58 protein-coding genes, 1 tRNA gene, 1 rRNA gene and 1 pseudogene (1 of these 61 only partly in view) are annotated in these 55,218 nt (G+C 57.8%); 40 read left to right on the forward strand and 21 right to left on the reverse strand.

The features are described from left to right. The first annotated feature begins 83 nt into the window (after window positions 1-83). Window positions 84-199, forward strand: a 5S ribosomal RNA gene (rrf, locus tag AC1D19_RS17865). A gap of 244 nt (window positions 200-443) precedes the next feature. Here the strand turns inward: rrf and AC1D19_RS17870 are convergent. The 4 genes and pseudogenes from AC1D19_RS17870 to AC1D19_RS17885 form a co-directional block, all read right to left on the reverse strand. Further along, entirely contained in the window at window positions 444-2,183 is a 1,740-nt protein-coding gene (locus AC1D19_RS17870; RefSeq protein ID WP_477763958.1) for a dipeptidase, read from the reverse strand. A gap of 160 nt (window positions 2,184-2,343) precedes the next feature. Beyond that, complete coding sequence (locus AC1D19_RS17875) at window positions 2,344-2,643, reverse strand: hypothetical protein (RefSeq protein WP_477763959.1); 300 nt, start codon at window positions 2,641-2,643, stop codon at window positions 2,344-2,346. 166 nt (window positions 2,644-2,809) lie between these two features. Then, a pseudogene (locus AC1D19_RS17880) lies at window positions 2,810-2,932 on the reverse strand (sodium/glutamate symporter); the annotation flags it as partial. A 152-nt stretch (window positions 2,933-3,084) separates the two neighbouring features. Beyond that, window positions 3,085-3,645 (reverse strand): lipid-binding SYLF domain-containing protein, encoded by a 561-nt coding sequence (locus AC1D19_RS17885; RefSeq protein WP_477755602.1) that lies wholly within the window; start codon window positions 3,643-3,645, stop codon window positions 3,085-3,087. Between the two features lie 937 nt (window positions 3,646-4,582). Here AC1D19_RS17885 and nirB point away from each other — a divergent pair. The 4 genes from nirB (at window position 4,583) to AC1D19_RS17905 (ending at window position 9,630) form a co-directional block, all read left to right on the forward strand. Continuing rightward, on the forward strand, window positions 4,583-7,144 hold the full coding sequence (gene nirB / locus AC1D19_RS17890; protein ID WP_477763960.1) for a nitrite reductase large subunit NirB: 2,562 nt from the start codon (window positions 4,583-4,585) through the stop codon (window positions 7,142-7,144). Continuing rightward, a complete protein-coding gene (gene nirD / locus AC1D19_RS17895; RefSeq protein WP_223448538.1) occupies window positions 7,144-7,530 on the forward strand; it encodes a nitrite reductase small subunit NirD in 387 nt (128 codons plus the stop codon). Before nirB ends, nirD begins: the two co-directional genes overlap by 1 nt. Window positions 7,531-7,631: 101 nt before the next feature. Further along, window positions 7,632-8,072 carry a CBS domain-containing protein gene (locus tag AC1D19_RS17900; RefSeq protein ID WP_477756596.1) on the forward strand — a complete coding sequence of 147 codons (441 nt, stop codon included), beginning with the start codon at window positions 7,632-7,634 and terminating at the stop codon, window positions 8,070-8,072. 703 nt (window positions 8,073-8,775) lie between these two features. Then, window positions 8,776-9,630, forward strand: coding sequence for a TIR domain-containing protein (locus tag AC1D19_RS17905; protein ID WP_477763961.1), 855 nt, complete (start codon window positions 8,776-8,778; stop codon window positions 9,628-9,630). Window positions 9,631-9,885: 255 nt separating this feature from the next. On the opposite strand, the gene AC1D19_RS17910 is transcribed toward AC1D19_RS17905, so the two are convergent. From AC1D19_RS17910 to AC1D19_RS17940, 7 genes are read right to left on the reverse strand one after another with little or no spacing between them, the layout of a single operon-like run. After that, window positions 9,886-10,935 carry a tyrosine-type recombinase/integrase gene (locus tag AC1D19_RS17910; protein ID WP_477763962.1) on the reverse strand — a complete coding sequence of 350 codons (1,050 nt, stop codon included), beginning with the start codon at window positions 10,933-10,935 and terminating at the stop codon, window positions 9,886-9,888. 1 nt (window position 10,936) lies between these two features. Then, a complete protein-coding gene (locus tag AC1D19_RS17915) occupies window positions 10,937-11,179 on the reverse strand; it encodes a DUF4224 domain-containing protein (RefSeq protein WP_103393052.1) in 243 nt (80 codons plus the stop codon). Beyond that, window positions 11,169-11,711 carry a hypothetical protein gene (locus AC1D19_RS17920; protein ID WP_477763963.1) on the reverse strand — a complete coding sequence of 181 codons (543 nt, stop codon included), beginning with the start codon at window positions 11,709-11,711 and terminating at the stop codon, window positions 11,169-11,171. The genes AC1D19_RS17915 and AC1D19_RS17920 overlap by 11 nt, the downstream gene beginning before the upstream one ends. Window positions 11,712-11,763: 52 nt before the next feature. After that, window positions 11,764-12,081 (reverse strand): pyocin activator PrtN family protein, encoded by a 318-nt coding sequence (locus AC1D19_RS17925; protein ID WP_179054258.1) that lies wholly within the window; start codon window positions 12,079-12,081, stop codon window positions 11,764-11,766. Further along, window positions 12,074-12,214 (reverse strand): hypothetical protein, encoded by a 141-nt coding sequence (locus AC1D19_RS17930; RefSeq protein WP_477763964.1) that lies wholly within the window; start codon window positions 12,212-12,214, stop codon window positions 12,074-12,076. Before AC1D19_RS17930 ends, AC1D19_RS17925 begins: the two co-directional genes overlap by 8 nt. A 25-nt stretch (window positions 12,215-12,239) precedes the next feature. Continuing rightward, a complete protein-coding gene (locus AC1D19_RS17935) occupies window positions 12,240-12,524 on the reverse strand; it encodes a phage antirepressor KilAC domain-containing protein (RefSeq protein WP_477763965.1) in 285 nt (94 codons plus the stop codon). 9 nt (window positions 12,525-12,533) lie between these two features. After that, a complete protein-coding gene (locus tag AC1D19_RS17940) occupies window positions 12,534-13,124 on the reverse strand; it encodes a hypothetical protein (protein WP_477763966.1) in 591 nt (196 codons plus the stop codon). Between the two features lie 325 nt (window positions 13,125-13,449). Here AC1D19_RS17940 and AC1D19_RS17945 point away from each other — a divergent pair, with 325 nt between their 5' ends. Beyond that, window positions 13,450-14,952 carry an SIR2 family NAD-dependent protein deacylase gene (locus tag AC1D19_RS17945; RefSeq protein ID WP_477763967.1) on the forward strand — a complete coding sequence of 501 codons (1,503 nt, stop codon included), beginning with the start codon at window positions 13,450-13,452 and terminating at the stop codon, window positions 14,950-14,952. A gap of 52 nt (window positions 14,953-15,004) precedes the next feature. On the opposite strand, the gene AC1D19_RS17950 is transcribed toward AC1D19_RS17945, so the two are convergent. After that, window positions 15,005-15,736 carry a LexA family protein gene (locus AC1D19_RS17950; protein ID WP_477763968.1) on the reverse strand — a complete coding sequence of 244 codons (732 nt, stop codon included), beginning with the start codon at window positions 15,734-15,736 and terminating at the stop codon, window positions 15,005-15,007. 79 nt (window positions 15,737-15,815) lie between these two features. Between AC1D19_RS17950 and AC1D19_RS17955 the strand changes: the two genes are divergently transcribed. From AC1D19_RS17955 to AC1D19_RS18095, 29 genes are all read left to right on the forward strand, one after another. Continuing rightward, window positions 15,816-16,076, forward strand: coding sequence for a hypothetical protein (locus tag AC1D19_RS17955; RefSeq protein ID WP_477763969.1), 261 nt, complete (start codon window positions 15,816-15,818; stop codon window positions 16,074-16,076). Between the two features lie 331 nt (window positions 16,077-16,407). Next, complete coding sequence (locus AC1D19_RS17960; RefSeq protein WP_477763970.1) at window positions 16,408-16,926, forward strand: phage regulatory CII family protein; 519 nt, start codon at window positions 16,408-16,410, stop codon at window positions 16,924-16,926. Continuing rightward, window positions 16,919-17,146 carry a TraR/DksA family transcriptional regulator gene (locus AC1D19_RS17965; RefSeq protein ID WP_477763971.1) on the forward strand — a complete coding sequence of 76 codons (228 nt, stop codon included), beginning with the start codon at window positions 16,919-16,921 and terminating at the stop codon, window positions 17,144-17,146. The genes AC1D19_RS17960 and AC1D19_RS17965 overlap by 8 nt, the downstream gene beginning before the upstream one ends. Next, window positions 17,136-19,352 (forward strand): VapE domain-containing protein, encoded by a 2,217-nt coding sequence (locus AC1D19_RS17970; protein WP_477763972.1) that lies wholly within the window; start codon window positions 17,136-17,138, stop codon window positions 19,350-19,352. The genes AC1D19_RS17965 and AC1D19_RS17970 overlap by 11 nt, the downstream gene beginning before the upstream one ends. Continuing rightward, window positions 19,345-19,710, forward strand: coding sequence for a PA0613 family protein (locus tag AC1D19_RS17975; protein ID WP_218495633.1), 366 nt, complete (start codon window positions 19,345-19,347; stop codon window positions 19,708-19,710). The genes AC1D19_RS17970 and AC1D19_RS17975 overlap by 8 nt, the downstream gene beginning before the upstream one ends. Before the next feature lie 526 nt (window positions 19,711-20,236). Further along, window positions 20,237-20,584 carry a phage holin family protein gene (locus AC1D19_RS17980; RefSeq protein ID WP_477763973.1) on the forward strand — a complete coding sequence of 116 codons (348 nt, stop codon included), beginning with the start codon at window positions 20,237-20,239 and terminating at the stop codon, window positions 20,582-20,584. Beyond that, window positions 20,584-21,312, forward strand: coding sequence for a hypothetical protein (locus tag AC1D19_RS17985; protein ID WP_477763974.1), 729 nt, complete (start codon window positions 20,584-20,586; stop codon window positions 21,310-21,312). Before AC1D19_RS17980 ends, AC1D19_RS17985 begins: the two co-directional genes overlap by 1 nt. Window positions 21,313-21,501: 189 nt before the next feature. Next, window positions 21,502-21,999 (forward strand): hypothetical protein, encoded by a 498-nt coding sequence (locus tag AC1D19_RS17990; RefSeq protein ID WP_477763975.1) that lies wholly within the window; start codon window positions 21,502-21,504, stop codon window positions 21,997-21,999. Continuing rightward, the gene (locus AC1D19_RS17995) at window positions 21,962-24,037 is read left to right on the forward strand and encodes a phage terminase large subunit family protein (protein WP_477763976.1); all 2,076 of its coding nucleotides are present in this window, start codon (window positions 21,962-21,964) and stop codon (window positions 24,035-24,037) included. The genes AC1D19_RS17990 and AC1D19_RS17995 overlap by 38 nt, the downstream gene beginning before the upstream one ends. Window positions 24,038-24,040: 3 nt before the next feature. Next, window positions 24,041-24,262 (forward strand): DUF6148 family protein, encoded by a 222-nt coding sequence (locus tag AC1D19_RS18000; protein WP_406591301.1) that lies wholly within the window; start codon window positions 24,041-24,043, stop codon window positions 24,260-24,262. Beyond that, a complete protein-coding gene (locus AC1D19_RS18005) occupies window positions 24,259-25,869 on the forward strand; it encodes a phage portal protein (RefSeq protein WP_477763977.1) in 1,611 nt (536 codons plus the stop codon). Before AC1D19_RS18000 ends, AC1D19_RS18005 begins: the two co-directional genes overlap by 4 nt. A gap of 2 nt (window positions 25,870-25,871) precedes the next feature. Beyond that, a complete protein-coding gene (locus tag AC1D19_RS18010) occupies window positions 25,872-27,227 on the forward strand; it encodes a S49 family peptidase (protein ID WP_477763978.1) in 1,356 nt (451 codons plus the stop codon). Window positions 27,228-27,268: 41 nt separating this feature from the next. Next, on the forward strand, window positions 27,269-27,682 hold the full coding sequence (locus AC1D19_RS18015) for a hypothetical protein (RefSeq protein WP_477763979.1): 414 nt from the start codon (window positions 27,269-27,271) through the stop codon (window positions 27,680-27,682). Between the two features lie 39 nt (window positions 27,683-27,721). Further along, window positions 27,722-28,666, forward strand: a complete 945-nt coding sequence (locus AC1D19_RS18020) for a Mu-like prophage major head subunit gpT family protein (protein WP_477763980.1) — start codon at window positions 27,722-27,724, stop codon at window positions 28,664-28,666. A gap of 35 nt (window positions 28,667-28,701) precedes the next feature. Further along, window positions 28,702-28,944 carry a hypothetical protein gene (locus tag AC1D19_RS18025; RefSeq protein ID WP_218495644.1) on the forward strand — a complete coding sequence of 81 codons (243 nt, stop codon included), beginning with the start codon at window positions 28,702-28,704 and terminating at the stop codon, window positions 28,942-28,944. Continuing rightward, on the forward strand, window positions 28,934-29,122 hold the full coding sequence (locus AC1D19_RS18030; protein ID WP_477763981.1) for a hypothetical protein: 189 nt from the start codon (window positions 28,934-28,936) through the stop codon (window positions 29,120-29,122). The genes AC1D19_RS18025 and AC1D19_RS18030 overlap by 11 nt, the downstream gene beginning before the upstream one ends. Further along, window positions 29,115-29,402, forward strand: a complete 288-nt coding sequence (locus AC1D19_RS18035) for a hypothetical protein (RefSeq protein ID WP_477763982.1) — start codon at window positions 29,115-29,117, stop codon at window positions 29,400-29,402. The genes AC1D19_RS18030 and AC1D19_RS18035 overlap by 8 nt, the downstream gene beginning before the upstream one ends. A gap of 5 nt (window positions 29,403-29,407) precedes the next feature. Further along, entirely contained in the window at window positions 29,408-29,860 is a 453-nt protein-coding gene (locus AC1D19_RS18040; RefSeq protein WP_477763983.1) for a hypothetical protein, read from the forward strand. 10 nt (window positions 29,861-29,870) lie between these two features. Further along, window positions 29,871-30,626 (forward strand): major tail protein, encoded by a 756-nt coding sequence (locus tag AC1D19_RS18045; RefSeq protein WP_477763984.1) that lies wholly within the window; start codon window positions 29,871-29,873, stop codon window positions 30,624-30,626. Continuing rightward, on the forward strand, window positions 30,623-30,970 hold the full coding sequence (locus AC1D19_RS18050) for a hypothetical protein (protein WP_477763985.1): 348 nt from the start codon (window positions 30,623-30,625) through the stop codon (window positions 30,968-30,970). Before AC1D19_RS18045 ends, AC1D19_RS18050 begins: the two co-directional genes overlap by 4 nt. 65 nt (window positions 30,971-31,035) lie before the next feature. Next, the gene (locus tag AC1D19_RS18055; RefSeq protein WP_477763986.1) at window positions 31,036-31,227 is read left to right on the forward strand and encodes a hypothetical protein; all 192 of its coding nucleotides are present in this window, start codon (window positions 31,036-31,038) and stop codon (window positions 31,225-31,227) included. Between the two features lie 82 nt (window positions 31,228-31,309). Then, window positions 31,310-34,084, forward strand: coding sequence for a hypothetical protein (locus tag AC1D19_RS18060; RefSeq protein WP_477763987.1), 2,775 nt, complete (start codon window positions 31,310-31,312; stop codon window positions 34,082-34,084). Window positions 34,085-34,093: 9 nt separating this feature from the next. Beyond that, window positions 34,094-34,744: a DUF2460 domain-containing protein gene (locus AC1D19_RS18065; RefSeq protein WP_477763988.1), complete on the forward strand. Its 651-nt coding sequence runs from the start codon at window positions 34,094-34,096 to the stop codon at window positions 34,742-34,744. Next, window positions 34,741-35,604, forward strand: a complete 864-nt coding sequence (locus tag AC1D19_RS18070; RefSeq protein ID WP_477763989.1) for a DUF2163 domain-containing protein — start codon at window positions 34,741-34,743, stop codon at window positions 35,602-35,604. The genes AC1D19_RS18065 and AC1D19_RS18070 overlap by 4 nt, the downstream gene beginning before the upstream one ends. Further along, window positions 35,601-36,059, forward strand: coding sequence for an NlpC/P60 family protein (locus tag AC1D19_RS18075; protein WP_477763990.1), 459 nt, complete (start codon window positions 35,601-35,603; stop codon window positions 36,057-36,059). Before AC1D19_RS18070 ends, AC1D19_RS18075 begins: the two co-directional genes overlap by 4 nt. Further along, on the forward strand, window positions 36,043-38,580 hold the full coding sequence (locus tag AC1D19_RS18080; RefSeq protein WP_477763991.1) for a phage tail protein: 2,538 nt from the start codon (window positions 36,043-36,045) through the stop codon (window positions 38,578-38,580). The genes AC1D19_RS18075 and AC1D19_RS18080 overlap by 17 nt, the downstream gene beginning before the upstream one ends. A gap of 180 nt (window positions 38,581-38,760) precedes the next feature. Beyond that, window positions 38,761-42,357 carry a hypothetical protein gene (locus tag AC1D19_RS18085; protein WP_477763992.1) on the forward strand — a complete coding sequence of 1,199 codons (3,597 nt, stop codon included), beginning with the start codon at window positions 38,761-38,763 and terminating at the stop codon, window positions 42,355-42,357. A 56-nt stretch (window positions 42,358-42,413) separates the two neighbouring features. After that, window positions 42,414-42,839, forward strand: coding sequence for a cell wall hydrolase (locus AC1D19_RS18090; RefSeq protein ID WP_477763993.1), 426 nt, complete (start codon window positions 42,414-42,416; stop codon window positions 42,837-42,839). Then, window positions 42,836-43,369, forward strand: a complete 534-nt coding sequence (locus tag AC1D19_RS18095) for a lysis system i-spanin subunit Rz (protein ID WP_477763994.1) — start codon at window positions 42,836-42,838, stop codon at window positions 43,367-43,369. The genes AC1D19_RS18090 and AC1D19_RS18095 overlap by 4 nt, the downstream gene beginning before the upstream one ends. Here the strand turns inward: AC1D19_RS18095 and AC1D19_RS18100 are convergent. After that, window positions 43,338-43,697, reverse strand: coding sequence for a hypothetical protein (locus AC1D19_RS18100; protein WP_477763995.1), 360 nt, complete (start codon window positions 43,695-43,697; stop codon window positions 43,338-43,340). The genes AC1D19_RS18095 and AC1D19_RS18100 overlap by 32 nt on opposite strands. A 264-nt stretch (window positions 43,698-43,961) precedes the next feature. Here AC1D19_RS18100 and AC1D19_RS18105 point away from each other — a divergent pair, with 264 nt between their 5' ends. From AC1D19_RS18105 to AC1D19_RS18115, 3 genes are all read left to right on the forward strand, one after another. Further along, entirely contained in the window at window positions 43,962-44,756 is a 795-nt protein-coding gene (locus tag AC1D19_RS18105) for a DNA adenine methylase (protein WP_477763996.1), read from the forward strand. A gap of 372 nt (window positions 44,757-45,128) precedes the next feature. Next, a complete protein-coding gene (locus tag AC1D19_RS18110; protein ID WP_477763997.1) occupies window positions 45,129-46,193 on the forward strand; it encodes an AAA family ATPase in 1,065 nt (354 codons plus the stop codon). Next, entirely contained in the window at window positions 46,190-46,918 is a 729-nt protein-coding gene (locus AC1D19_RS18115; RefSeq protein ID WP_477763998.1) for a hypothetical protein, read from the forward strand. Before AC1D19_RS18110 ends, AC1D19_RS18115 begins: the two co-directional genes overlap by 4 nt. A gap of 466 nt (window positions 46,919-47,384) precedes the next feature. On the opposite strand, the gene AC1D19_RS18120 is transcribed toward AC1D19_RS18115, so the two are convergent. The 4 genes from AC1D19_RS18120 to AC1D19_RS18135 form a co-directional block, all read right to left on the reverse strand. After that, entirely contained in the window at window positions 47,385-48,383 is a 999-nt protein-coding gene (locus tag AC1D19_RS18120; protein WP_477763999.1) for a hypothetical protein, read from the reverse strand. 295 nt (window positions 48,384-48,678) lie between these two features. After that, on the reverse strand, window positions 48,679-49,083 hold the full coding sequence (locus AC1D19_RS18125) for a DUF6632 domain-containing protein (RefSeq protein ID WP_477764000.1): 405 nt from the start codon (window positions 49,081-49,083) through the stop codon (window positions 48,679-48,681). Between the two features lie 255 nt (window positions 49,084-49,338). Further along, window positions 49,339-49,548 (reverse strand): hypothetical protein, encoded by a 210-nt coding sequence (locus AC1D19_RS18130; RefSeq protein ID WP_477764001.1) that lies wholly within the window; start codon window positions 49,546-49,548, stop codon window positions 49,339-49,341. Window positions 49,549-49,756: 208 nt separating this feature from the next. Next, window positions 49,757-49,844 (reverse strand) — tRNA-Ser (locus AC1D19_RS18135). Between the two features lie 123 nt (window positions 49,845-49,967). Between AC1D19_RS18135 and AC1D19_RS18140 the strand changes: the two genes are divergently transcribed. Continuing rightward, the gene (locus AC1D19_RS18140) at window positions 49,968-50,639 is read left to right on the forward strand and encodes a Bax inhibitor-1/YccA family protein (RefSeq protein ID WP_477764002.1); all 672 of its coding nucleotides are present in this window, start codon (window positions 49,968-49,970) and stop codon (window positions 50,637-50,639) included. Window positions 50,640-50,700: 61 nt separating this feature from the next. Here AC1D19_RS18140 and AC1D19_RS18145 read toward each other — a convergent pair whose 3' ends face one another. Both AC1D19_RS18145 and AC1D19_RS18150 read right to left on the reverse strand, forming a co-directional pair. Then, complete coding sequence (locus AC1D19_RS18145; protein WP_477756988.1) at window positions 50,701-51,030, reverse strand: YceK/YidQ family lipoprotein; 330 nt, start codon at window positions 51,028-51,030, stop codon at window positions 50,701-50,703. A 56-nt stretch (window positions 51,031-51,086) separates the two neighbouring features. Next, on the reverse strand, window positions 51,087-51,524 hold the full coding sequence (locus AC1D19_RS18150) for an Lrp/AsnC family transcriptional regulator (protein WP_477756987.1): 438 nt from the start codon (window positions 51,522-51,524) through the stop codon (window positions 51,087-51,089). Window positions 51,525-51,660: 136 nt separating this feature from the next. On the opposite strand from AC1D19_RS18150, the gene AC1D19_RS18155 reads away from it, so the two are divergent. Further along, the gene (locus AC1D19_RS18155; protein ID WP_477760328.1) at window positions 51,661-52,554 is read left to right on the forward strand and encodes a DMT family transporter; all 894 of its coding nucleotides are present in this window, start codon (window positions 51,661-51,663) and stop codon (window positions 52,552-52,554) included. Between the two features lie 15 nt (window positions 52,555-52,569). Here AC1D19_RS18155 and AC1D19_RS18160 read toward each other — a convergent pair whose 3' ends face one another. Together AC1D19_RS18160 and AC1D19_RS18165 are read right to left on the reverse strand one after the other, a co-directional pair. After that, window positions 52,570-53,610: an FUSC family protein gene (locus tag AC1D19_RS18160; protein ID WP_477764107.1), complete on the reverse strand. Its 1,041-nt coding sequence runs from the start codon at window positions 53,608-53,610 to the stop codon at window positions 52,570-52,572. 44 nt (window positions 53,611-53,654) lie between these two features. Further along, on the reverse strand, window positions 53,655-55,218 hold the 3' portion of the coding sequence (locus AC1D19_RS18165; protein WP_477760327.1) for an NADP-dependent glyceraldehyde-3-phosphate dehydrogenase. 62 nt of this gene lie beyond the right edge of the window; the window shows 1,564 of its 1,626 coding nt (coding positions 63-1,626); the start codon falls outside the window, past its right edge; it ends in the stop codon at window positions 53,655-53,657.

A 55,218-nucleotide genomic window follows, 5' to 3' on the forward strand; every position in this document is an offset into this window, starting at 1 on the left:
AAAGTTCGACGCTCGCAAAACACCGAAAGCTATCACATACCCAATTTACTGAAACGTCGAAAGACGCTTCGGTACCCGAATTTCTTGACGACCATAGAGCATTGGAACCACCTGATCCCATCCCGAACTCAGCAGTGAAACGATGCATCGCCGATGGTAGTGTGGGGTTTCCCCATGTGAGAGTAGGTCATCGTCAAGATTAAATTCCGAAACCCCTATCTGCGCATGCAGGTAGGGGTTTTGTTTTTGTCCGCCGTGTAGGAGCGAGCTTGCTCCGGGCGGCGTTCCGACGATGGAGGCCAACGATGACGCGGGAAACCAGACTTACCGCGGCGTCCTCTGGTTTTTCGCGAGCAAGCTCGCTCCTACAAGGGGGCCTGCATGTGATTTGGGAGTGGAAGTGAAGGCAATGGACCCGCCAGGGCGGCGGGTCCGAAGGGGGATCAGAGTTTCGGCAATTGCCCGATGCGACCCATCATCTCGGTCACGATCTGCAGGTCCAGCAGGAACTGCTCGGTGGTCTTGAACTCGTTGTCGTTGTGACCGGTGTATTTGACGTCCGGCATGGCCAGGCCGAATTGCACGCCGTTAGGCAGTTCATGCACGGAGGTGGCGCCGGCGGAGGTGCCGAACTTGTGTTCCATGCCGAGGTTTTCGCTGGGCACCGCGAGCAGGGCCTTGACCCATTCACCCTCGGGGTTGCGGTACATCGGTTCGGCAATCGACAGGTCGAAGGTCGGTGCGATCCGGGTCTTCTTGCTCCAGGCGTCCAGTTTTCCGGCGATTTCGGATTTGAGCACTTGCGGCGTCTTACCCTTCGGCACGCGCAGGTTGACCGCGAGTTTGAAGGCTTTGTCATCCATCCCGACATAGGTCAGGGAAGTGGTCAGCGGGCCCATGAACTCATCGGCAAAACCGACCCCCAACTTGCCACCCAGGTAGTCCAGCCCCCAGTTGTCGGCGGCGTAGCGGGCGGCGTCAGTGATCTGGTTGTGCTTGAGCGCGACCTTGCCGTCGAGGCTATTGATGAAGTCGAGCATCCTGGCCACCGGGTTGACGCCGGACTCGGGCTCGGAGGAGTGGGCGGACACACCGGTGACCGTCAGTTTGACGTCCTTGCCGTCGACTTTGGCGGCGACCTCGAAGTTGCCGCCGTTGCGCTTGGCATACTCGCTGCCGGCCTTTTGCAGGCGGGCGGCCAGTTCGGCGGGCTTGTCGGTCACCAGGGTCGCGACCGATGTCGACGGAATCTGGTTGGTGGCCAGGCCACCGGTCATCGAGGTGATTTCTGCGCCTTTGCCTTGCGCGGTGCGCTTGGCGAAGCTGGCCATGACCGTGCCGTAACCTTTCTCGGCGATCACCACCGGGTAGCCACCATCCAGCGCCAGGTTGTAGTTGGGGGTCGGGTTGCGTTCGAAGTAGTAGGGGATGGCGTCGCCCGTGGTCTCTTCGGTGGTGTCGACCAGCAGCTTGAAGTTCCTGGCCAGCGGCAGCTGCTCTTCCTTGATGATCTTCATGGCGTAGAGCGCCACCACGATGCCGTTCTTGTCATCTTCGGTGCCGCGGCCATACATGCGGTCGCCGACCAAAGTGACCTTGAACGGATCGAGGCGGGTGCCGTCCTGCAGCACCCAGTTCTCCGGCGTCACCGGCACCACATCGGCATGGGCGTGAATGCCCACGACTTCATCGCCAGCGCCTTCCAGGGAGACTTCATAGACGCGGTTATCGATGTTGCGAAAGTTCAGGTTGAACGCCTGGGCGAGGCCCTTGATTTTCTCGGCAATCTTGAGAAATTCGGGATTGTCGTGCTGGGCAACACCGTCCACGCGCACGGTTGGAATGGCTACCAGCTCCTTCAAGGTTTCGGTGGCCGCGCTGCCGTATTTCACCCGGGCATAGAGGCCAAGCAGGCGATGGATTTGGTTTTGCTGCTCAGCGGTAAGCGTCTTGTTGCCCTGGAACGCACGGACGGCCGGGCCGAGGTCGTCGGTCTTGGCGATATCGCTCTTGGCCAGACTTGCGAGGAACTGCCTGAAATCCTTGACCGACGTATCGCTGAAGGTCTTGAGGATGATCGCGCTCTGTTGTGGCGTGATGTTGGCGTGGGCAGCGCTGGTGAACGACGAAAGGCTGGCGAGCATGAGGGTGGTCGCAGCCAGGTGCTTGAGGGAAAAATCCATTGCAGGGGGCATTCCTTTGCAGGCGGTTTGTAAGAAATATCTGATCGTTTGATCAGAAACATTTGCAACCTACCACCACGAGCGTGTGAAACGGGAGCCCCTGAAGTGGGATCTGTCGCACAGAAATGCAAAAGCGGCGCAGAAATGAAAAACCGCCCTATCAATGCTTACATTCTGCCATCACTACGTGGCAGGTATTCGGCGTGCCGCCGGATCGGCCCGCATAGCGGATGCAATTATCCAGGGATTTCTGGCGAGCCATGTCCAGGGTGTCCGCCCAGGCGAGGCCGCCTTCGCCGACAGTGGGGAGGGCTTTTGCATAGCAGGTTGAACCCGTGTTTGGGGCTGAATAGCGAGCCGTGGTGGCTTTGCCTGAACATCCCGCTGTCAGTACCAGGTCGATGGCGAGCAGGGAAAGCAGGATCCATGGCGAGCATTGACGCGCAGTTTTTCCCGTCATCCCGGTTCCCCTGTAGCAAGAGGTGTATTTGAGATCGTACCCCGCCAGATCAGGGCAGGGGCACACTCTTTCTTTGAGCCTATCCTTGCGGCATCGATCCTGCTGCTCCTTTCGTCTGCTTTCCTTTTTTCAGTGTGTATGGTCGTCCGAGAGTCGAGGTGGGTCGCTATAGGCCACTGAACAGGCTGATGATCACAGCATTGACCAGGTCAATGAAAACGCCACACACCAGCGGCACGATCAGGAAGGCCTGGTGCGCCGCGCCATACTTTTGCGTCACGGTCGATACAGCCAATGCCAGCCTTGCTCGTCCAGATAGCTTCCTAATCATCAGCTACGTCCGTGCGCCAGGAGTGAGGACAGCCTAGCCTGAACGGGAAAACCCATCCGGGTTGGCATAGGCCGTCATCACGCTCCCGATGGTCAATCAAACGGCTGACGCTAGCGCTTGATCAGAGAAATCTTCGTTCCCTCGATACTGACCCCCGCCATTAATCCTTGCTGGTCGAAGATGAACGCGTAGGCGTCGTCTTTGAGCGTCGAGCTGGACAGGTTCTTCGCAACCCCTTCATCCACCACGACAACCGTTGGCCCTACACCGATTTCCCAACCCTTGGTTTCAGCGACATATTTCACGGCTTTATCGGTCATCAGGAAAACCACATAGCCGTACGACTGGGCGCCGGCCTGCAGCCCCCATGAACCGCTGACGGAGTTGTAGTAGTTCTCGACTTTCGTGCCCTTCATTAAAACGCCTTCGCCATAGCTGCCGCCGAACACGAGACCCGCCTTGATGATTTTCGGGAAAACCAGCACAGCCTTGGCGTTGTGCGAGATGGTTTCGGAAAAAGGATGGGTCTTGTTGAGAGTCTGCAACGCTTGTCGAGCGTCGGCATTCAGATCCTCGGCGGTAGCCGCTCCGGCATTGTTCAGGAAACTGGCCGATGCCAATGTTGCAGCCGCGAGGAAGAACGACAGGAAGAACCTCATTGATTGAGTCATTTGCGTACTCCGCTGAGGGAGCATGGGATGAGAGCAGCGGCAAGTGCCTGCTTCATGCAGGAACCGAACCCACTGAGGTTATCCGGCGCGCCCTGAAATGTGTGAATTTGCTGGCATCGCTCGTGAGTGAAGTCGCCCTGGGCCACTGAACATTTGCGCTGCCATCAGCTGTTATGACCACTGCGTATCGGCCGGGTTCGCTGTCAATTCTGCTTCTCGCCGCCAGTTTCACTTTACGAAGCGGTTGAATCACAGTTGAAATCGGTTCGTCACGGGCTCAATGCAGGCAGCAAAAGGCCCGCGCAATGGCGGGCCTTCTGTTTGGGGTCAAATCCTTTTGTGCTGCCAATCTGCGCTCCATCTTGTGAGCGTTTCGTGAAAAGCCTGTCGTAGCAATGAAAAAAGCCCGGTGTCGGCCAAGCTCTCTGTAGATGGGCCAAATCCATTTGGCTGATCCCATGGTGCTTGGTGTATGTGACGACGACATGACAGGGCTGACAGGAACAGCTGATCGAGGCTTGAGTGCTGACGGCCTGTGGAATCGAACTGTCCATGCACTTTTATAAAGCGCCATGCGTCACAACGTGCACCAGTCGGAAGCGCCGCAAAGCGCTTTCGTCTGCGGTAGCTCCAGCGTCGTGACAATCCCCCCGGGCTCAAGAGTCAGTGTTTCCAGACAGTTGAAGTCTCTCTGTCGCTGGCTGGCACAAAGGCTGCAAGGCTGACATCAGGTCCACTTGGAACGCATTCGTGTGGACAGCCCCCTCGGTCAACGACGATCGATTGGCCGGACAGGTCGTGGGCAGCATCGGTGGATCAGGCATAGACGCCTGGTTTCAACACCGCAAAAGAACAGGCAAAGACGCCTGGAACCGCAAGGTTTCAGGCGTTTTTTTTTGCTTTTAAAACCGTGATTGGCTCGGGCTGGGTGCTTTCTATGAATTCCAATGTTGCCACGTTGAACAAGATGCAAACGCTGATCGTGATCGGTAATGGCATGGTCGGACATCATTGTGTCCAACAGCTGATCGAGCGGGGAGCGCTTGACCATTACCGGCTGCACGTCTTCAGTGAGGAACCGATGCGTGCCTATGACCGTGTGCATCTTTCCGAGTACTTCTCCGGTCGTGATGCCGAGTCGCTGGCGCTGTCCGATGCGTCGCTTTACCACACGCCCGGCGTTACGCTGCATTTGGGTGTGCCGGTATTGGAAATTGACCGCGTCCGTCGCCAGGTGGTCACCTCGCAAGGTTGCGTCACGTATGACAAATTGGTTCTGGCCACCGGTTCTTATCCGTTTGTTCCGCCAATCGAAGGCGCCGAAGGTGAGTCGCGTCTGGTCTATCGCACCTTGGAAGACCTCGATGCCATTCGGGCTGCGGCAGCCAATGCCCGGCGCGGTGTGGTGGTCGGCGGTGGCTTGCTGGGTCTGGAAGCCGCGAACGCGTTGAAAAGCCTGGGCCTTGAAGCCCACGTGGTGGAATTCGCACCGCGCTTGATGCCGGTACAACTGGATGACCTCGGTGGCCAGGCGCTCAAGGCGCAGATCGAACGATTGGGCGTCGGTGTACACCTGTCCCGCGCCACTCAATCGATCAGCGCTGGCGAGCAGTACCGCTATCGCATGAATTTCGCCAATGACGAATTCCTCGAAACTGACCTGATCGTGTTTTCCGCCGGTATCCGCGCTCAAGACGCGCTGGCTCGTCAATGCGCGCTGGAGATCGGTCCGCGCGGTGGCGTGGTGATCGACGACGCGTGCCTCAGTTGCGACCCGAACATCTACGCCATCGGTGAGTGCGCTTCATGGAACGGCAGCCTGTTCGGCCTGGTCGCGCCGGGCTACCAGATGGCGCGCAGCGTCGCGGCCCGTCTGTGCAACGAAGTCGCCGAGCCGTTCACCGGTGCCGACATGTCGACCAAGCTCAAGCTGCTGGGGGTGGATGTCGGCTCCATCGGCGACGCCCACGGCAATACCCCAGGCGCACGCAGCTATCAATTCATCGACGAAACCAGCGCCAGCTATCGCCGCCTGGTGGTGGATGCAAGTGGCAAACATGTCCTCGGTGCAGTGCTGGTCGGTGACAACAGCTATTACGACACCTTGCTGCAATACATGCAGAACGGCATTACCTTGCCAGCAGAACCCGCCAGCCTGATTCTGCCATCGTCCGAAGGCGCGCCGACCCTGGGCCCGGGTGCGCTGCCCGAGTCGGCCACGGTGTGCTCATGTCATAACGTCACCAAGGGCTCCATTTGTTCGGCCATCGACGGCGGCTGCACGGACCTGGGCCAGCTCAAGTCTCAAACCAAGGCCTGTACCGGCTGCGGCGGTTGTGCCGGCCTGCTCAAGCAAGTGTTCGAGCATGAGCTGATTGCCCGTGGCGTCAGTGTCGACAAGAGCCTGTGCGAACACTTCGCCTATACCCGCCAGGAGCTTTATGCGCTGGTACGGGTAGAGGGAGTGATCACCTTCGAAGAACTGTTGGCCAAGCACGGCCGTGGCCACACCGGTTGCGACGTTTGCAAGCCGGCGGTGGGTTCGATTCTGGCCTCGTGCTGGAACCAGCCGATCATGGACACGTCGCTGGTACCGTTGCAGGACACCAACGACACCTTCATGGCCAACATGCAGAAAAACGGTACGTACTCGGTGGTGCCGCGTATTCCCGGCGGCGAGATCACCGCTGACAAGCTCATCGCCATCGGCGTGGTGGCGAAGAAATATGACCTCTACACCAAAATCACCGGCGGGCAGCGCATCGACCTGTTCGGCGCGCAGTTGCATCAGTTGCCGGACATCTGGGCCGAGCTGATTGAAGCGGGTTTTGAGACCGGGCACGCCTATGGCAAATCGACCCGCACGGTGAAGTCCTGTGTCGGCAGCACCTGGTGCCGTTATGGCGTGCAGGACAGCGTGAAAATGGCCCTGACCCTCGAGGATCGCTACAAAGGCCTGCGCTCGCCACACAAGCTCAAGTTCGCGGTCTCCGGTTGCACCCGTGAGTGCGCTGAGGCGCAGAGCAAGGACGTTGGCGTAATCGCCACCGAGAAAGGCTGGAACCTCTATGTGTGCGGTAACGGCGGCATGCGCCCGCGCCACGCCGAGTTGTTCGCTACCGACCTTGATGACGCCACCCTGATTCGCTACATCGACCGGTTCCTGATGTTCTACATCCGCACCGCCGACAAGTTGCAGCGTACCTCGGTCTGGCGCGAGAGCCTGGAGGGCGGCCTGGATTACCTCAAGGACGTGATCATCAACGACAGCCTCGGGTTGGGTGAGGAGCTCGAGTCGCAGATGCAATTGGTGGTCAACCGCTACGAATGCGAATGGGCCAACGCCCTGAAAGACCCGGAAAAGCTCAAGCGCTTCCGCACCTTCGTCAACGATCAACGCCCGGACCCGGACATCCATTTTGTCCAGGAACGCGGTCAGCTCCGGCCGATCATGGCCGCTGAACTCCACCTTATCCCTGTCATTGAGGAGATTGCCTGATGAGCCAGTCCGATACCCAGCGAGCCTATTCCAGTTCCTCCCTGGTCAATCCCGATGCCTGGCAAGCGGTGTGCAGCCAGGAGGATCTGGTGAGTAACTCCGGCGTCGTCGTCTGGCTCGACGGTGCACAAGTGGCGCTTTTCTACCTGCCGGCTGCCGAAGGCAAGACCCTCTATGCCATCGATAATCATGACCCGCAATCCGGGGCGAATGTCATCGGTCGCGGGCTGATCGGCAGCATCAAGGGCGATCTGGTGATTGCCTCGCCACTCTACAAACAGCATTTCCGCCTTGAGGACGGCAGTTGCCTGGAGTATCCGCAGCAGCGCCTGCGGGTCTGGCCGGTGCGGCTGAACGAAGGCCAGGTGGAGGTCGCGGTGGCCTGACCCCATGGATTTCGCCGGGGTCTGAGCGCTCATTCAATTAATGATGTATGCCAGGCTCCGGCGGAGTCGATGATCAATGACAAACAGTATCGGAGGTTCGTATGAAAACAGCCGCACAACTGCTGAAGCTCAAGGCCGTGCAGAACCGGCGGGTGCATAGCATCGCGCCAGACCAGACGGTGCTTGAGGCGTTGAGGATGATGGCGGAAAAAAATGTCGGTGCTCTACCCGTCATAGAGGAGGGGCAGGTGGTCGGCGTTATCAGCGAACGCGACTATGCGCGCAAGGTCGTTCTACAGGGGCGCTCTTCGGTCGGTACGCCGGTGCGGGCCATCATGAGCGCGCCCGTCGTGACTGCAGACAGTCAGCAGAGCATTGAGCGTTGCATGGCGGTCATGACCGACAGTCATCTGCGTCATCTACCGGTGGTGGAGGGCGACCAACTGATTGGCCTGTTGTCGATTGGTGATCTGGTCAAGGAAGCCATCGTCGAGCAGACCGAGCTGATCCGGCAACTGGAACACTACATTCGCGGGCATTAAAACGACCGGGGGCAGGGTGGACCGAAGGCTTGTGAGTACTGAAGTTTTCAAATGTGCTGGCCGTCGGAAACCGCGCAGGTCGAAAGGCAAGGCTCCATCCAGGGCGTGGGCCGAAGTGTGGGCTGGCAGGTTTTTTCCAAAAGCCAGAAACGACAAAGCCCTGAATAATCAGGGCTTTGTCGGTACAAATATGGCGGAGGCGATGGGATTCGAACTCATGGACCTGTTACAGTCGACGGTTTTCAAGTCCGAGATACAAGCGCCCGTAATTCGTGGCCTGTAACTTGATTTCGTTCTAATACGATCATTTTTTGTCTCTGCTGCAGGCCGCATTCTACAAGGGGTGGCATCAGCGTTTTGTAACGCGTTTTTCCGTTATTTTGACGGTTTCGCCATGGCGCCGATGCGACGGTAAACACGTTCAGATATGTCGCCCGCGGTATGCACAAGAGCGGGCTCGCTTCTGACCGAAAGCGGCGTATCTGCGGCGTTTAGCTTGAGCATCATTTGAATTTCCGGTTGCGACCGGAATACCCGATACGATTACCGGTCAGTTTCGCTGAGGCGGGAACGGTTTAGGGGAAAATTAGGGGAAGTTCTCGGCCGCCGTAGACCACATACAGGTGGATTGGTGGTGGCCTAATGCTTTCGGATGACTATGTGGGATAATGTCCTTTATCACATATAAGAAAGGATTCACCCGATGGCTCAACCTTCCTCCCCATTGCGGATTTCTCCAGCCGCTATTCACAAAGGCATTGATCGTCTTGACGCGCGGATCACGGAGCTTGAAGCATTTGACGTCGGTGCTTTGGTTAACGGTAGAAGCCCTAAGCTAACGGCGTTGGAAGTCGCTATTAAGGACACCCTCAACAGATGCTTTGGAGAGAAACCAACGGCCCATATCCTTTATGAACGGGCGGCAAGTCTTCACTATTACGGGGGGGTGAGTAGACGCAGTCCAGTGGACTACAGCACGCCTACGCGGCGAAATATCGGTAATGCAATCGCCCTGCTTAAACAGGCTAAATTGGCCTTGGAAGAAGATCTGGCGGACAGCGAGCTACAGCTGTTAGCAGCTCCTCCAGCAAGCTCAAAACCAGTAACGGCGGAGCTCTCTCGCCGTGTGTTTGTGGTGCATGGGCATGATGAAGGTGCAAGGGAAACGGTGGCCCGTTTCCTAATGCAGGTGGGCTTCGACCCCATCATCCTGCATGAGCAAGCCAATCGGGGTGGCACGGTCATGGAGAAAATCGAAACGCATGGGGACGTGGGTTTTGCCGTGGTGCTGTTGACGCCCGACGATCAAGGCTGCGCCAAGGGTGGCACGCCGGAGCCGCGGGCTCGGCAGAACGTCCTGCTGGAACTAGGCTATTTCCTAGGCCGCCTCGGACGCGACAAGGTGTGTGCGCTCAAGCGCGGCACCGTGGAGATCCCCAGTGATTTCGCCGGTGTGGTCTGGGAGTCCATGGACGGCAATGGCTGGAAGCAGGCGTTGGGCCGTGAACTGGAAGCTGCTGGCCATGAGATCGATTGGAACAAGGTTATGCGGTCGTGAAATATGTTTAAACGCGGCCCTATGATTATATTTTTCAAGATGAACCCCCGCGTAGTTATGTGTGAAACCCATGAAGGCGTGGGGGCTGGTGATGACCACTCTAATTGCCACTAGTTAGGGATGATTGACTACTTGGGTGATTTGCTTGAACTGATTCAAACGATTGACTTCAAAGCGGCGCATGCGTTTTAAGCAGCCTGGACCCAAAGCGGTCATTGCGGCAATTGAACTCAGCGTCTTGTCACGCGTTTTCCGCTATTTTGACGGCTTCGCAATGGCACCGACACGACGGTATACGCGCTCCGTGATGTCTCCCTTGGTATGCCCAAGGAGCAGGCTTGCTTCGCCGACGTCCGTAATTTCCGACGCGGCTTTTGGCCTGATGTCCCGAAACTGAAAGCTGCTGATTCGTGCAGCTATCAGAGTGTCGCCCATTTCGATCGCTTCGTACTTGGCCTTTTCCCGCGCTTTATCCCAGCGATCGCGGAGCATTTTTGCAGTCATACGCTTCCCACGCGCACTCACAATCAGGTAGCTCGAAACGTGCTGAGCGTTTCGCTCTGCGATTTTTGCGATCAGCATGCCCAGGCTGTTTGCCGAGCCGCTGGCAGTCATCTGGATACGCAGCTTTTTGTGTGTTTTGTTCTGCTGCACCATTAAATATCCCCCTTCGATATCATCTTTGCGCATGACCAGGACGTCGGCCGGCCGCTGCCCTGTCAGATAGGCAAGGTCCATCGCATCTTTCAGCTCTTGAGTTGCTTTCTTGTAAACAGCATCCCAAACCACATCGTTCGCGTAATAGTCCCGAGGCGTCTCCTTGTTCTTGCGTACACCCTGACAGGGATTTTCTTTGGAGGTCAGACCCCACTCACGCGCCATATTGAATACATGAGAGAGCGTGGCTATCTCACGGTTGGCCCGGACCTTTGCAGTTCGAGCGTCCCGATAGCCAGCGATCGTGGCCGGCGTGATTGAGTCGATGGGGGCATTGTCGAAAAGTGGTCGCAGCTGTTTGATCTCTGAAAGGTTGTCTCTCTGTGTGCGGGGCGCCTTCTTCGGGACAATGTCGCGAATATAGCGGTCAAAGATCCCCTTCATAGTCCGCAAGTCCAGTGGTATTTCCTTGGCTTCGAGTTCTGCCCACTTGAGCCTGGCTTGGTCGAGATCCTTGCCCAGTGGGATCGCCTTTCCTGTGGAGTCCAGGTAGTAATAGGCGATCCAGGTTTTCCCGCTCTTACGTGGCCGCGACCATTGATACATCCGAGGCGGCAAATGGCGGGTTGCGGCTTTGCGGGGGCGCATATCAGTTCACTCGCGAGAAGTCGGGCGTCCATACGGGCGCGGCTGGCAATGGGGTGGGGGTAATGTTGGTTGGCGTGATCACGCCGAGCTTCATCCGGGCATACATCCTTCCTACCAATGGACGCTTGCCACGACTTTCGACATAAAGCCACTGGCGATCATCCAGCCAGCGACGTTGGTAGGCCCTGGCCTTGTAGCCGGTGATATGCGCCAGCTCTTCGTCCGAAAGGATTTCAGCTTCCATGATTGATCTCCCTGACCCGTTGCTCGATACCTTCGAACTGATGGTGTTTGCTGCATTTTTGATGGGAGGCGGGCTCGGCAGTCCTGAGCCGCTGGCCATCGGATGCATTGGGTACAAATCGCGCGCTTAATGGGGGCGTATACCCCACAGCAGGCTGCGCGAGCGGGCGATTCTGAGCGATTAGCGTTGCATCAGAACGGGCTGCCTCGCGCAGCTTTTCGTGGGGTATAAGCGCCTCTGCAGTGGCGCGGAACAACTTAGTAATGCCTGCTGCTGCGCAGCAGAGACTCTTTGTTTCTTGTGCGTCGACCATGCCTATGTTGCAGAGCAAAGCGGTCGAGGTTTCGGTGGTGTGCTGTTCGATCTTCATGCCGCTTTCCTCCGATGTTTGATTGCCAGTTGGTCCATCAGTCGCAGGTGTTCGGTGGAGCTCAGCACGGCCATCGATCAAGCCGCCTCGATAACCGACCCAGTAGAGAAGGGTGACGCCTAATATGAGGCTGAGCAGCGCGCAGATTTGTATTGCAGTCATGTGGTGTGCTCCTGGTAGTTTTGTTTGGTCGGTGGCGGCAGCCCCTTTCGGTTTACTCGGTTGGTTCGTCCTGCGGTCGCGGCATCTCCGAATCCGCCTTGTAGGCGCGGATGTCGATCAGTGAGGCAACGTGCCGGATGTGTGCGTACTTCGGTGCCTTGCGACTGGTGTCCAGTGTGGTGATAGGGAGCTGGATTCGGCCGCTGTTGATCTCCGTGACAAACGACTGCTCGTTGAGGTTGCGGAAATACTGTTCGCGCACTTTCTCTAGTGGAATTAGCACGTCGCCAAAGATGCGGTAGAGCAGCTCCACGGTTGCTGCTTCGGGGGCTGGTTGCAGTCGGAGCGGCGATTGGGCTGTGTTAGTCATCGGTTTGCTGAGCCTCCTTGCGTTGTGTTCTTGCCGGATGGTTCCAGGCGTTAAGGCAATGGCATTTGGTCAGCTCGCGCAGATGCTCCGGCACTTCGAGAAGTGCGGCGTTGCGCTCCTCGCGTGTACGCATGGCGATGATCTGGCGCGCGTATTCCCTAGGCCACGTCACGGTGGTCTGCCGGAATGGCGGGCAGTTCGAGCCCTAGCTGCTCTGCCAACCAGCGCATACCGGCTTGCCGGACCTTGGTCGACTGGCTGTATTGCATGCCGGCGGTTTTGTGATACCAGGTGCCGTCCTTGACCCGCAGGTACTCGCGGTCACGAACGGGGAATGCCGGTAGGTTGCGATCATTGAGAAGGCCTTTCTCGCGCATGAGCGCGATCAGCTTGGGTCGGGTGAGGCCGAAGTACTTGGCGGCTTTTTCCAGACAGCGTTCCATTTCGGCCTCCTAGGCTGCATGCGCGGCGGGAGTCGCCACAGCAGCCAGGTGGTTGATGGATTCGGCTACTTGCTCGTAGATCTCGACATCGGTGCCGCACGCGGTGAAGCACTTGGTACGCGGGCGCTTCACGCCGATGCTCATGATGGTGGTGACGCCGGGACGGGTTTGCGTGCGGTGGATAGCGACATGCAAGGGGAGTTCGAAGCCCATGTCGAGGCTCAGTGAGCCACCGGTACGCACAAGCTCGAACACCTTCTGCCTGTTCTCGACATCAAACCGCGCATATTGTCGGTTAGCGCGAGGAATACTCACTTGATCGGCTGTGTTGCTGGGATCCAGCGGGCCGTTGGCTATCTCTTCGATAAAGTCGGCCAGCTTGAGGTGCATCTTCTTTTCGTTCTGCAAGGTCAGCGTGTGGCGCTCGCTGCCCAGTTCTACGGTGAAGAGGGTGTCAATTGTGCTGCGTTCAACCTTCAGGCGAAACGCCAGTGCTTCGCGCTGTGGCGTCGACCGCAGAGTGTGATTGAAGGTCTCACTCAGATTGACCTGCGCATTGAGTAGTTGCAGCGTGCGGTTGTCGAGTTTGAACTTGCTCATGCTGCATGCCCTCCGCCGTTTGGATCAATCGGTGCGGGTGCGGCGCGGGTCGCAAGCTTGGGTTTGTGGGGGATGAATGCGCATCCGAGGTCGCGCGCTAGGCGGCGAACTTCCATGATGAGGAATGGGTTGGCAGCAGCTGGATGGACGTGCAGGGTGGCCGTGGTGTGCATGGTGTTGCCTCGCTCTGTGGTGGAAGAGTGAGGTAAATATCAACCAGCAGTTGATATTTGTCAAATCTAGATTTGCTTGTGGCGACCATGGGAGGCATTGGCTGCCTCGTAAAATCTGTATAGCATCGAGGACTGAAATCACAGGAATGACTATGTATAAGCTTCCAGAAGTAGCCACCCGTCAGCAACTCTTAACCCATATTTCTTTGTCCAGCATATATGGAAATTTGTGCCTTTTCATTGGGGCAGGATTTTCTAAAGAGTTAGTGGGGGGAGAGGCTCTTTCGTGGGGGCAATTGTTGCAAAGGGCTACGTCTGAACTTGATATGGAGTTCGATTTTACTAATCCTGATTTGATCGGGACAGGGTATCCAGAGATAGCCTCGTCAATTTGTCGAAAGCATTCAAGTGTTAATGCCTTGTCGGTTAGCCAAAGTACGGCTGTTTTAAAAGAAAAAATAGCTGAGTTGACTTGTTGGTATCCAACGGATCAGAAGAAAATACTATACGCAGAGCATCTTGCTAATTTAGCGCCTGCGTGGGTGATAACCACTAATTATGATCTGGTTATTGAGAGTTTGTTGCCTGGCGGGTCGATCACAATTGGACCAGACCAGCCTTTAGTTTTTCCTAAAGGTCGGACTCCTGTTTACCACCTTCATGGGGTGCGAACGTATCCTGATAAAATTGTTCTCTGTCGTGAGGACTATACCGCGCTGTTTAGGCCGAACGAATATCGTCAGATAAAATTGGCCCTGACTTTAAAAGAGTCAACAACTGTTCTTTTAGGGTATGGGCTTGGAGATGATAACGTCCTAACTGCATTTGATTGGTCTAAAAATGTTTTTGATGAGGAAGTGAAAGGTTACCCCAATGAAGTTATTCAGGTAGTGAGGGTTGCGAATCCTAAAGCTGATCCCTATAGAGGTCATAATGGTGCAATCATTCTAGAGGTGTCTGGTTTAGAATCGTTTTTCGAAGAGTTGATGCCGATTGTGGTGCGGCAGAGACAAGCCGAGGACGATTTAAACAAGAAACTGCATAGTATTCGCGATTTAATGGTGACAACTCCTCATGCTGCGGTTGTTAAGTTTGTCGACGAAAAAGAGTTTAGAGATATAACCCTATCCTTTGTCAACAATAGTAACTATGCGCCATTGATTGATGGTTTTATACCGTTTTTCGAAAAGTGTATTGACGAAACTTTCGGAAGGTCAGCGGGTTATGGCGCCTTTCACGGGTATGCGCAGGGCTTGACTATAGTTCTTGATATTTTGGATACCTATGGTAACTCTCATATGCCGCCGGCATTGTTTCATAAGTTGGCAAACGCTTTAAATCGACAAGCTTCGTACATTGGGATGAGAAGCGGTCAGTCACATGAAGCAGGTAGAATTTGGGCTCATAGGAAGGAAAATCTTCCAAAGACGCAGTTGCGGGAGCTTAAAGTATATGCTCAAAGTAAAGGTTGGCTCCATGTTGTAGAGTTGTTGAACCCAGTGCTCGTAGCGGCGGTGATACCCGCAGCAACACCAATTCCCGTACTGCCAGCATTACCCGCGGCAGTGCCAGCAACTGTATCACTGGCGTTGCCCGCAGCAGCCCCCGCACCTTTGCCAGTGTTATTGCCCATAACCCCACCGCAAGGGGATTGAAATTATTGAGGTGTATAGGGCTGAAATGTGGTTTTAGCTAAAGTTAAAGTAATCATTCAGGTATAAATGAGCCCACGATTTTTCCGCAAATATGGGTTTCCTCCGTGATTTCAATGATTGGATACTGTGGGTTAATAGGGCGTAAGAACTGCCGGCCAGCATCCTCAACTAGAACTTTAAATGTCGCCTCATTAGTTCGTGGAACTCGGGCGATTACACGGTCGCCGGTTTTAGTCTCGGCTTCCGGATCAACGAAAATAATACAACCCGCTGGATAGCTCCGACCAGGACCCGGATTCGTCATTGAATCGCCATGGACCTTCAAAGCATAACCTTGATGGCTAATTGGGACCGGGCAAGAAAGCCATGAATCTGCATCGTATATTTCAATGTTAGAGATCGCCTCACACCAAGCTCCAGCCTGCACCCAAGAAATCAAAGGAACTTTGCCAAAACGTTGGTTGATCTCGCTGACGTTGCTTTGATCACTAATAATTAGGCGGCGTGAATTGATTTCACTGGTCTGTTCCTTCGGTAGCACGCCATATTCAAGCCATTCTCGGCGCACCTTGAGCCATGAACAAAGCGCAGCCATGCTGTCTGCTTCGGCCATTGCTTCGCCGTTCAGCCATTTGCTGATGGCCTGCGTGGTCTTATCAACCCCCAAGCTTTTCAACTGACGATGAATGTCTACGCCGCGACCCCTGCTGCGGACGCCAGCATCGTCAAGGGCTTCGTGTAGGCGCTCGCTAAAAGCTGCGCGGAATGTATTTTTATCAACCATAAGTTGAGGGTGTCACAAAGGTTGCGCAATAGTCAGTTGATCTATAATATCAACCGTGAGTTGATAAATGGAGGCTGCCATGTTGGACCCCGTAGATTTTCCGAATGCCATTGCATTCGCTTTTGAAGCCGTAGGTGGCATTGGGGCCGCTGCCAAGGTTTGCGACCGGAGTTATCAGGCGCTGAACAAGTGGCGCCAAGCAGCTTGTCTACCGCGAACTGATTACACGGGGGAAACCAAATACGCTGTTCTTTTGGCGACAGCTGCAAAGCAGAAGGGTAACGCGTTCGAGGCAACCTGGCTTCTGAATGCATCTGCACCTCATAAAGCTGCGGTTTAGTTAGAAAAAAGGCGACCCAAGGGCCGCCCAGTTCCTCCCGGCACGCACCACCACAGCGGTGCCGGGTCGCGATAAAGGTAGGCGGGCACACCACATGCGAACCGTCCACCTTTACCGCGCTTTACAAGGCTCGGAAGCCTTGGTGTTGCTGCCTTTTCAACCACAGATTGGGCAGCTGTTGCGCCAGGGGGGAACAACGGATTGTTCGCCTCGGCACGGTGCCGGTGTCGATCCTGAAGATCTAGCCGGCGTTTGGGCACTTTCAAGCCACGCGGTAAATGTATCACCACTGCACGCCGCGCGGCACTGGCAACTTTCAAGGATTAATGCCATGAGCCGAATCGCTCTGAGTTGTATCGAACGGGCGCAGCGGGAAGTCCTGCCGCTCGATCTAGCGCTTTACCATGCTGCCCGGGACTACCCTGGTGGCGCCGCTGCAATTGCCGTCACCACCGGCAGAAACCCCACCACGCTGCAGCACAAACTCTCTCCCACCCATCCCAGTCACTCTGTGAACATCCAGGAGTTTGGTGAAATTCTTGAACTGACCAAGGACCGCCGCATTCTCGATGCAGTGCATGCGCTGGTCGGCGATACGACTTGGCAGGAGTTGGCCGAGGCCTATACCAACGACATGCCCGAGACTTTGACTACGGGCATTGCTGAGTACTTCAGGCAGGTCGCCGATTTGGCTGATACCTGGGCCAAAAGCATCGGTGATGGCGTGGTGAATGATCGTGAACTGGCCGAGATTCGCCTGCAGGTGTTTCGTGGCATTCAAGGGCTTCTGGGGATGTTCAACCGAGCCACGTACGTCAATCAGACAACGCGGGTGGCTGACCATGGCTGATATTGCTGATTTTGCGAATGACCTGGTTCAGGAACGTCTTGATCAAGCCCTCGCGGCACGCAACGCCGCTAAGCCTGTGTTGGCACCGCATTCTTTCCTGTTTTGCGTAAGTTGCGACGATCCGATTCCGGAGGCTCGCCGACTTGTCCTGTTGGGTTGCGATCTGTGTGTTCTTTGCCAGTCCGTTGTTGAGTCGCGGGAGGCCCGTCATGCTCGATGAGGTACTGGGCCAATTCGCAGACTACGGACTCGAGCCTGAGCAACCGCTGGTATTCGGCAAACTGACTCGCTGCAAAACCTCTCAGGACAAGGGGAAGGAAAAGAATGGCTGGTATGTAGTCCATGAGCACCGCACCGAGAAAAATGAAACGCTGATCTTCGGCAGTTTTGGTGACTGGCGTTCCGGTGAGACCCAGAAAATCAAGGTCAAGGCCGGGCGTATGAGCCCCGAAGAGCGCGAGGTAATGCGTGCTCGTCAGGAAGAGGCAAAGCGCAAGGCTGCTGAGATCGCAGCCAACGCTGCACGGCGTGCGGCCAACCGTGCTGCAGGTCTGTTCAAACGCATGCCTGAGAAGGGCAAAAGTGCTTATCTGGATCGAAAGCAGATTGTCGGCTTCAAGGTTCGTTATGCGCCCCGTACCGGCGCATTTTTAGTGCCTATGTGTAACGTGCGGGATCAGATTGTCGGTCTACAGGTGATCTTTCCAGAAAAGCAAGAAGACACAGGCCGCGACAAGGCTTACTGGCCTTACGGCATGTCGAAAGAGGGCGCCTTCCATTTGATTGGTCCGCACCCTGAACCCGGTGAGCCGGTGCTGGTGTGTGAGGGGTACGCCACGGGTGCCAGCTTGCACATGGCGACGTCACTGACGGTCGCAATCGCGTTCGACGCGGGCAACTTACTCCCGGTCTCCAAGGCCATGCGCGAGCGTTTCCCCGGTTGTCCGCTGATTCTCTGTCGGGACGATGATTGGAAAACCAAGCGCCCCAATGGTGAGCCTTGGAATCCCGGGGAAGAGAAAGCCAACAACGCAGCGTTGATCGTCGGTGGTCAGGTGGTCGCACCTGTCTTCTCGGGTGAGCGTGAGACCAAGTGGACAGACTTCAACGACCTGCACGTTGCCGAAGGCTTGGAGGCTGTCCGTCGCCAGGTGTTGGCGGTGGTCAAGCCTCCTGCAGCTGGTGGTTGGAAGGATCAACTGGCCCGCACCGAAAACGGCTCCCTGATTGCGCACATGCAGAATGTCGAGCTGATCCTGGGCAATGACGAGCGCTGGGCCGGCGTGATCGGTTACAGCGTGTTCAGCTCCAAGATCATCAAGCTGCGGTCCGCACCCTTTGGCGGCGGTGCCGGGGATTGGGCCGACATCGATGACATGCGGGTGATGAAATGGCTCGCGCAGCAGTACAACTTGCGAGTGAAAGCGTCCCATGTGATCGAGGCGGTCAGCGTGGTTGCCCACGATCATTCTTTTCACCCGGTGCGCGAGTACCTGGAGAAGCTGAAGTGGGACCGGGTGCCCCGGCTGGAAAGCTGGTTGACCGATGTGCTGGGAGTCCAGGCCAGCGAGTATTCCGCCAAGGTCGGCAAGCGTTGGCCGATCTCTGCGGTGGCTCGGGTGATGCGCCCAGGCTGCAAGGCCGACTCGGTGATGATCCTCGAAGGCGGGCAGGGTGAGGGTAAGTCCACGGCCATGGGCATTCTCGGCGGCGAGTGGTTTATGGACACGCCTTTTGCCCTCGGCGACAAGGACAGCTTTCAGGCGATTCGCGGCAAGTGGATTGTCGAGCTGGGGGAGCTGGACAGTTTCAACAAGGCTGAGAGCACCAAGGCCAAACAGTTCTTCTCGGCGTCTACCGACACCTATCGCGAGAGCTACGGCCGCAGAACAAACGATGTGCCACGCCAGTGTGTGTTCGTGGGTACCACCAACCAAGAGGAATACCTCAAGGACGCCACCGGAAACCGCCGTTACTGGCCGGTATTCTGCAACAAGGTCGACCTGGAACAACTGCGCGAGATCCGTGACCAGCTATGGGCTGAAGCGGTGTTCTGCTTCGAGGCTGGCGATATCTGGTGGGTGACAAAGGACGAGTCGTGGATGTTCGCCGAGGCACAGGACGAGCGCTTCGTAGTGGACGAGTGGGAAGGGCCGATCCTGACCTGGTTGGAAGAGTCGCAGCTCGGCGAAACCGCCACCGGCAATGAGATCCTGACGCAGGCCCTCAAACTAGACTTCGGCCATTGGGGCAAGCCTGAACAGATGCGGGTCGGCGCGATCATGCACCGGCTGGGCTGGCGGAAGAAACGTATGCCGGCGTTGGCAAAAAGCGGTGTCCGTCAGTGGGCCTATCAGAAGCCCGCAACGTGGGCGCGTGCGGCGGCGTTGCAGCAGACGGTGGTAGAGGAGCCTTGCTTTGATTAAGCGAATCGATGAGATGCTTAAGCTCTGGGCGCAGGATCTGCATTCGCCGATTCCTGAAACTTATGGTGGTGCGAGTGGAGGCAACATGATCGCCATGTTGATGGAGTGCAAGGGCGAGCTGATACGTGGCACTCGTGGTAGTCGGGTGCTGTTGGATGAGTCGGCGGATATCGAGTTGATCGTCAACAAGCACCTGGCGCCAGAGCTTGCCCTGGTGGTGATGGAACACTACTGCAACCACGAAAGCTTTCTCTCACAGAAGATGTTGCACTGCGGATGCAGCGCGCCGACCTACTACCGCCGGCTGCATGATGCCCATGTGAGCATCGATGGCTTGCTGATGGGGAAGGCTGCATGACCCCTGGCGTCACTCCGCTTGTTGTTGTCCTACTGTCCGGCCTTGTCCGACTGCCGTTTAAGGTAGTCGGACAGGTTAAGGCCGCGCCGTTGCTGGGCTGTCCTACTGTCCAACCTTTGCCCGCACCATGCACACGTAAGCATAGCGGGCACGTAGTCGCGCCTATGGCGCGCACGCGTGCTTTTAGATTTCTCTCTATACACAAGGAAAAGTTAAATAAGGTAGGACAGTAGGTCAGAGTCCCGAATTTAGGCGCCTGTAGCTGTCCCACTTCGATTTTGAGTAGTGGGACAGGTAGGACAGGGCAGCAGAAGCGATGGCCGAGGTGATGTATTCACCGACATTCGCTAGACGTTCACCCTGCGTTACCCACTTATTCACCGGGTGGCATTAAAGTAGGGTTGCTGCCATGAGAATCCACCTGTAAAAAGTACCCATCTTCGATAGGTGCGACCGCAGAGAGCGGCAGGCACCACACACCAAACCCGGCCCTTGTGCCGGGTTTTTGCGTTTATGGAGTAGGGCGATGACGAACGAGCAGCAAGCGCTGGCAGAAATGCCAATCTGGTTAGTGATCGTCCTGGCCCTGGTCGGTGGCGTATCGGGCGAGATGTGGCGGGCGGACAAGGATGGGGCGCGGGGCTGGGTGTTATTGCGACGCCTGGCACTGCGGTCGGGTGCCTGCATTGCCTGCGGGGTTTCGGCGATGATGTTGATGATCGCTGCAGGCATGTCGATCTGGGCGGCGGGTAGCTTGGGTTGCCTGACCGCGATGGCCGGTGCCGATGTCGCCATTGGGTTGTACGAGCGCTGGGCAGCCAAGCGTCTGGGCGTCAGCGAGTCGTCAACCACTGGCGGCGAACCAGAGCAATGATGCGCCTTGAGATGCGCGACAACATCGACAAGATCGTGAAAGGCATGCGGGGATTGAGTCGGTCCAAGGTGCCGCTCGCCGCTGCCAAGGCGCTGACCTTCACCGCCGAGCGAGTTCAGATCGCAGAGAAAACCGAGATTGCCCGCGTATTTGATCGTCCCACCCGCTGGACGTTGAACTCGATCTATAAGCGAAGTGCCACGCCCACCCGATTGTTCGCCCGCGTGTGGGTCAAGGATGAGGCCAGTTCGGGTGTTGTAGCCTCGAAATACTTGCCGGTGCATATGGATGGCGGCAATCGTCCGCACAAGCGATTCGAGAAGGCACTGATCCACTATGGCCTGATGCCTGCTGACATGTACGCAGTGCCAGGCCGGCGCGCTCGAATGGATGGCAACGGCAACATCAGTCGTGGGCAGATTGTCCAGATACTATCCGCCCTCGGTGCCGCCGAACGTGTATCGGGCTTCATGGCCAACCGCACGGCTCGCAGTAAACGCCGCAACCGCAACGCCCCTGACTACTTCGCTGGTCGCCCGGGCAATGGCACTGGCCCATTGGGTATCTGGCAACGCATTGGCAACGGTGCGCGCCCCATCCTGATCTTCGTTAAGCGTCCGACCTATCGTCGTCGCTTCGACTTCTACGGAGTGGCCAACCGCGCCGCCGCTGCCGAGTTCGAACCGCTGTTTCGCCGAGCATTGGCCCGCGAGATGGCTCGCGACTGAGGCCATCGTCGATTTTTCGGCGTGATCGCCCGGTTTTGGGGCGGTTCAGGCGCGGGTCTAGGCCTCATTCCATTTTTCAATGGGTCCTTTCGCCGACCTGAGAGATTGGGGTAATTCGAACCCCGATCTTTTTGCAGATTCAACCCGACATAGGGGGTTCCGCTTCCTGTCCATTCCTTGGAGATGACCATGCCCACACAGCGCGAGATAGCCGATCACTTGGACATGAGCGAGCGCAATGCCCGCGATGTGTTGAAGGGGTTGGCCATCAGTGATTGGCAGACGGCCAGCCTGGACGAGATCCGGACCGCGTACATCCGCGACCTGCGCAACAAGGCAGCGGGGCGTGGGGGGAGTCAGTTGGAAGAACTCAACGCCGTACGGATTGACGAAGGGCGGGTCAAGGCAGCGAACGGGCGTCTGCTGTATCACGAGAAATTGCGGTCGCTGATCCCCAGCATGGAAGCGGAGCGAGTGCTGTCCGACTGGGCGGCCTTTGCCAACCGGGAATACCTGGGCGGCGTTGAACGATTAATTCAGGAAATCGAGAACGTGCAGAAACTCACGGTTGATCGATCTGTGGTGGCCAAAGTTGCTGGACCTACAACCGAGCGAATTGCAGGCTACGCGCGAAAACTTGGCGCGGAGCTTGTTGGCAGCAGCGGGGAAGTTCAACCCGCCGCATGACGTGCCAACAGCGGAGTATCTGAGCACTGAGTTTTATTTACCTGCTGAAAGCGGTGTGCTGCACGGCCTGTACGACTTCCACTACACGCCGTATTTTCTCGGCGTTGCCGCGGCGTTGGATGATCCGCGCGTCAGCGAAGTGGACCTGATGAAAGCCGCGCAGATCGGCTGGACCTGGTTCCTGATCGGGTACCTGTTCAAGTTTGTCCAGTTCCTACCCCGGCCGATCATGATCCTGTTTGCTAAGGAAAAGGACGGCAAGAACTTCCATGACGAGAAGCTCAAGCACGGCGTGATGGCGAACAGTGAGGTCAACCGGTTGATGCCGGTGGACACCAGCCGGTCCTCCGGCAACCGCTGGGATCACAAGAGCTTCCCGGGCGGCTTCCTCAAGCTGGTCGCCTCGAACTCCCCCGGCAACGTGAAGTCGACGTCATCGGTGGGGCTGTCGGTGGTCGAGGAACCGGACGATACCAGCGACGACGTGAAGGGGCAGGGCGATGCGATCGCCCTGCTCGAGGAGCGCGGCAAACGTTATCCGGGTTCAAAAATGCTGGTCGGTGGAACCCCGGCGATCAAAGGCGCGAGCAAGACCGAAGCGCGCTTGGCACAGACCGATTGCCGCGTGCTACCGATTGTCTGTCATACCTGCGGCCAGGCTCATGTGCTGGACTTCGCCCATATCAAATACCTGGACATCAATGAAGGGGTCGAGCCGCATGAAATCTATGGGCGGGCGGATCCCGACACCGCAGGTTACGCCTGCCCGCATTGTGGGGAAATCTGGGACGACTACCAGCGCAAGGAGAACATCCGCAACACGGTGTTCAACGCCGTCGAGGCGGGTGATCCATTCTGCGGTTGGGTAGCGACCAAACCCTTTGCCGGGCGTGCCGGTTTCATTGAACTGAACGAACTCTATGCCTGCCTGCCGGGTACCAGCCTGGCGAACATCGTGCGTGAGCAACTCAACGCCGAGCACCAGGCCGCCATGGGCAACCTGTCGCTGCTGATCAAGTTCGTCAACCAAAAGCAGGGTCGAGCCTACGAGTACAAATCGGATCTGCCCGAAGCCGACAAGCTGGCGGAGCGTGCCGAGGATTACCCGGAAATGTTCGTGCCCATGGGTGGGCTGGTGATCACCGCAGGTGTCGACGTGCAGCATGATCGATTGGCGATCGTTCTCCGCGCCTGGGGCCGTGGCGAAGAGTCATGGTTGCTCTACTGGGGTGAGATCTACGGCGAAGTGGTGTTGCCAGGCCAAGGCGTTTGGCTGGACCTGGAAAAGCTGCTGTTTTCGCCGATCACTCATGCTTGCGGCGCCAAGCTGAAAGTCTTGGCCGTCTCGCTGGACACCTCGGACGGTACCGTTACCCAGGACGCAGCCTATGCGTTTTGCCGAAAGCATCAACAACGCGGTGTTATGGCGATCAAGGGTGCCAGCGAGCGAGGCAACAGCCGGGACGATGAACGCAAGGAGATCTTCAGTGCGCCTCGGCAGGGTGTGGACACCGACAAGGAGCAAAAGGCCTCGAAGTACGGCCTGCGCCCTTACATCGTCGGTACGTCGCGGGCCAAGGATCTCTGGATCGAAGGCCGGCTGCCGTTGACTGGTGAAGGTCCGGGTCGGATGCACTTCTACAAGACAGTGCGTCCAGACTACTTCCGGCAGATTACCGCCGAAGTGAAAGCCCCCAGCCGGCGGCACCACTATCGCAAGGTCTGGCAGAAAAAGGCGGGCGAACGAAACGAGGCCACGGACTGCGAAACCTACGCGCTGCATGCGGCCCGTTCGCTGAAAACGCACCTGCTCAATGAACACGATTGGGCGGCGCTGGATGCTCAGATCCGCCAAGGCGGTTTGTTTGATTCGCCACCACCGGAGCCCGACATCGAGCCGGATTCGGATCCCGCACCGCCGCCGGAAAACCCGGTACCGAAACCACCCGCTGAACCCAACGAGCTCCCGCCTTCTGGCGGGAGAGTTGTTTCTGGGCGCCGCACTGCTATGCGCGTGCTCTCTCAACGCAGGAATTAATCTATGGCCATCACCCTGGAACAGGCGCAAAGCCAGCTTCAAGCTTGGCTCGACGCAAGCATGAAGGTCAGCCAGAAGCAGAGCTACCGCATCGGCACCCGTCAGCTGAACTACGCCGACGCTGCAGAGATCACCAAGATGATCGATTACTGGCAGCAACAGGTGGATCGACTGGCCAGCGGTCGCCCTCGCGGCATTGTCCTGCGCGGGATCACGCCGTTATGAGTCGTTCACTCAAGTCTCCCGAGCCCACGTTGCTGGATCGGGCAATCAGCTGGTTGAGTCCTGAGAGTGGCGCCAAGCGTATGCAGGCGCGTATGACGATGACGGCAATGGGGGGTTACAGCGGTGCCTCCAAACGCAAACGCTCGCTCAGTGCTTGGAATCCTTCGGCCGGAAGTGCAGCTGCCGATCTGCTGCCCGATCTGCCGACTCTTCGGGAGCGCTGCCGCGACCTGGAGCGCAATAACCCCATTGGCGGCGGCGCGATCAACACGGTGGTGACCAAGACGGTCGGTACTGGGTTGGCGCTGAAGTCGGTGGTCAATCGGCAGATCCTCGGCTGGGATGAGGACACCGCACGTGATTGGCAACGCAACACCGAGTCGTTGTTCAAGTCATGGGCCGAAACCACGGCTTGCGACATCACTCGCGAACAGAACTTTTATGGCTTGCAGGACCTGGCCTGGCGCTCGGTGCTGAGCAGCGGAGATGTCTTTCCGTTGTTGACCCACAAAGAGCGTCCAGGTCAGCACTACTCGGCCTGCATCCAACTGATCGAAGGCGATCGGGTGTGTAACCCGGACAACAAGGCCGATACCGAAACACTGACCGCCGGCATCGAGCGTGATGCCGATGGGGAGCCAATCAAAGCTCACATTCTACGCAGCCACCCGGGCGCACTGGGTGTGAGAGCGCGGAAGTGGGATGAGCGCCCCTTCTTCAATGAACGGGGTGGTCGGGCGCTGCTGCACTTGTATCGGCGCAAACGTGTCGGTCAACCTCGGGGAGTGCCGTACCTGGCGCCGGTGATCGAGAAGCTCAAGCAACTCGACCGCTACACCGATGCGGAGCTGGAAGCTGCCGTGGTGTCGGCGTTTTTTGCAGTGTTCATCAAACCGGGACCCGGCGGCGACCTCAGCCCCTTGGCCTCCGCCGCGACCGGCAACACGCCGGTGGGTGGTGATCGGCCTGCAGATCGCGCGGCCGGCGGTTGGGACGGCACGCTCAGCGGCGGCATTGTCGCCGAGTTGGATCAAGGTGCATCGATAGATTCGGCGGCGCCCGGGCGTCCAAACCTAGCCTTCGATCCATTTGTATTGGCGATGTTGCGCCAGATCGGCATGGCCTTGGAGCTGCCCTATGAGGTGCTGATCAAACACTTTACGGCCAGCTACACCGCCGCGCGTGCCGCCGTAATGGAAGCCTGGCAGTTCATTCGCGGCTGTCGTGATTTCCTGGGTAACGATTTCTGTCAGCCGGTGTACGAGCACTGGCTGGAGGAGGCCGTTGCTCAGGGTGACGTCGATGCCCCGGGTTTTTTCGACCATCCGTTGTTGCGGTATGCCTACTGCGGTTCGATTTGGGTGGGCGATGGACCGGGTACGGTGGATCCGCTCAAGGACATCAATGCGGCCAAGGCGCGTGTCGATCTTGGCGTCAGCACCCTGGCCAAGGAATCGATGCTCTACGACGGCAGCGACTGGGAAGAAAACCACGAACAACGGGCGCTGGAAGTGAAACGCCGCATGGAGGACGGCCTGTCTGCCATGCCGGCGTCACAGCCTGAAGACCAGTTGCCGCAAAACCCCGACCTACCCGAACGGACCTGACCATGACCGATAAACCAACCGACGCTCCACCGGCGCATCGGGTGACGGCGTTCGACCTGGTGTCGCGCGAACCTTGGGCGATCACCCCGGACATGCTACACACCATCGCGGCAATCGCTCGCCGTGAAAACGATGGCCCCGAGGCCGTTGAGGCCCGGCAGGGCCGGCCGCTGCAGAACACCCGCAACGTCACCCAGCGCGGCAGTGTGGCGCTGGTACCGGTCACCGGCCCGGTGTTTCGGTACGCGAACCTGTTCACCGCCATGTCCGGCGCGACTTCGCTCGACGTGTTGGCGAAGGAGTTCACCGCGGCGGTGGATGATCCACGCACCGACAGCATCATCCTGGTGATGGACACGCCCGGCGGCCAGGCGAGCGGCATCGCCGAGTTCGCCCAGATGATTCGGGCATCTCCGAAACGGGTGGTCGCTTACGTGTCTGGCAACGCCGCCAGTGCGGGCTATTGGATGGCGGCCGCGGCTCACGAAATCGTCATGAGCCGCACTGGTGCGGTTGGCTCGATCGGCACCGTGCTCTCGGTGCGCACGAACAAGGATGACGGCAGCGTCGAGATCGTCAGCAGCCAGAGCCCCAACAAACGTCCCGACTTTGCGACCGAGCAGGGCCGTGCCCTGGCCCAGAACCATGTCGATCGCTTGACCACCATCTTCGTCGAGGACGTCGCGAACTATCGCGGTGTTGACGTCGATACCGTCCTTTCCGACTTCGGTCAGGGCGACATGCGGATTGGTTCTGATGCCGTTGAACTGGGCATGGCCGACCGTGAATCCACCCTTGAATCTTTGATTGCCGAACTCAACGGCAGCAACTCTGGAGATCGTTCTATGAGCACTACCACCGCCACCCAGCCAAGTACGACCGCTGCCGATAAACCAACCATCGACCGCGCTTACCTGGCTGCCAACCACGCCGAGCTGCTGGCGACGCTGGAGCATTCCGCTCACGCCGCCGGGGCGAAAGCTGAGTGTGAGCGTATTCAGGCGGTCGAGGCTGCCGGTCTCCCAGGCCATGAAGAGTTGATCGCCTCCCTGAAGTTCGACGGCGTCACTTCGGGTGCTGAAGCAGCCAGCCAGGTGATCGCCGCTGAAAAGTCCAAGCGCACTGCCGCTCTGGCGGATATCCGCAGCACGGCGACCAAACCTGTACCTGCAGCCGCCGCACCGGACGCTCCGGCGGCCGCGGCTGATCAGGAAGATCCCGAGGCGCCGCTCGAGGAGCGGGCCAAGGCGACCTGGGACGGCAACAAGGAACTGCGGGCTGAGTTCGGCGACTTCGGTGCGTACCACGCGTACCGCAAAGCCGAAGACAAGGGCCTGATCAAAGTCCTGAAGAAGTAACCCGGGCCACACCCACCACCCTTTAGGCTTTGGAGATCCTCATGCCTCTTACTCTCGACACTCCCCGCGCTTACGAGACGGGCGACATCAATGATCTTGCGGTCGCTGCAGCCGTGCAGATCTTCGAAGGTTCGGCCGTCGGTATTAACTCGGCGAATGGCCTGGCGCGTCCGCTGGCTGCTGGTGATCTGTTCGTCGGCTTCGCTGACCGTGGTGTGGACAACCGCACCGGGGCTGCCGGCGCGGCGCGCGTTCGCTTGCGTGAAGCGGGCAAAGTGCAACTTCCTGTCGCTGCTCTGGCCATCACCGATATCGGTAAGGCCGTGTACGCCAGTGACAGCGGCACCTTTGTCCTCACCGCTGCGGGCAATAGCCGGATCGGCCATGTGCACCGCTTTGTCAGCGGTGGCGCGGGCATCGTCAAGTTCGCCGCCCAGGCCGTCCCGGCCGCGTAACACGCCGGTTTACCAACTCTTTCATCAGGAGATACCCCCATGGGTGCTGAAGTACTTTCCAGCCGTGCCGTCATCGGCACGTTTTACGAACTGCTCGAACAAAACGCCGGGGCGTCCTGGATCGATCTGATCTCGAACCTGTTTGATTCTGATCAGGCCAAGGAAACCTATCCGTGGATCGGCGCGGTACCGACACTGCGCGAGTGGATCGGTGGGCGCCATGCCAAGGGCTTTGTGAGCGCTGACCTCGAAATCGAAAATCTGCACTACGAAGCGACCATCGAGGTGCTGGTCAAGGAGCTGCGCCGCGACAAAACCGGGCAGCTGCGCATTCGCCTCGGTGAGCTGGCCGATCGCACCAACTCACATTGGGCGCGCCTGTTGTCGGCTTTGGTGCTGAACGGCGAAAGTCAGATCTGCTACGACGGCCAGTACTTCTTCGACACCGACCACGAAGAGGGCAACAGCGGCGCGCAGTCGAACAAGATCACCACCGACATCAGCGAACTGTCGGCCACGTTACACGGCACCCCATCGCGTCCAAGCCCTGAAGAGTTCCAGCAGGCCGTGGCCAAGTCGGTGACCCAGCTGACCAGCCTCAAAGACGATCAGGGCGAGCCCATCAACGAACTGGCCCGCGAGTTCTTGGTGATGGTGCCTTTCGGTTTGCTGAGCGTGGCCCAGTCGGCGCTGACTGTACCGCGCGGTACCAACATCAGCGAGATCGTCATGCCGGACAACGTCAATGTGCGGGTGATCGGTAACGTTCGCTTGAACGCCTGGACCGACAAGTTCGTGACCTTCCGTACCGATGGGCGCCTGAAGTCGTTCATTCGTCAGCAGGAAACCGACGTGGTGATGAAGGCCAAGGCTGAGGGTTCGGAGTACGAGTTCGACAACGACGCGCACCAATACGGCGTCGACACCTGGCGCAACGTCGGTTTCGGGCGCTGGCAGTACGCCGTCCTGAACCAACTGGTGTAAGCCTTCGGGCTTGCACCTCATTCGAGGACATCACAATGCCGAAATACACAGTCGATCAGAACATCACCCTGTTCGGTGGCGAACTGATCCTGACGGCTGCTCAGGCCGGTGCGCGTGCGCACTGCCTGCAGGAGCTCAAGAAAGGCCGCTACGAGATCATCAGCCCGGTCCAGTTCAAGAAGGGGGAGGTGATTGTGATCCCGGGTGAGCCGGACAAGGCGCTGGCACAGAAGGTCACCAAGGTCGAAAAGGATGCAGGGGGCGGCAATGGCGAATAAATCCTACCGGGTGCTCAGCGGTTCATTCCGCAAGCCCAACGACGAGTTGGTCGAAGTCGGTGGAACGATCGATCTCCCGGCCGACGTTGCGGAGCGTTTCCGTAACCAGCTGATCGAAGTTGCCCCCGTCGTGTCGACCAAAAAAGCCGGTCCGGCCCAGGCTGAAAGCGATGTTTGAGGAAGACCTTTCGGTCTTCCTCGAGGATTTCAATGTGGGTGGCCTGGTCGATGGCCAACCCTTTCTGGCGGTCCGAGATATGCCCGACGAGATCGTTGGAATGGGTGGGTTGAACAGCCAATCCACCGGTTACGAGATCCTGGTTATCACCGCCGAGGCTGAACGCCTTGGCATCAACAATCCCAAGCTGGTCAGCGTCGGCGGCGTCACTTTCCGAGTACGCGATCGCCGCATGATCGATGACGGCGCGTTCAGTCTGGCCTCTCTCACCAAGGTCTAAATCCCATGCCCTCGATTCAAGAACGCATCGTCGAAAAGGCGAAGGCGTTGATTTTGGCTGCCGGTACGTTGGCCGGCGACCGCGTATTTCGCAGTCGTACGGAAGCGATCACCCGGGACATGTCGCCGGCCATAGTGATTCGCCCAAACCTTGAAACCACCGAGCGCGAAAGCCACTCGGTGGACCGCAACCAGTTCGAACTGTCAGTTGAAATTCTGGCACGGGAGAACACCACCACCGGTGAGGCCTGGGACCAGGTTGCCGATCTGGTCAAAGTCGCGGTTCATGCCGTCATGCTGGCCGAGGATGCGTTTGTTGAGGCGGACCGGGTTCAACGCTTCTACATCGATTGGATCGAGGAAGACGGGGACAACACAGCCGGTAACTGCATGGTGCGTTACCGCTTTACCTACCTGTGCAATACCGGCGATCTGACGTCCGGCCCTACCTTTTACTGAGGAACACATTATGCAAATTGCATTCGGCAGCGGGATGTTTTATGCCACCCCGCTGATGGACGCCTATGGCAACTCGCTGGCCTCACCGACCCCCATCCTGCTCGGCATCATGCAGGAAGCCTCGGTAGATCTGTCCTACGACTCCAAGGAACTGTTCGGTAGCGAGCAGTTCGCGGTCGACGCCGCTCGCGGTCAGGGCAAGCTGTCCGGCAAGGCCAAAGCGGCGCAGATCAGCCTTTCGCAGTGGAATGCTCTGGTGTTCGGCCAGAACCTGCAGTCTGGTCAGGTGCTGGTGCATCATGCGACCACGCCGACCCCTGTGCCTGCAGGCAGCAAGATCACCGTGACGCCGCCCGTTGGCGGTCTATTGTCGGGTGATCTGGGGGTGCGTGGCGGCGGAGCGCTGCCTTTCGAGCGAGTGCTGACCGCTCCAGCAGTAGGTCAGTACACCTATAACGCCGCGACGGGCGAGTACAGCTTCGCGGCTGCCGATGTCGGTGTGCCGGTGTTTATCGACTACCGCTACTCTGTTTCGACGGGCAAGAGCCTGTCGGTTCGCAACCTGCCCATGGGCGATATGCCGGTGTTCCAGGGTGAGCTGTACCTGAAGTACAAGGGCAAAGCGATCTACGTCCGAGTGCCGAACTTCGTCAGCAACAAGCTGAGCTTCGGTACCAAGCAGGACGACTACACCATCCCTGACTTTGAATTCACTGGCTACGCCGATGAGTTTGGCGAGGTCGTGTACTGGAGTGCCAGCGAATGACGGTCGTGAATGTACCGGGTGTCGAGTTCCCGTTTCCCGGGAAGGTATTAGTTATTCCGCCGCTGGCTCTGGGTGATCTGGAGCAGTTGCTGGACCGCATCAACTCGGTGATGGCTGGCAACATGGACAAGGACAGCATCGCGACCGTGATCGATGCGACGCACGCTGCATTGCGTCGTAACTATCCCGATATCGAACGCGCTGAGGTTGCCGCTCTGTTGGACCTGAGAAACATGCGTGATGCCCTCGATGCGGTTATGAGCGCCTCGGGTCTGGAAGTCCAGGATGCGACGCCGGGGGAAGCGGTGGCCCCTTCGACTGGGGCCAGCTCTACGCCCACCTGATTGCGAGCACTGGTCAGAGCCCGGTCACGCTGCGACGTGACTGGGACATGATCATGGTCGGGCACATGACGGACTACTGGCATCACCATCCGCCTGTTCATGTGCTGGTTGCCGGATATCTGGGATACAAACCAACGCAGGCGGAGGGACCAGCACCTGACCTGGCGGCCAACATGGCGGCACTGGCAGCCGATATGCGCGACGAACTGCCACCGCATTTGCGTGGTGCATTGGATGCCTTTGTCGTACCGGGCTGACACAGCGCCCGAGCGTTCTCTCGCCATCAACACAACTCCGCTTTGGCGGAGTTTTTTATTTAATGCACAGTGAGTGTCCGGCATGGATAGAAATATCGCGTACCAGTTCACTGCCGGCACCCAGGGTTTTGACCGCGCAGTCGAAAGCATCGAGCGCAATATGCGTGACGCCCGAACAACGCTCAGCCGAGAGTTGCGGGCCATAAACACGGACATGGTGGGTAGTCAGGCCCAGATCGGAAAGTTTGGCCCGGCGGTGAATGATGCCTTTGCGGGTGTCGCGAGCGTCATGCGTTCTGGTTTGGGCGGCGTAACCGCGGGCATTTTGGGCGTGTTTGGGGTCGGGGCCTTCAAGCTGGGCCAGTTGGTCAGTGACAGCAAGGAGGCGGCGATCCAGCAGCAGGCGGCCTATCGCGGGTTGGAAGCGGTGGCCAACCATGCTGGCGTCGGTATCGGGCGGGCCATGGATGAGGCCAACAAGCTGGCAGCCGATGGTTTGATCAGCGTCGGGGATGCGGCCAAGGCCCTGCAAAACCTCCTGAGTAAGGGGTTCACTGTTGATCAAGCTGTAGCGGTTATTAATAGGTTGAAGGACTCTGCGGCATTCAATCGACAAGCCAATCTCAGTATGTCTGAAGCTGTTGTAGGTGCAACAGAGGGTATAAAAAACGAAAACTCAACGTTGGTGGACAACGCTGGTGTTACTAAAAACGTTGCAAAGATGTGGGAAGAGTACGCAAAGGTACTTGGTACTTCTCAGGATAAGTTGACGGACTTTCAGAAAAACCAAGCCGTGTTCAATGGCATTATGGAAGCAACAGAAGCTCAGGTAGGTAACGCAGCTAAAGCCTCGCAGGGGCTTACCGGTAGCCAAGCCGAACTGGATTCCAAGAGCAACGAACTCAAGGTCACCATCGGGACCATACTCGAACCGGCCTTCATCAGCCTGAATAAACGCCTGGCTGAAACGGCGGGTTGGTTCAACAACCTTCTCAAATCCATGACCGGTACCGGTGTCACGGTTGAGGAAGTGGCTGCCAATGTCGCCCGTCTAGAGACGATGCTGGAGAACGTCGGGAACAAGGGCGCCAGGGGTGGAGGCGGTAAAGCACAGCTGGAGGGCTCGCTTCAGGAAGAACGCTTGCTGCTGGAAAGCATGCAACTCACTTCTGAGAAAATCGACCAGGTGGATGCCGGGATGCGATCGCGAATGGCGCGCATCGAGGCTCAGCGGCTCAAGGTCGGGCAAATGGCGGCGACCGGTGATACCGCGCTGACGAAAGCTCCTCAGCAAGGGCGTGTCGCTCCAACTGCGTATGGCATTGAAATAGCGCGCCTCACCAAGCTTGAACAGGCATACGCCGCTGCCGTCGAGCATCGCAAAAATCTGGTTCAAACCACCACGCCGCCACCGGCGAAAACGGACACTCCGACCGCGCCGACTGGACCTACAAAATCCCGTGTCAGCCAGTGGTCTGAAGCGCTGGATGCGCAGAAGGTCGCACACGCACAGATGCAGTCGGAGCAAGGGACCTTTCTGAATTTCTCCCAGCAGAAGGAAATGGACTACTGGCAGGGCATCCTTAAACGTACTGATCTCAGCGCGTCCGAAAGGCTCGCCGTGCAACGCAACTACCTGGGCGCCTTGAACGGGCTTCGGCGTCAGGACGAAGGGAAGGCGTTTGCCGATCTGCAGGCCCAGGCCCAGCAATACCGCAACAACATGGACGCGCGGCTGCAAATTGCTCAGCAGACACTGGATCGCAGTCGGCAGCTCTATGGCCAAGACTCCCAGGAGTACCAGCGGGCGGCTTCTGAGGTGGTTGCTATTGAGCGGGAGAAACAGCAACAAATCACCAACATGAAGCAACAGCAAGTTGCTGCTGATCAACAAACCCGGCTCACGGACATTGCCCATGCCGAACAAATGGCCCAATTGGACCTGCAGGCCAACCTGATCACCCAAGGGCAGTTGTTGCAGGCGCAGGCCGAATTCGAGCAGCAGCGTTATGCGATTGAGGCCCAGGCTCTGGTACAGCGTAAGGCTTTGCTGGAGCAGGACCCTGACCGCAACCCCGTCGCTCTGCAGCAGGTTCAGCAACAGATCCTGGCGCTGGAGCAAACGCATCGCAACAGCATGGCCGTCATCGGCCGGCAGCAAACGATGGAGTCCCAGAGCAACTGGTCCGGCATGCTCGGCAGCATCCAGTCGAGTTGGGCCGGCGGCCTCAACGGCATCCTGTCCGGGACGATGAGCACTCAAGGGTTGCTGCAGGGCATCTTCGGCAGCATCGGTAGCGCGTTCATCGAGAACATGGTGACCAAGCCATTGATGGCCTGGATGTTCGGGGAAACCGCCAAGACTGGAGCGACCGTGGCCGGCGTTGGTGTGCGTACCGCCGCCGAGGCGGGTGGTGCGGCCATGTCCGTGGCGATCTGGGGTGCCGCCACGATCAAGAACATTATCGCCAGCGCCTGGCAGGCCATGGCCGGCGCCTTCGCGGCTATGTCGGCGATTCCTATCATCGGTCCCGTACTGGGTGTCGCTGCCGCGGCGGCGGCCGGGGCCTTCGTGTTTGGCCTAGTGAAAAACGTGGCGTCGGCCGAAGGCGGCTACGACATTCCGGCGGGTACCAACCCAATGACCCAGCTTCATGAACAGGAAATGGTTCTGCCCAAGCAGTACGCCAACGTCATACGCCAGGCGGCGAATGGCGACGGGCAACTGGGTGGCGGTGGCACCTACCACTACAACGATTACAGCGGCCGGATGACGCCGGCAGACATCCGGCGCAATGCCCGGGCGTTTGCCGAAGAAATGCAAAAAATGCGGCGCAACGGTGCCATCAAGGCATAGGGGGAAATCATGCCATTAGGTCCGTTCTGGCCACCACGCTGGATCGCCAGTTTTCCAGACGTGGGTGAGGTGATCGACGGTGTGTTGCCGCGCATGCCTGGGCAAACACTGCTGTCGAAAAAGGCACCGGAGTGGAGCACGGGGGTGCAAAAGGCGGCCAGCGGCCGACGTCGCACCACCGCGTATTACTCGGCACCGTTGTGGTCATTCCAAATCAGTTACAACGCGGTGCGCAAGCGTCCGGGGCTGGATGAGTGGTCGCGGCTGGTGGACTTCTTCAACAGCCGCAAAGGGCAGTTCGGCGAGTTCCTGTACTTCGATCGCTCCGATCACCTGGCGACACTTCACCGGTTTGGTACCGGCGACGGCACCACCGTCAGGTTTCAGCTTTCCCGCGCTATCGGCGGTTGGGTCGAGCCGGTGTATGGCGTCGTCAACATTGATGCACTGACGGTGGATGGCGTTCTGACGTTGGCCTACAGCGTCGATGAGCTGGGTCTGGTCACCTTTGCCGTGCCACCGCCCAACGGGGCGTCATTGGTGTGGAGCGGCGCCTTCTATTTCCGCTGTGCCTTCGATGCCGACTCGCTGGATAGCGCACAGCCTTTCCGGGCGATCTGGGAAATAAAAAACGTCGCCTTTACGAGTATCAAACCATGATCGATGCCAGCCCAGAGTTGAAGCAGTTCCTAGCCACAGCGCGCAGTTTCGTGATGGCTGATCTGTACACGATTGCCTTGGCCAGCGGCCAAGTGCTGCGCTACACCGATGCCGGTCTACAGATTTACTACGCCGGGCAGAATTACTCGGCCAGCGGCCCACTGATCAAACGCACCGGGGTTCGAGCGGTGCGCGGCATCGAGGTGGACACCTTGAACGTCACCTTTACCGCTGGCCTGAACGATACGGTGCTGGGTGAATCGGTACTGCCGTTCATTGCCGGCGGTGGTTTCGATGGCGCCACGTTGATTCTGGCCCGGGCCTTCATGGTGGATTGGGGCCAGCCAGTGATTGGAACGGTGACGCGCTTCATCGGCCGGGTGGCCGAGGTCGATCCCGCCGATCGCGAACAAGCGACCGTGACAGTCAAGTCGCCGATGGAGTTGCTGGATACCAAAGTCCCCCGGGGTGTGTATCAGCCGTCGTGCCTGCGCACGGTGTACAGCGCCGATTGTGGGGTGAATCGGGCGTTGTTCCAGACGGCTGGCATCGTCCAGGCTGGCAGCAATACCGCCCTGCGTATCAATTCCAACGTGATGGCGGATCAGGGCTGGTTCGACCAGGGTGTGATTCGCTTCGTCAACGGGGCTAATGCTGGTGTGGCGCGTACGGTACGACGCCAGACCGGTGACGGTGCGGTCACGATGATTCTCGGGGTACCCGCTGTTCCTGAGCCGGGCGATCAGTTCCTGATTTATCCGGGCTGCCCACGCACGCTGGATGCCTGCACTAACAAGTTCGACAACCGTGCGCGTTATCGCGGCATGCCCTTTATCCCAGTCGCGGAGACGTCGATATGAACGCGTTCGAAGCTCAGCAGCGGGCGGCCGTGGTGGCCGAGGCCGAACGCTGGCTGTGCACACCGTACCAGCACCGTCAGCACTTGCTGGGTGTCGGTGTTGACTGTGCCTGGCTGCTGATCGAGGTCTATAACGCGGTCGGGCTGATGCCCTTGATCGACCCTGGACCTTATGCCCAGGACTGGCACCTGCATCGCAGCGAAGAACGCTACCTGGACTGGCTCGATCGGTACGGCCACCCCGTGGAGACGCCTCAACGCGGCGACATGGCGGTGTGGCGTTTCGGCCGCACCTACAGTCACGGCGCGGTGGTAATCGATGAACACCGGGTCATCCATGCCTACCGCGATATCGGCGTGGAATACGCGGACATGCGCGAGGAACGGCTGGCCAGCCAGCTGGTGCGTTATTACACACTCAATCTATATGGAGTCAGCGATGGGGGGCAGCAGTAGCACCATTTCCACCAGCGCCACGCGCATCAACGCGCTGCAAGTTCAGAGCAGTGCCAGCGGCAAGCCGATCGCCTGGATCGCCGGCCGCAATCGCATCAGTCCCAACCTGATTTACTACACCGACTTCGAAGCCGTAGCGAAGACCACGAAGAAAAAATCGGGCGGCAAGGGCGGCGGCGGGGCGACGCAAAAAGACACCACCTACACCTACTACGCGGCGCTGATCCTGGCGATCGGTCGCGGGACGTTGGGGGCGGTTCACCGCGTTTTCCGCGACAAGGAAGTGTTTGCAGGAGCGGTCATCAATGGGGTGACCCAGTCGGCCCTGGCTCAGGCGGGATTCAGCTTTGCGCAGGGTACGCGTGATCAGCCGGTGTGGGGATTTCTTCAAACCAAGCATCCCGCCGAGGCCATCGCTTACGCGGACACGGCCTATGTGTATGCCAGTCGATACTTGCTCAACGATAGCGCGGGGGTGCAGAACCACACGTTTGAAGTCGATGGTCCCTATCAAGTGCCGGGGCTGCCGGACGCCAATCCCGGGGAGTTCTTGCCAGGGTTACTGCTCGATCCGTTGGACGGCATTGGATTCCACCCATGGTGGGTTGCCGACCTGAGCAATTATCGCAATTACTGTTTGGCGGAAAACCTGTTGCTGAGCCCGGTGCTCGATGAGCAGTCACCGGCCAGTGAAGCGATCGCTCGCTGGCTGCAACTGACCAACAGCGAGTTGGTGTGGTCCGCCGGTCAGCTCAAGGTCATTCCCTATGGCGATCAGGTCGTCACCGGCAACGGCGTGACCTGGTACCCGGATGTCACGCCGGTGGCGGATCTGACCGATGACGATTTTCTGGCCGAGGAGGGCGAGCCTCCGGTTTCGCTCAAGATCAAGAGTCAGGCGGACAGCTACAACGAAGTCTCGCTGGAGATCCTCGATCGCGCTCACGAGTACAACACCGATGTGGTGCGCGGCACCGATCAGGCGGCCATCGAGCAGTTCGGCTCGCGACCGATGGAGACGATCAAGGCCTATGAGATCTGCGATGTGGCGATCGGGGCCCATTCCGCGCAGTTGCTGGTGCAGCGCAAGCTTTACGTGCGCAATGAATACCAGTTTTCCCTGGGCTGGCAGCATGTGCTGCTGGAACCGATGGACCTGGTCACCATCACCGAGCCGGGATTGAACCTGCACCAGCGTTTGGTCCGTTTGATCTCGGTCGAGGAGGACGAAGAGGGCAAGCTGGCGGTGGTGGCTGAGGATGCGTTGCTGGGTGTCGGCAGTGCGCCGAATTACCCGGTGCAAAGCAAGAGTGGTTTTCAGAGCAATCAGAACGTCGCGCCCGGTCCGGTCTTGCCACCGATCATGTTCAATCCACCGGAAAGCCTGTTGCTCGCCGGTGAGTTACAAGTATGGGGCGCAGTGGCCGGCGCGAGCCCCAGTTGGGGTGGCTGCGAGATCTGGATCAGTGCCGACGGTGACAGCTATCGGCTGGTCGAAACCATCTATGGTCGGGCGCGGATGGGATCGCTCTCGGCGACGCTGGCCGCCGGTAGCGACCCGGACACGGTCAATACCCTGTCCGTGCAACTGGCGACCACCGACGAATTGACGGCCGCGACGACCGCCGAGGCGGACAGCGGCGCCACCCTTTGCTGGGTGGACGGGGAACTGCTCAGCTATCGCGATGCCACGCTGACCGGCGTCGGGGCCTATCAGTTGGGTTACCTGCGACGTGGCCGGCTGAGCTCCGCGGTGGCCAGTCATCCGTCCGGGGCACCCTTCGTGCGTCTGGATGATGCCGTCTGGAAATACAGGTACGCCCAGGACCAAATCGGCAGAACCGTGTGGGTCAAGTTTCGTTCGTTCAACGTGTACGGCCGGGCGCTGGAGGATCTGGCGGACGTCACGGCGTACAGCGTCACCTTGTCGCCGGCGCGGGTGGTACCGGCGCCGGCGCAGAACCTGGCACTGGTCGGCTCATTCGAAGCACCGTACTTCACCGTCAGTTGGACGGCCGGGGCGCGCGCGGAGGATCGCCTGGTGCGGATCCGCAACGCGGGCAGCAACGCGTTGCTGCGTCAGGTATCGACCACCAGCACGGCCTTCACCTACCAGCTTGCGGACGCCTTGGTCGACGGTGCGCTGCTGCGCAGTTACCGCGTAGAGATCATCGAGCGTAACGCGGCCGGCAGCGCGCCGTTGGCTTCGGTGTTGGTGACCAATACGGCGCCGGAGGCGGTGACCGGCACAGCGGCGACGGCCAGCGGCACCACGGCTGATGTGAGCTGCGATGCCAGCACTGCAGCAGACGCCGCGGGTTACCTGTTCGTGTATTCCACCGTCGCTGATTTCGACCCGACCTTTGCCGGAACGGTTGGCTATCAGGGGGCGTCCCGTTCTGCGGAGATCACCGGCTTGATTGCCGGCACCACCTATTACCTCTGTGCCGCTGCTTACGACACCTGGAGCAGCACGCGCAGTCAGCTCAACTTCGCTCCGGCGATCACCTTTAACACCTGATAGAGAACTCATATGCAGCCCATTCAATTCTTCGCCGCGAGGGCCGAGGACGGCGTCCTGCTGCCTGGCGCAACGGTCCATGTGTTCGTGTCAGGAACACAGACGCGGGCCCCATTGTTTTCTGATTCAGGCGCCGCTGTCGTTTTGGCTAATCCGGCCAAGGCAGATGGCAATGCTCGTGTGTTTTTTTACACAACGGCTGATCGAATCGATATCCAGATCACCTATGGCGGGTACCAGGCCCCGTTACTGCGGGAGATCCGCACGACTGACGCGGTTGATGTGGTGAGTGGGGCGATTGAGCAACTGCGCCTGGAAATGACGGACGGGAAGATTTACGGCAGCAAAGAGCTTGGGCTGGCCAGTCCCACCGTCTCCAATGGCATGTTGTTTTGGGCCGCCAGTAGTGACGCCCAAGTACTGCGGACCCTGTGGCAAAAGGTCAGCAGCGTAATGGCCATCAAGCTTGGCGACGAAACCAGTGCCCTTGGTCTTCGCAATACCTCGGTTGGATCGCAAGACTTGATCGCCGCCGCGACGCTGACCGGTCAGGCGCTGAGCGGGGCCACGGCGATTACCGAGAACAGTAAATTTGTCGGCTTCGCCATTCCGGCAGGGGTGACCGGTGCATCGTCCTACATCACCTGCCAAGTCCCGTTCGGCCTGCCGTTGCTGACGAAGTTGGTAGGCAGCGAGGTGGAAATCACCACCCAGTACGAAGCCTCAGCAGGCTTCCTGGGCATCTACCCGATTACGCCTCGAATCCGGGTGGGACGTGGGGCGTCCTATGTGGACCTGATACCTAACTCGAGTGATCTGACTCAGAACGGAACCGTGCTGACCTTACGCATGAGGTACACCGTTACCGCCGATGACCTGTACCTGAACATGGTCTATCAGGTAGCGCTCAGTCAGGCGGTGGCCTCGATCGCCAGCTCGCTGAAAGTTAAAGCCGTCAGTTACTTGGTGATCAGGTTGGCCAACGAGATCATGACCGCCAATGACTTCATGCTCGAGCAGCGCCTAACGCCACTGTCATCGGCCATCACCGGCGCGCAGGCTTCCGCCGACAGCGCAACCATCTCCACCGGGAACCTGTTGTCCTCAGTGACCTTGACCGGTGAGGCGCTCGGGGGGGCGACCTTCATCTCAGCAGCGGATGGCCGCACCGTTGGCGGGTTGAAAATCCCCACCGGGGTTACGGGCGGAAACGCTTACCAAACAGCGCTGATCCCGGTGACGTCGTTGGTCGGGGCCAAGCTGAAGTTCACGATTGTGTACAACGCCACCGCCAACTTCCTGACCGAAACAACGCTCTCCACCGCTGTACTGCGCGTGTCCCGCGCTTCGGGAAGCGTCGGCATCGTCCCTGCCGATTTCACCCGTAATCAGGTGGGGACGGTGTTGACCGTGACCATGTCCTACACCGTGCTTGACGGCGACCTGGCCGCGGGGGCGCTGCTGCAGATAACGCCAAGTTCGGCAGCCGCTGGCCACGATCGCACCGTTGAGCTGAGCCAGTTCTCTTACGCAGTCGTGGCGGTACCTGCTGGTAGTAAAAGCGGTGCCGATCTGGTGCTGCCTCAACTGTTCGCGGCACAAAAAGCCATAATTTTGGGGGAGGCACAAACCAGTATTGCTTCGGCGCGACTGACGTCGGGTGATCTGGCGGACACGTCCGTGACCACGGGGCAGTTCTTCAATGGCGGCCAGGCCATTGTTGAGGGCGCGGCGACGGTGGGGCTGTTGCTGCCCGCCGGCGTGACCGGGGTCAATTCCTTTATCGGGTCGACCGTGCCGCTGAGTGTGGGCATGCTGTCCAAGTTGGTGGGGGCGACGATCCGCCTGTCGGTATCGTATGACACCACGATCGACTTTCTGGCCGAGACCCCGCGCAGCGGCGTCACCCTGCAGGTAGGCCGAGGGGGCTCGACGGTCAACGTGGTGCCAGCGTCGATTGCTACCACGCAAGTGGGGACGGTATTAACCTCCGTGCTGACCTATGTGGTTACCGCGGCCGATACCTGGATCAAACCGGTGTATCAGGTGGCGCTGGCAGCCGTGGCCCAGGCCCATGACCGCACGCTGAAGCTGAAGTCTTTGACCTACTCGGTGGAGGCGCTGGCGGCGGGAACCTCCTACACGGCTGAGGACTTGCTACTGGCGCTGCAGTTGCAGGCAGTGAAAGACGCCATCCCGGACGTGACGACGGTCATTCAAATCAAGGTGGGTCCATCCGGGCAGTACGCCACGCCCAAGCTGGCCATGGCGGCGATCCTGGATGCGTCGCTTTCGAAACAGTACGAACTGCTGATCGATACGTCGGTGGTCTACGACCAGGACTGCAATTGGTCCGTCAAAGACTATGTGCATATGACGGCCGATGGTCCGGGCTTCGCACGTATCCACTACGAGAACCCGGACAACGTCGATCCGGCGACCATCCCGCTGACGCAGACCTTTTGGGATAACAAGACCAGCCTCCTGACTCGCCTCAAGGTGACCGGGCGCAACGTGCGTTACCCGATCCACTCTGACAGCGCAGGGGCTGACGTTGGGCGGATCCAGACCCTGCGCCAATGCTGGATCGAACACTTGGGCAACGCAGGCGCCCAGGCGTACCAAGACTCGATCAGCAGTGGTATCACCGTATGGGCATCGACCCACGCCTGGGGTTGCGGCACCTCGAGCGCCCAGTTTATCGACAGCCGAGACACCGTGTTCCGCTCGCCGACCACGGGCTTCTATTTCCACACCAACAAGCTGTTTCCCAAGGGGTGCCGCGTAACGCTGCAGAACTGCCGGATGCTGACCACTAACGACTCGGGCGAGGCCATCGCCGTGCAGCCGTTGGGCACGATGCAAGAGGACGTGCTGCAGGTCAACGGTTGCGAGCTGGAGGGCTTCATGTCCTACGTCGCCTCGCCGTGGATCCCGGACACCCTGCCCAACCAGCCAGCGAATCACAGCGAGATCAAGGTGATGGGCGCGGGCAACACACCGTTCGCGTTCAAGATCACCGACTTCGGCCGGTCGCTGAAAATCGAGAGCAACGACACCACCGCCTCGAGCAAGATCGAAGTGTCGGGTGATGCGGTGCCTATCGTGTTCGGCCGTCAGGTCTACTCGATGCCAGGCGTCGTGGGGATCAAGGGTTACGTCTACGGCTGGGCGGATATCTCGGGCGTCGGCGTGGGCCTCAACAAGAATGTGTTCATCACCAGCCTCGGCCAGCGCTTGGGCGATTGCACCACGGTCAACAAGACGCTGGGGGTGAAGATCAACGGCGGTGCCACAACGACCATCACCTTCAACCAGAACTACACCGCGCAGACCAACGCCACGATCCTGGCAGCGATCAACTCGGCACTGGGTTCGGCGGCGGTGGCCACGGCCTACGACATCGGCGGGCGGTATCGCCCCGAGATGCTGGACGAGGAACGTTCGCTCAAGAACAACTCGGCCGAAGGCATCCTCATGGGCATGGCGCTGGCATGGGATGGCCACAACAAGAAGATCCGCAAGATGACCGCCAGTGATGCCCCAGCGCTGTTCGCCGGTATCGCCATGGAAGACATCTATCCCGGCCAGTGGGGGCGAGTGAAGACGTGCGGGTGGATCCTTAACACCGACCTGTACCAGTTCACCGGCTCGCCGTCTTATCACCAGGTCTTCTACATCGACCCCGCGGTGCCCGGCAAACCAACCCTCACCGTCGGGACCAACGCGATCATGCGCGGCAAGGCCTCGAACGTGGTTGAGGTCGCACCAAAATAGTTTGCTCTTAATGGTATGCCCGCTTCGGCGGGCTTTTTTTCGCTTGGAGAAAAGTGATGACTGCAACAGAACGAGACCGCGACATCCTCGCCCGCACGTTGTGGGGCGAGGCCCGCGGCGAATCCCTGACCGGCCAGATCGCCGTGGCCTGGACCATCCGCAACCGGGTGAACGACGGCAAGGACAAATCGTGGTGGGGGGAGGGCTATGTCGGTGTGTGCCAGAAGCCGTACCAGTTCAGCTGCTGGAACAGGAACGATCTGAACTTCCCGTATCTGAGCGGCGCGAAGCAAATTCCTTTCCGCGAGCTCGCCCAGGCACGGATTGCCGCTGACCAGGTGATCGATGGCAAGGTGCCGGATCCCACCGGCGGTGCCACGCATTACTACGCGACCACCATGCCCAAGCCACCGGGCTGGGTGAAAGGCGCCAAAGAAACGTTGAAGCTTGGCCACCACGTCTTTTTCAGGGACGTGCCATGAGTCCCGGGGCACTGAAAGTCGCACTGGCAGGCGTTCTGCTGCTGGTGCTGGCTACTGCTGGTGGTATCTGGAAAGTGCAGGACTGGCGCTACGGAAAGCAGTTGGCCGATCAGGACGGGCTACACCTGTCCGACCTCGACACCATCAGCAATGCCGCCGCCACCGCGCAACGGACCGAACAGGCCAAGCGTCTCGCCCTCGAGCAGCAACTGTCGGCCAGCGAACAAACCCATTACAAGGAACTGAGCGATGCTCAAACGAAACAGGCTCGCCTGCGTGATCTCCTTGCCACTACTGATCTGCGGTTGTCAGTCCTCCTCGACACCACGGATTCAGCCAGTGGCTGTTCAGTGCCAGCCGCTACCGGCGCCGGCGGCGTGGTTCATGGAGGCGCGCGTGCCCGACTTGACCCAGCGCATGCTCAACGAATTATCGGCATCACCGATGCCGGCGACCAAGGATTGATAGCGCTGGCGGCGTGCCAAGCCTACGTGCGGACTATTGATTCTCCCGCGCCCGCTTCTCCATGAGCAGTTTTTGGTTCTCTCGAAACAAATGATCTCTCTGATCGGAAACGAGCATAAGGCTGCGGACTGTCGCGGATAACTCAGAGTTTTCGACGTGGAGACGGGATGCCTCGGCCTTGGTTGTGGCCAACTGTGAGCGCAGCGCATCGCGCTCACTTATCGCTTCGGCGTGCATCTCGACCAACTTGAAGATCTTTTCCCTGGCTTGGCGCAGCTGCAGAGTCAGTTCCTCAAATTCGTTCTCATACATCCGGAGTTGATGCTGGCAGGTTTCGAGCGGAGTCGGGCAGCCGAGCCAGTCTGAGGTGTCTTCGGTTTCGTACGGGTCCACGGTCACACCTTACAAAAAACTGGTTTTATATACAGTAGTTGAGGCGTGACGATTAGGCGAGATCAAGGTGACGAACTGCTGGGCCGTTCCGGTTTTGTAGCCTCAACCAAAGAAAAAAGAGCGACCGAGCTGCGTGCGTCAACACCCAGCTCGGTCGCCGTCCCTGCAGATTGTCCCTGCAAGTCCAGCCAAGGCTCTTACTCCGTGCACGAAGCGCGGCGAGCCTAGCACCTGTTTATCCATACAGTAAAGGTCTTGCTCTCTATGTCCACACCCATCATCCCTTGGATGGGCGGCAAACGCCGTCTGGCCGATCGTCTCATTCCTCTTTTTCCGCCTCACGAATGCTACGTCGAAGTCTTTGCCGGTGGTGCCGCGCTGTACTTCATGCGACCCCAAGCTGCGCCCGTTGAAGTCCTCAATGACATCAATGGCGACCTGGTGACGCTCTACCGCGTCGTGCAGAACCACCTTGAAGAGTTTGTGCGCCAATTCAAATGGGCGCTCAGTTCGCGCCAGGTGTTCGAGTGGCAGAAGATGACCCGCCCGGAAACCCTCACCGACATCCAGCGCGCCGCCCGATTTTTCTACCTGCAGCACCATGCCTTCGCTGGCAAGGTCACGGGGCAGACGTTCGGTACCGCGACCACCGGCCCGGCCATCAATCTGTTGCGGATCGAGGAAAATCTTTCGGCTGCATGGCAGCGTCTGTCAGGTACCTACGTAGAAAATCTCCCCTGGTTGGAATGCGCTGAACGCTACGACCGGGCCCACACCTTCCATTACATGGATCCGCCATATTGGCAGACTGCCGGCTACGGCGTGGATTTCCCGTTTGAGAATTACGAGCGGATGGCCGGCTTCATGCGCCGCTGCAAGGGTAAGGTAATGGTCAGCATCAACGATCATCCAGATATTCGCCGGGTTTTCGAAGGCTTTTATTTCGAGACGCTGGATATCCGTTACTCCAATACCAACCAGCGACAGGTCAAGGCAGAGGTTAGCAGCGAACTGATTATTATGAACTGGGTGCCAGAAGGTCTCGGGCGCCTATTTTAAGGCGGGGCACGCCGCCTTGTGGCGAGCCCGCGGCCATATCAAATGCTTAGTATCGAAGTGCCCAGGTCAGATATTCCTCGCCTTTGCCCCCTATGCAAGCCCGTTGCCGGCTACCTTCGGGTTTGGGGTTTTTCTGATACAGACGAGCAGCGATGGTGCACCTGCCGGTGTGTAGCTCGCCTCTGACAGTGGCAATTCGCCCGTATGCTGTGCAAAGATAGCTCATTGTTAAGACAGGGAGGTAGACCAGTGTATTTGAAATCGTTGACATACCACGAGCATGAATATAGTCCTACATCATGGGCGCTCACTAAGGTTAACTTTGGACATATAACCCTGCTAGTAGGCAAGAACTCAAGCGGGAAAAGCCGAGTGTTAAGCGTCATCGCATCACTCGCAGGCATGATTGCAGGGCGGCTAGGCGGCTTTAGTAGCGGCACTTGGGAAGCTACTTTCACAAGGCCCAAAGGTGCGGCTGAAGAGAAGCAGTTTTATAATGTTTCTATTGTAGATGGTCGAGTAGTAACCGAAGTTTTTCGCATTAAAAATGAAACAGTGTTGCGTCGCGACGAGAGTGGAGATGGTTTCGTCGTACGAAGAAATACGGATAAAAGAGTTCAATACAAAGTCGATCCTAATCAGTTGATGGCGGTACTCCGAAGTGATGCTTATCAGCATCCTCAGTTTGATCTTTTAAAAAGGTGGGCTAAATCTACGTGTGTCTACCGATTTGGCTCGGAGTTTGGAAAAATGAACTTTAGTGGTTCAAATGCTTCCCCGCCAGACCCATCTTCAGTGCTCGATGTGAGTGCGCTGGTAGATAGTCCGAGTCACGTTTTTTTCACTACCAAAGAAAGATTTAAGATAGAGTATCGTGATGCCGTAGTGCGTGATATGAATGCCATAGGATATGATGTTGAAGATATTTCGCTCATACCAGTTGGCGGTTTTAGCGTCAACGGTAGTTCACCAATGGCGTTAGCCATTAAAGAAAAATCGTTAAAATGCTATGTGGCTCAGGATGCCATGTCACAGGGTCTGTACAGAGCCCTAGCTATTATTGTTCAATTTAATGCCAATATATTTTGGACGCAGAGTGCGATGGTAGGTCGGCAGCCTCAATTAGGTGATAGCCCGCTTATACTCATCGACGACATTGGTGAGGGGCTAGACCACGAGCGCTCCCGAAAATTAATACAGCTGCTGATGAATAAAGCCTTAGAGCATCAAATTCAATTGGTAATGTCTTCCAATGATCGTTACGTTATGAACTATGTTTCCTTGGAGTACTGGACGATTTTGCAACGTAAAGGGGCAGTGGTTCACGCGATTGATTATAGTAATTCGAAAGAGACTTTCGAGGAGTTTTCATACTCAGGTCTAAGTAATTTTGATTTCTTCTCTGGAGAGCATTATGTCCGGGAAAATGCGGAATGAGAAAAATTGCTATATTTGTAGAGGGGCAGACCGAACTGCACTTTGTCCATAGGTTGGTTAACGAAGTAGCAGGCTATGGTAAGGCTAGGGTTGATCTGTGGATACACCGAGGGGGCACGTTTAGCAAATTAAGAAGTGAAGGCCCTCCGGAAGATGTAGCAGATGTAGTAGTAATGCTCGTCAACTGTGGAGGTGATGGGTCTGTTAAAAGCTCAATACTCGAGCGTCGAGAGCTGCTGGCCTCTCAAGATTTCAATGTGATCATGGGGCTTCAAGATCTCTTTCCAAAAAGCCTTGAGGAGAAAGAGAAGTTTGAAGCAGGCCTCGCAAAGGGATTGGATTTCCCAGGACAGACGATAAAGATTTTTCTAGCTATAGCTGAAGTTGAAGCTTGGTTTTTGAGCGAGTCTACGCATTTTGAACGTGTGGATCCAGCGCTCAGTCTTGACCGAATTAGGGCGGAAATCGGCTTTGATCCATCAAGTCCGACCATTGAGACTCATGTCCCCCATCCGACGAATAAACTCAAACAAATTTACGCGTTGGTGAATAGACCTTATCGCAAGAGAGAGGCGGAAACTCATAGTCTTATCTCTTACCTTGACTTTGACGAAATCTATACCACGGTACGGGAAACATCCGTTTCTTTGGACTCCTTCATATCTTGTTTGGAGGGTGCAATTTGGGTGTCGAACGCTGAAGTCACCGAAGCTGTAGCAGGATGATATAGGTCGGGCTTAGGGCAAAATTAGGGCAAAACAGAGGCCGCTGTAGGCCGTTTCTATCCTTACAGTCGACCGGAAACCTAAGGTGTTTGCGGCCTGTAGCGGGCTACAGTCTGTGCGGGTCGGGTTCGAATCTCTATCCATACTGAACCGTCTGCTTCTGGCGGGTTGCTGCGTCACAAAGGGCCGCAATCGACCGATTCTGTTGAAAAAATCGGTCTGCCCAAACTACCTGATCATTGACTGGCGAAAACGCCTTTTTTGCACGCTGCTACGTGAAATCCGAGTCCGAAAGCCTCTGCCAAAAGTAAAGATTTCAATCTCGGACGCGTACTTTTTTGATGCTCAAGCCATGGCCGACTTTTTCAACAGAATCGACCCATAGCAGACCTTCACGAAGGGCCGTAAACGACTATGGAATCAAACGGTCGATGCAACGGATTGACTAAATCGCCCAGCGGCTTAGTTATTTGTTGTTCTCAATAAACCAAGATTTTACAGCCGATAAATAAGCATCATGGTTTCTTTGGATGCATTTTATTGAGGCCAATCGACTGATCTCACTAGGCTCACTTTTCTCCTTCGGAGACAACGATTCCGCTTGCTCTATTAATCGGTCGTAATCCGCTGAGGTTGCCCTGGGATCAACTGGGTATATTAGACCATATGAAGTTGATGTTTTGGCGAGTAAAAAAACGTTTGCGTATTTATCAAATGTGCCACTTCTAACAGCATCGGCATTAACCTTGTAATCCGCCCGAGTCATATATATTCCAGTTTCGGCTGTGTTGCATGGCCCACCAGAACCCTCAAGAGACTTTCCATCAGCGCTTTTATGAAATACAAAACCATCCTGCTGTGAAATTTCACTTGCGTTAATTGGAGTACGGGAAGCAGCGGCTTGCGGAAGAGAGTTGCTATTGAGATTTTCTGCGCTCCCTTCTGCGATACCTTGTGAGTAATTGACAGTTTTCAGTGTTCCATCTGGATACAGCACTTTGACTGGGCCATAAAATTTCCCATACAAAGTCTGACCTGTTAGTTTTCGACCATCATTAAGAGTGGCTTCACCGTTGGCGCTTGAAATGACCCCCATGAATGCAGTTCCGGTCATAACAGTTGTGGCTCCATCCTTGCGAGCAGTCAATTTACCTGGCCCAGAAATCGCACCGTCTTTCATCTGCCCTTCATATACAATCGATCCCAGACCATAGTCATATGCCCTCAGTACGCCGCTACCTGTTGCTAAATTATCAGAGCAGCCACCCTTCCAAATAGTTGGCAAAGAGGAATTAATAGCGAAGCCTCCCGGGATCACATAACATCCATCCCGCGTTTTAATAGCACCGCTTGGAATCGTATCCAAACCAGGAATACCTGAACCGGCACAACCAGAAATAAAGATAACCATGCTGAATATGGTTGTGATATTTGTGTTGCGACTTTTTAAGAAGAAGTTGCTCATGGCAGTTCCGGATTGTGTTTTTTATTCGTAAACTTTAGATCAATCCGAATAAATAGCAAAGTATTCGCAAACGCCCGACCTATACTCCTGGGTGTCGAAGCCGCTCATGGGCAGCAGCTTGGCCAGACCGGTCAGTCGTGACAGGCAGAAAACGCCCCAGGCTGTGAAAAAACGCGGGCACAATATTGAAGACTGCGTTGCTACGTAAAATCTGTCGGCGCTCGGTTGATCCGCCAGACAAAAAAGTTGCGAAGAAACGCGATTTTCGTCCCGATCCTGACAGTCAAACCTGCTCTTAGGCCCCATTGTGTGTCCGGGGCCGAGCGGCCAATTGCGAGCGGGGCGTCAAGATGGCCAAGGCAACCGCCACGATGAAAAGCGCCGGCACGTCACCTGCCAAGTGCCCCATTTGCCCTGGCTGGGTGACCGTCTGGACGGCCATGATTCCTCCGTGTACGGCGCTAGACCACACGGTGAACCAAATTAGGCTCAGATTGGCTAATGGATCATGTGCGGCCAGGATCAAGAACACGCCAAGTGTGGCGTAGATGCCAACGATCATCATCGGGTAGTCCAAGTGATCGACGTGCCAGGCCCAGCCGGACGGCCAGAACAACATAAGTGGGTAGAGAGCAAGGCACGCGATGCCAGCCAAAACTAAAACGACGCGCAAATACCTGAGGCGATCGACTACGGTCATGGCGAACTCCTCTTTGGGTCTAACTCTAAATTGACCCCAAGTGGGGTAACGCCTTCACGGGCTTGGTGGATAACACTCCTTGTTCTGTCGTCTATCCCTGACTAGGCCGAGCATTGTGACAGTCGGGTGACTGCTGAAGGGGTTTATACACCATGGACGGAAAGCCCAATCTGCTCAATCAGTTCTGGCGGTAGACCAAGCATAGCCACTCATTTGCTATCGCTCCGTCCAACGGCTGCTTCTGGCCGATCGAGGTCATTCTGGCGTCATCAGCACGGCGAGCGTCAATTTGATGAACTCTTCGTTTTTATCAATGGTGTCCAAGGCGCCGCGGACATTCTCGGCTACGTCAGCGGCGCCGCGCTGCTCGACCCAATTCGATAGCTCCATGATGGCGGCTTCCAGGGCGAGTTGGTTTTCATTGATTTTGAACAGCAGTGAAGGGAGCAGATCAGAATTTGGCATCGCGAATCCTCCGTGAAGGTTTCAGCGTAGCAGCAGGATTTCTCGGACGGTGATCGAGGGGGTTGGCAGGGGGGCGGGAAGGCAGGGAAAACGGGATAGTTTTGTAACGACACCCCAAAAGTTTTGTAACGCTTTTGAGGGGGGCGGATTTTCGTCAAATCCCAAAAACGAAAAAGCCCTGAATAATCAGGGCTTTGTTGTATAAAGATGGCGGAGGCGATGGGATTCGAACTCATGGACCTGTTACAGTCGACGGTTTTCAAGACCGTTGCCTTAAACCACTCGGCCACACCTCCGTTTGCGTTGCGGGCGCCATAATACCTGAATGAAACACACTGTCAAACTCTCTGCGTAGCTTGTTACAGAGCGTCTGTTATGATCTTTGCGACTGAACGTTTCAAACCAACAGGAGTGTCGCCATGCGCGAACAGGATTACGCAGTTAATAACAGCGTGCAGGCTGAGCAGCTAGAGGTTAGCCACGTCCTGCGCAACACATACGGCTTGCTCGCCCTGACCCTGGCATTCAGCGGTGTGACGGCCTACGTTGCCCAGCAGATGCGTGTTGGCTACCCGAACATTTTCGTGGTGCTGATCGGCTTCTACGGTCTTTTCTTCCTCACCAACAAACTCCGTGATTCGGCCTGGGGCCTGGTATCGGCATTTGCCCTGACCGGTTTCATGGGTTTCCTGCTGGGCCCGATCCTCAACCGTTACCTGGGTATGCAGGGCGGCGCTGAAGTGGTCAGCTCGGCTTTCGCGATGACGGCGCTGGTGTTCGGCGGTCTGTCGGCGTATGTGCTGATTACCCGCAAGGACATGAGCTTCCTCGGCGGCTTCATCACGGCAGGCTTCTTCGTGCTGCTGGGTGCGACACTGGCGGGCATGTTCTTCCAGATCAGCGGCCTGCAACTGGCGATCAGCGCAGGTTTCGTGCTGTTTTCCTCGGTCTGCATTCTGTTCCAGACCAGCGCCATCATCCATGGCGGCGAGCGTAACTACATCATGGCCACCATCAGCCTGTATGTATCGATCTACAACCTGTTCGTCAGCCTGTTGCAGCTGTTCGGCATCATGGGGCGCGACGACTGATCGTTGACCTTGAAGTAAAAAAACCCGCTCTGGCGGGTTTTTTATCACCTGAAATTCAGGGTCACTCCACAATGACGATGCTGCCGTCGGCTTGCTGGCGGTAGATGGTGTAGGGCAGCAGCAAGGTATCCATCGCCCCGGACACGACCACGTCGAGCAGCACGATAGCGGGGGCGGGACCATGTACCTGCGCATCCCGACCGTCTTCCAGGGGCGCGTTCAGGTAGCAGAAATCGTAGGTCACACCGCTGTAGATTCGTGGTACCGCGCCGCAATAACTCTTGTGGTCCTTGAGGCTTTTTGCAGCCACTTCGTCACCGCGCACAACCGTTTGAATCGTGCCGCAACCCGCCAGCAGCATCGCCACGAGTAGCATCGCCTGAATTTTCATACCGTCAATCCTTCGCCGGAAACCGTCAATCTACTTCAGGCTGAAATAAATATCACTCACGCCATCGGCGGTAACCGGCGCTTGACCGGAGTTTTCTTGACGATCGCCGTATTGGTTTCAGCATGGGTGTTGAGGCGGTCGAGCAGGGTGTCCAGTTGTTCCATCGAGCGCACATGCAGGCGCGCAATGAAACAGTCGTCGCCGGTGACCTTGTCGCACTCGGTGAATTCGGGAATGGCCATGATTTGCCGTTCCACTTCCTGCAATTGCCCCGGCAACGGGCGAATACGCACGATGGCCTGGAGTTGATAGCCAAAGCATCTCGGGTCGATTTCAACGGTGTAGCCCTTGAGCACGCCACGTTCTTCCAGGCGGCGCAGACGCTCGGCAACACTGGGGGAGGACAGGCCACTGATTTGCGCCAGGGCCTTGAGCGAGCGTCGCGAGTCTTCCATCAGGGCCGTGATCAGCACCTGGTCGATATCGTCGGTCATGGCGAAACCCTCTGTTAGGCATTTTTTCAAAACGGCCTTGATAAAAAAGGCAGATCCCGAGTTTAGCCTGCTTTTTGCTCTGGAGTAGCGCCTGGGTGCATTGGCATACTTTGGTCACAAACACAGGAGTCTGATGATGGACAAATCCCTACGCCGCGGTTCGTTCGAAATGACGGCCGCCATGCTGATCTCTGGCACCATCGGCTGGTTCGTGCTGGTGTCCGGGCAACCGGTGCTGGACGTGGTGTTCTGGCGCTGCCTGTTCGGTGCCGGCACCTTGCTGCTCATTTGCGCGGCTTTCGGCTTTCTGCGCCCTGGCATTCTGACCCGCACCACGTTCCTGCTGGCGGTGCTCAGCGGTGTGGCGATTGTCGGCAACTGGGTGCTGTTGTTCGCGTCCTATTCCCGGGCGTCGATTGCCATCGGCACCGCCGTCTATAACGTCCAGCCGTTCATGCTGGTCGGGCTGGCGGCTTTGTTCCTCAATGAAAAGATCACCGCGCAGAAACTGACCTGGCTGGGCGTTTCGTTTCTCGGCATGCTGGCAATTGTCAGTGCCCATGGCAGCCAGGGCGAGAGTGGCAGCGATTACCTGACGGGCATTGCCTTGGCGTTGGGTGCGGCGTTTCTCTACGCGATTGCCGCGTTGATCATCAAGCGTTTGACGGGAACTCCGCCGCATTTGATCGCGCTGATCCAGGTCAGCACGGGTGTGTTGTTGCTCGCGCCATTCGCGAATCTTTCGGTATTGCCCCAGGCACCGAGTGCGTGGGCCAGCCTGGTGACGTTGGGCATGGTGCACACCGGTGTGATGTACGTGTTGCTGTACGGCGCGATTCAAAAACTGCCGACTGCGCTGACGGGGGCGCTGTCCTTCATCTACCCGATTGCGGCGATTTTCGTCGACTGGTTTGCTTTCGGCCATCGTCTGGAGCCGCTGCAATGGATCGGTGTCGCGGCAATTCTGCTGGCCGCTGCCGGCATGCAACAAGGCTGGTCGCTGAAGTTTCGGCGCACGGTGACGCCGTAACCCGCGATCCAGGTGTCAGATGTTCCAGCGCGGCGCATTGCTGGCCAGTCGCTGGCGCATCTCGCCGACGTTGGCAGCCAGTTGTTGAGTCAACAAACGATAGCCGTCCAGCGTGTTGTAGACCGGCGCATCGAGGCTGACCAGCGGCAAATCCATAGGGCGATTGAGCCGTTGGGCGGCGCCTGATTTCAACGCCCTGGCCATACCGATCAATTGCACGCGAATCTGTCGATGCTCGGCTTTCAATGCCGTTTGCAGGAGCCTCATCGCCTCGGGGTCATTGGCATCCGGTCGGGTATTGCCGAGGATTTCCAGGGTACTGACGCACATGCGCAGGTTGCGCTGGATAGCATCCAGTTCGGTCATGGAAATCTTCACTTCCTTGGACACCGACGGCATCAGTGAGCGAAGTTGCACCATCACCGCGTTCAGGCGGGTCATGAGCTTGAGGTGTTCGTCGGCAGTGATAGGCTGGCCGTCAATGATGCGCCCGTAGATTTTCGCGCAATCACGCAGCGCATCGGCCAGGTTGTAGCGCCAGGAATAAACCGCGTACAGCGGCAGGGCGAAGGAAAACGCCAAAGCCAGGGCAATGCCGATCAGGATATCCACCCCGCGCCACAAGCCATCGGTGACCGGGTTGTCGCCGTGCCCCGCGACGATGAACACGGTAATCGCCGACAGCAGCGCCGTGTAACCACCCTTGCCGATGGCGTGATACGAGAAAAAACCGCAGACCACCGACATCGCGAAATAGGTCAGCCAGGGCATCCCGAGCCAGGCCTGTTGCGCCACCAACGCCAGGCCGACACCGGCGCCGATCAAGGTGCCAATGGCACGCTCGGCGGCTTTTTTGCCGATGTTGCCGTGATGCTGCAAGCCGCCGATCACCACCAGCATCGTCACCGACGCCCACTCACCGTGGGGCAGATGGATGCCGGTGGTCAGCAGGATGGTCGCCAGCAATCCGAGCGACACCCGCACCGCATGGATTACCCGGGCATGGCGATAGCGCCGATACGGGTCCAGCAGCGGACGCAGCAATCGGCGCAACAGCGGTGGCAGTCGTTGGGCTCTGGATGTACTCAGGCTGGCTCTCCTCAGAAGATGTAGTCGGTGGTCAGGAAGCTCGAACTGCGGCCGCTGATGATCTCGCTGATCAGGTCCTTGTTGGTCTCCTGGAATTTGGTGGCCACCAGGGTACGGATCGAAAACACCCGCAATGCGTCATGGACCGACAAGGTGCCTTCGGCGGAGTTCTTGCGACCATTGAAGGGGTAGGTGTCCGGGCCGCGCTGGCACTGGGCATTGAGGTTGATGCGCCCGACCTGATTGGCGAAGGTGTCCACCAGCCGGCCGACCGCCACCGGGTTGGTGCCGAAGATGCTCAACTGCTGGCCGAAGTCCGACTCCAGCACGTAGTCGATCACCGTATCCAGATGGCGGTACGGCACGATGGGGATGACGGGGCCGAACTGTTCTTCCTGATAGACCCGCATCTGCGGCGTGACCGGGTACAGCACCGCCGGGTAGAAGAACGATGCACGAGCCTCGCCACCGTTGGGGTTGACCACTTTGGCGCCCTTGCTCTCGGCATCCGCTACCAGAGAATGCAGATAGTCGACCTTGCCCGATTCCGGCAGGGGCGTCAGGGATACGCCACTTTCCCAGGGCATGCCGGGTTTGAGGTTGGCAAGCCGGGCATTGAATTTGTCGATGAAGGACTCGACCACGTCTTCGTGAACAAACAGGATCTTCAGGGCCGTGCAGCGCTGGCCATTGAATGACAGCGAGCCGGTCACCGCCTCACTCACCGCGTTGTCCAGATCCACTTCCGGCAGGACGATGCCCGGGTTTTTCGCATCCAGGCCCAGCGCCGCGCGCAAGCGGTGGGGTCTCGGATGGAGTTTTTTCAGGTCACTGGCGGCCTTGTTGGTGCCAATGAACGCAAAGATGTCGATCTTGCCGCTGGCCATCAGCGCACTGACCGTCTCGCGGCCACTGCCGTAGATGACGTTGATCACCCCGGCCGGGAAGCTGTCGCGGAAGGCTTCCAGCAGCGGGCGAATCAGCAGCACGCCCAGTTTGGCGGGTTTGAACACCACGGTGTTGCCCATGATCAGCGCCGGAATCAGCGTAGTGAAGGTTTCGTTCAACGGATAGTTGTAAGGCCCCATGCACAGGGCCACGCCCATCGGCACGCGACGGATCTGGCCGAGGGTGTCCTGTTCCAGTTCGAAACGACTGGAGCGGCGATCGAGTTCTTTGAGCGCGTTGATGGTGTCGACGATGTAGTCGCAGGTGCGGTCGAACTCCTTTTCCGAATCCTTGAGGTTCTTGCCGATTTCCCACATCAGCAACTTGACCACGGCGTCGCGCTGCTCGCGCATGCGCCCGAGGAAGGTTTCGACGTGCTGGATGCGCTCGGCCACGCGCATGGTCGGCCACAGTCCCTGACCGCGGTCGTAGGCGCGTACGGCGGCGTCGAGGGCGGTCAATGCGGTCTCGGCATCCAGCAGCGGCGTGCTGCCGAGGATCACTTGCTCGTCGCCATTGGCGCCGGTCAGGTAAACCGGGCTACGGACCTGGGCCAGTGGCCCGTTCCAGGTTCTCAGTACGCCATCGACCAGGTACTCACGCTGCTCGGTCTGGCCATCAAGGCGG

The sequence above is a fragment of the Pseudomonas sp. P1_C12 genome, assembly GCF_056406435.1.

What these genes read in the sequence shown, in the direction of transcription:
- AC1D19_RS17910 (WP_477763962.1), bottom strand. Translation starts at nt 10,935, where the DNA reads ATGCGCCCCCGCAAAGCCGCAACCCGCCATTTGCCGCCTCGGATGTAT.
- AC1D19_RS18120 (WP_477763999.1), bottom strand. Translation starts at nt 48,383, where the DNA reads ATGAGCAACTTCTTCTTAAAAAGTCGCAACACAAATATCACAACCATA.
- AC1D19_RS18125 (WP_477764000.1), bottom strand. Translation starts at nt 49,083, where the DNA reads ATGACCGTAGTCGATCGCCTCAGGTATTTGCGCGTCGTTTTAGTTTTG.
- AC1D19_RS17970 (WP_477763972.1), top strand. Translation starts at nt 17,136, where the DNA reads ATGCTCGATGAGGTACTGGGCCAATTCGCAGACTACGGACTCGAGCCT.
- AC1D19_RS18000 (WP_406591301.1), top strand. Translation starts at nt 24,041, where the DNA reads ATGGCCATCACCCTGGAACAGGCGCAAAGCCAGCTTCAAGCTTGGCTC.
- AC1D19_RS18050 (WP_477763985.1), top strand. Translation starts at nt 30,623, where the DNA reads ATGACGGTCGTGAATGTACCGGGTGTCGAGTTCCCGTTTCCCGGGAAG.
- AC1D19_RS18015 (WP_477763979.1), top strand. Translation starts at nt 27,269, where the DNA reads ATGCCTCTTACTCTCGACACTCCCCGCGCTTACGAGACGGGCGACATC.
- AC1D19_RS18065 (WP_477763988.1), top strand. Translation starts at nt 34,094, where the DNA reads ATGCCATTAGGTCCGTTCTGGCCACCACGCTGGATCGCCAGTTTTCCA.
- AC1D19_RS18035 (WP_477763982.1), top strand. Translation starts at nt 29,115, where the DNA reads ATGTTTGAGGAAGACCTTTCGGTCTTCCTCGAGGATTTCAATGTGGGT.
- AC1D19_RS18010 (WP_477763978.1), top strand. Translation starts at nt 25,872, where the DNA reads ATGACCGATAAACCAACCGACGCTCCACCGGCGCATCGGGTGACGGCG.
- AC1D19_RS17935 (WP_477763965.1), bottom strand. Translation starts at nt 12,524, where the DNA reads ATGGAACGCTGTCTGGAAAAAGCCGCCAAGTACTTCGGCCTCACCCGA.
- AC1D19_RS18095 (WP_477763994.1), top strand. Translation starts at nt 42,836, where the DNA reads ATGAGTCCCGGGGCACTGAAAGTCGCACTGGCAGGCGTTCTGCTGCTG.
- AC1D19_RS17925 (WP_179054258.1), bottom strand. Translation starts at nt 12,081, where the DNA reads ATGACTAACACAGCCCAATCGCCGCTCCGACTGCAACCAGCCCCCGAA.
- AC1D19_RS17915 (WP_103393052.1), bottom strand. Translation starts at nt 11,179, where the DNA reads ATGGAAGCTGAAATCCTTTCGGACGAAGAGCTGGCGCATATCACCGGC.
- AC1D19_RS18005 (WP_477763977.1), top strand. Translation starts at nt 24,259, where the DNA reads ATGAGTCGTTCACTCAAGTCTCCCGAGCCCACGTTGCTGGATCGGGCA.
- AC1D19_RS17885 (WP_477755602.1), bottom strand. Translation starts at nt 3,645, where the DNA reads ATGACTCAATCAATGAGGTTCTTCCTGTCGTTCTTCCTCGCGGCTGCA.
- AC1D19_RS18055 (WP_477763986.1), top strand. Translation starts at nt 31,036, where the DNA reads ATGACGGACTACTGGCATCACCATCCGCCTGTTCATGTGCTGGTTGCC.
- AC1D19_RS18115 (WP_477763998.1), top strand. Translation starts at nt 46,190, where the DNA reads ATGAGAAAAATTGCTATATTTGTAGAGGGGCAGACCGAACTGCACTTT.
- AC1D19_RS17955 (WP_477763969.1), top strand. Translation starts at nt 15,816, where the DNA reads ATGTTGGACCCCGTAGATTTTCCGAATGCCATTGCATTCGCTTTTGAA.
- AC1D19_RS18080 (WP_477763991.1), top strand. Translation starts at nt 36,043, where the DNA reads ATGGGGGGCAGCAGTAGCACCATTTCCACCAGCGCCACGCGCATCAAC.
- AC1D19_RS18155 (WP_477760328.1), top strand. Translation starts at nt 51,661, where the DNA reads ATGGACAAATCCCTACGCCGCGGTTCGTTCGAAATGACGGCCGCCATG.
- AC1D19_RS17945 (WP_477763967.1), top strand. Translation starts at nt 13,450, where the DNA reads ATGTATAAGCTTCCAGAAGTAGCCACCCGTCAGCAACTCTTAACCCAT.
- AC1D19_RS18040 (WP_477763983.1), top strand. Translation starts at nt 29,408, where the DNA reads ATGCCCTCGATTCAAGAACGCATCGTCGAAAAGGCGAAGGCGTTGATT.
- AC1D19_RS17900 (WP_477756596.1), top strand. Translation starts at nt 7,632, where the DNA reads ATGAAAACAGCCGCACAACTGCTGAAGCTCAAGGCCGTGCAGAACCGG.
- AC1D19_RS18090 (WP_477763993.1), top strand. Translation starts at nt 42,414, where the DNA reads ATGACTGCAACAGAACGAGACCGCGACATCCTCGCCCGCACGTTGTGG.
- AC1D19_RS18045 (WP_477763984.1), top strand. Translation starts at nt 29,871, where the DNA reads ATGCAAATTGCATTCGGCAGCGGGATGTTTTATGCCACCCCGCTGATG.
- AC1D19_RS17960 (WP_477763970.1), top strand. Translation starts at nt 16,408, where the DNA reads ATGAGCCGAATCGCTCTGAGTTGTATCGAACGGGCGCAGCGGGAAGTC.
- AC1D19_RS17965 (WP_477763971.1), top strand. Translation starts at nt 16,919, where the DNA reads ATGGCTGATATTGCTGATTTTGCGAATGACCTGGTTCAGGAACGTCTT.
- AC1D19_RS17940 (WP_477763966.1), bottom strand. Translation starts at nt 13,124, where the DNA reads ATGAGCAAGTTCAAACTCGACAACCGCACGCTGCAACTACTCAATGCG.
- AC1D19_RS18060 (WP_477763987.1), top strand. Translation starts at nt 31,310, where the DNA reads ATGGATAGAAATATCGCGTACCAGTTCACTGCCGGCACCCAGGGTTTT.
- AC1D19_RS18145 (WP_477756988.1), bottom strand. Translation starts at nt 51,030, where the DNA reads ATGAAAATTCAGGCGATGCTACTCGTGGCGATGCTGCTGGCGGGTTGC.
- AC1D19_RS17930 (WP_477763964.1), bottom strand. Translation starts at nt 12,214, where the DNA reads ATGCGTACACGCGAGGAGCGCAACGCCGCACTTCTCGAAGTGCCGGAG.
- nirB (WP_477763960.1), top strand. Translation starts at nt 4,583, where the DNA reads ATGAATTCCAATGTTGCCACGTTGAACAAGATGCAAACGCTGATCGTG.
- AC1D19_RS17905 (WP_477763961.1), top strand. Translation starts at nt 8,776, where the DNA reads ATGGCTCAACCTTCCTCCCCATTGCGGATTTCTCCAGCCGCTATTCAC.
- AC1D19_RS18105 (WP_477763996.1), top strand. Translation starts at nt 43,962, where the DNA reads ATGTCCACACCCATCATCCCTTGGATGGGCGGCAAACGCCGTCTGGCC.
- AC1D19_RS18150 (WP_477756987.1), bottom strand. Translation starts at nt 51,524, where the DNA reads ATGACCGACGATATCGACCAGGTGCTGATCACGGCCCTGATGGAAGAC.
- AC1D19_RS17980 (WP_477763973.1), top strand. Translation starts at nt 20,237, where the DNA reads ATGACGAACGAGCAGCAAGCGCTGGCAGAAATGCCAATCTGGTTAGTG.
- AC1D19_RS17985 (WP_477763974.1), top strand. Translation starts at nt 20,584, where the DNA reads ATGCGCCTTGAGATGCGCGACAACATCGACAAGATCGTGAAAGGCATG.
- AC1D19_RS18130 (WP_477764001.1), bottom strand. Translation starts at nt 49,548, where the DNA reads ATGCCAAATTCTGATCTGCTCCCTTCACTGCTGTTCAAAATCAATGAA.
- nirD (WP_223448538.1), top strand. Translation starts at nt 7,144, where the DNA reads ATGAGCCAGTCCGATACCCAGCGAGCCTATTCCAGTTCCTCCCTGGTC.
- AC1D19_RS18020 (WP_477763980.1), top strand. Translation starts at nt 27,722, where the DNA reads ATGGGTGCTGAAGTACTTTCCAGCCGTGCCGTCATCGGCACGTTTTAC.
- AC1D19_RS17870 (WP_477763958.1), bottom strand. Translation starts at nt 2,183, where the DNA reads ATGGATTTTTCCCTCAAGCACCTGGCTGCGACCACCCTCATGCTCGCC.
- AC1D19_RS18140 (WP_477764002.1), top strand. Translation starts at nt 49,968, where the DNA reads ATGCGCGAACAGGATTACGCAGTTAATAACAGCGTGCAGGCTGAGCAG.
- AC1D19_RS18030 (WP_477763981.1), top strand. Translation starts at nt 28,934, where the DNA reads ATGGCGAATAAATCCTACCGGGTGCTCAGCGGTTCATTCCGCAAGCCC.
- AC1D19_RS18070 (WP_477763989.1), top strand. Translation starts at nt 34,741, where the DNA reads ATGATCGATGCCAGCCCAGAGTTGAAGCAGTTCCTAGCCACAGCGCGC.
- AC1D19_RS18075 (WP_477763990.1), top strand. Translation starts at nt 35,601, where the DNA reads ATGAACGCGTTCGAAGCTCAGCAGCGGGCGGCCGTGGTGGCCGAGGCC.
- AC1D19_RS17990 (WP_477763975.1), top strand. Translation starts at nt 21,502, where the DNA reads ATGCCCACACAGCGCGAGATAGCCGATCACTTGGACATGAGCGAGCGC.
- AC1D19_RS17875 (WP_477763959.1), bottom strand. Translation starts at nt 2,643, where the DNA reads ATGACGGGAAAAACTGCGCGTCAATGCTCGCCATGGATCCTGCTTTCC.
- AC1D19_RS17950 (WP_477763968.1), bottom strand. Translation starts at nt 15,736, where the DNA reads ATGGTTGATAAAAATACATTCCGCGCAGCTTTTAGCGAGCGCCTACAC.
- AC1D19_RS17920 (WP_477763963.1), bottom strand. Translation starts at nt 11,711, where the DNA reads ATGACTGCAATACAAATCTGCGCGCTGCTCAGCCTCATATTAGGCGTC.
- AC1D19_RS18025 (WP_218495644.1), top strand. Translation starts at nt 28,702, where the DNA reads ATGCCGAAATACACAGTCGATCAGAACATCACCCTGTTCGGTGGCGAA.